Below are 57084 nucleotides of genomic sequence, written 5' to 3'. Positions count from 1 at the left end.
CCCGCCCAATCGCTGTTGCGCAGGGCCGGCACGACGCCGGACGAGCTGATCCGGTCGCGCTCGCTCTCGGAGATCTCCGAACCCGTCGGTGTCCACAGCGCGAACTCGCGGTCGTCGGTCGCCACCGCCAGCAGCGCGGTGTCGGGACCGAAATTGCTTGCCTGCGCGGTGGCCTGCGCCCAACTGTTGTAGTCGCGTCCGTCGAAGCTCGACACGTAGGTCACCCACAACTGCAGGCCGTGCTCGTCGTAGAGGGTGTTCGTCGCTTCCTGGATGCGTGCGACGTCGGCGTCGTCGAGCACGCCCGCGGTGTCGGTGATCGGCTGGGGGAGCCGCGAGGGTGGCTCCGCGGAGGCCGCCGCGGGAAGGAGCAGCCACGCGGTCACTGCCAGCAGGGCGGGGACGAATGCGAGCGCGGACCGTGCAGGTCGCCGGAGCGGTGCTGCAGGTCGCCGGAGCGGTGCTGCAGGTCGCCGGAGCGGTGCGGCCGATACGTGTGCCATGGAATCGAATCTAGTGGTTCCGAGGTGAGGACGGGGTCGGCGCGTCGTCCGGTCGACGCGTTCTCGTTCGCTGGCAGAATCAGGGGGTGAGCACCGCATCCCGCCGCACCGGCACCACCGCGACGTACACCGGGGACGACCTCGGGGTCGGCGCGCGCATCGCGCGCTGGCTCCGGCGACTGATCATCGGGGTGCTGCTCGCCGCCGTCCTCGTCGTCGGCGGCACGGCGCTGCGGGTGTGGCAGGTCGCGCGGATCGACGACCGCACCCCCGCCGACGCCATCGTCGTGCTCGGGGCCGCGCAGTATTCGGGCACACCGTCGTCGGTTTTCGAGGCCCGCCTCGAGCAGGCCCTCAAGCTCTACGAAGCGGGAGTGTCGCCGCGGATCGTCACCGTCGGCGGCAAGCAGGAGGGCGACCTGTTCACCGAGGCCGCGGCGGGCAAGAACTATCTCGTCTCGCGCGGGGTGCCCGCCGAGTCGATCGTCGCCGTCGAAGAGGGCTCGGACACACTGCTCAGCGTCGAGGCCGTCAGCCGCGAGATGTCGGAGCTGGGCCTGTCGTCGGTCGTGCTCGTCAGCGACCCGTGGCATTCGTTGCGTACCCGGACCATGGCGCGCGACGCCGGTCTCGACGCCTGGACCGCTCCCACCCGCCAGGGTCCGGCGGTGTTCACCCGCGAGTCGCAGCTGCACGGCATCGCCCGCGAGACCGGCGCGTTGATCTGGTACCAGATCACCCACTTCTCCGCCGATTTCCCGTACACGGCGCAGCAGTGAGGCGGAACGTAGGGTCTTCGGTGACGGAAGGCAGTGTGATGCAGGGCTACAGCGAACACGATCTCGAACGGCGCGTCGCCGAGCCGCGCAAGACCTCGGCGCTCGCCGGGTCCGAGGGAGCGGCATCCGAGCGGACCGCCTTCGCACGCGACCGTGCGCGCGTGCAGCACTGCGCGGCCCTGCGCCGCCTGGCCGACAAGACACAGGTCGTCGGCCCCCGCGACGGCGACACCCCGCGCACCCGTCTGACACACTCGATGGAGGTCGCACAGATCGGCCGCAGCATCGCCGAAGGACTCGGCGCCGACCCCGATCTCGTCGACCTCGCCGGCCTCGCCCACGACATCGGGCACCCGCCCTACGGGCACAACGGCGAGCGGGCGCTCGACGCGGTCGCGGAGTCCTGCGGCGGATTCGAGGGCAACGCGCAGAACCTGCGCATCCTCACCTGCCTCGAACCGAAGATCCTCTATCCGGACGGCTCGAGCGCCGGTCTCAACCTCACCCGGGCCTCCCTCGACGCGACGCTCAAGTACCCGTGGACGCGTCCGCGCCCGGGCGCGAAGTTCGGCTCGTACGACGACGACGCCGAGGTCCTCCATTGGATCCGCGAAGGTGCACCCGAGCGCCGCAAGTGCCTCGAGGCGCAGATCATGGACTGGTCCGACGACGTCGCGTACTCGGTGCACGACCTCGAGGACGGCGTGATCGACGGTCGCATCGACCTGCGGATGCTCGACGAACCCGACGATGTCGCCGGGCTCATCGAGGTGGGTATGCGCGAGTTCTCGGGTCTCGACCCGGCCGAGCTGACCGAGGCGGCCAAGCGGTTGTCCTCCATGCCGGTGGTCCGCGCCGTCGGCACCTTCGACGGCACCCTCGCCTGCTCGGTCGCGCTCAAGAAGCTGACCAGCGAGCTGGTGGGCCGCTTCGCCAACGCAGCGATCCTCGGGACCCGGGAGGCGACGGAAGGCCGACGCGTCACCCGGTACGACGCCGACCTCGTGGTCCCGCCGATCGTGGTCTCGGAGGTCGCGTTGCTCAAGACGATGGCGCTGCAGTTCGTCATGTCCGACCGCGCCCACCGCACCCGCCAGGAATCGCAACGCGAACGCATCCACCGCGTCGCCGAGTGGCTACTGCGCACCGCGCCGGTCGGTCTCGACCCGTTCTTCGTCGCCGCCTGGAAGGCCGCGCCCGACGATGCTGCGAAGGTACGGGTCGTGGTCGATCAGATCGCGTCGTGCACCGAATCGCGCCTCGAACGGATCGACCGGGACAGCCTCGCCGCGCAGGCGAGCTGGGGCTGACACCGACGTTTGCGCCCTTCGCGGACACAAGCACGAGTCCGGCGCCGTGCATCTGTCCGGAGGGACGCGCTTACGCGCTCGCGGGTGTGGGTTGCGTCGGACCGTCGTGCCGGGCAGTCTGCCCGGCGGCTTAGACTCGTCTCGTGGCCGGCCGTATTTCAGACAGAGACATCGCGGCCATTCGCGACCGCGTGCGCATCGAGGACATCGTCGGCGAGTACGTCGCACTCAAGCGCGGAGGCGCCGACTCGCTCAAGGGCCTGTGTCCCTTCCACGACGAGAAGTCCCCGTCTTTCCACGTGCGGCCCAATCACGGGCACTACCACTGCTTCGGCTGCGGTGAGGGCGGCGACGTCTACTCGTTCCTGCAGAAGATCGAACACGTCAGCTTCGTCGAGGCCGTCGAGCAGCTCGCCGAGCGTGTCGGCTACACGCTGAACTACGAAGGCGGCGGTCCGTCCGTCCAACGCGACCGGGGCACGCGTGCCCGGCTGGTCGCGGCGAACGCGGCCGCCCAACAGTTCTACGCCGAGCAACTGCGCGCGCCCGACGCCCAGGCCGCCCGCGACTACCTGACCGAACGCAACTTCGACCAGGCAGCCGCCGAGACGTTCGGCTGCGGCTACGCACCCGCCGGCTGGGACGCGCTCACCAAGCACCTCCTCGGCCGGGGATTCGAATTCTCGGAACTCGAGGCCGCAGGACTGTCCCGGCAGGGTCGCCGCGGTCCGATCGACCGCTTCCACCGTCGACTGCTGTGGCCCATCCGCAATCTCGCGGGCGACGTCATCGGCTTCGGTGCCCGCCGTCTGTACGACGACGACCAGATCACCGCCAAGTACATGAACACACCGGAAACGGTGCTGTACAAGAAGTCTCAGGTGCTGTTCGGGCTCGACCTCGCCAAGCGCGAGATCGCCAAGTCGCACCAGGCCGTGATCGTCGAGGGCTACACCGACGTCATGGCCATGCACCTGGCCGGCGTGAAGACCGCGGTCGCCGCGTGCGGCACGGCCTTCGGTGACGAACATCTCGCGCTGCTGCGTCGCCTGCTCATGGACGACAGCTTCTTCCGCGGGGAGGTCATCTACACCTTCGATGGCGACGACGCCGGTCGTGCGGCGGCGATGAAGGCGTTCGAGGGCGATCAGAAGACCGCCGCGAAGACCTACGTCGCGATCGCCCCCAAGGGCATGGACCCGTGCGAGTTGCGGCAGCAGTCGGGCGACGGTGCGGTGCGCGACCTCGTGGCCCGCCGCACCCCGATGTTCGAGTTCGTCGTGAAATCGATTCTCGCCGAACACAATCTCGACACCGTCGAAGGTCGCGTCGAGGCCCTGCGCCGATGTGTCCCCGTCGTGGGCCGGATCAAGGACCGCACGATCCGCGACAACTACGCGGTGCAACTCGCGCACTGGACGGGATGGGACGACATCCCCACCGTGCGTCGGCGTGTGCAGGAGGAGGCACGGCGAGGAGTTCGTGCACCGGAAGCCAGGGCGCGGCCCGCGACGGCCACGGCGGAGCCCGTGTCGGCCCTGCGCCGCCCTCGGCCGAATGATCCGACGCTGTGGCCGCAGCGCGACGCGCTGAAGGCCGCGCTGCAGTATCCGGGTATCGCCGGGACCGTCTTCGACTCCCTGCCGCCGGAGACCTTCACCGACCCTGCTTACGCGGCCGTGCGGCAGGCCGTCGCCGACGCCGGCGGAACCGCAGCGGGCCTCGGGGGAGCCGAGTGGGTCGACGCCGTCGGCAGGGCAGCGACCGATCCCGTCGCGCACTCGCTCGTGATGGAACTCGCCGTCGAACCCGTCCCCGCCGAAGAGGACCGGCTGCCGCGCTACATCGGTGGCGTGCTGGCCCGGCTGCAGGAGGTCTGGGTCGGCGAGCAGGTGGCCGAACTGAAGTCCAAACTGCAGCGGATTTCCCCGGCCACCGAGTCCGAGGAGTTCCACGCCCTGCTCGGCGACCTCATGGCGCTCGAACAGTACCGGCGGAGCCTGCTCGACCAGGCCATCGGTGACGGCCTGGCCGGCTGACCGTCTACTTCTTCAACTGGTCCCGCGGGATCATGATCGTGGTCGTCTCGTCGATGGGCTTCATCGGCTCGAGCTTGGGCTGAGGACTGAGCGAGTCGGCGAGCTTCTGCCGGCCCACCTCGATCGCCTTCTTCGTGACGGGGCTCGCGGCCACCGCCTTGGCCGTCTTGCTGATCTGTTCGTACCTCGCGCGACCCGCTCGGGTGCCGAGTACGTATCCCGCAGCGACCCCGACCAGCAAACCCATCAATGTGTTGTCCTTCCACCTGTGACTGCGTCGTCCCCATCCTGCCCGATGACCCCGCAGCATGCCCACAAGCAGGCGATTTGGTGCTGCGGCGGGTGGGACGCTATGGTTTTTCACGCACCGGGGGAAACCGCGGAGCACCGCAGGACAATCCCCTGTAGCTCAATTGGCAGAGCATTCGACTGTTAATCGAACGGTTGCTGGTTCGAGTCCAGCCGGGGGAGCGCCTACAGAATCCTCCCACCCGTCACGGGTGGGAGGATTCTGTGTATCCGGGGGTGCCTATGCGGCAGAACATCCACCGATGTGATCTCTGCTACTTCGTACCCGGTAGAGTGTTGCCCGCTGTGTCCGGGTAGCATTCGATCGCGCCGTGCGAGCAGTGCGGCACTGTGCGACGCATGTCGTCGCGACGGGGCGGTAGCTCAGTCGGTTAGAGCCGCGGACTCATAATCCGCTGGTCGCGGGTTCGAGCCCCGCCCGCCCCACATCCTTCGCTCATGGCCGCGAGATGTTCCTGCTTGTCGGAACGGTAGCGGTTCGACCCCATGAGCACCCTTCGAGAAGTCGGTGAGCGCGAGGCGTGGCGTTGCTGGTTGTGCGACGAGCCCGTGGACCCCGACATGTCGGTCAACGACCCGCGCGGTCCCAGCATCGACAGTATCAACACCGCCAAGAAGGGTGGCAAGGGAAAGGGCGGAGTCGAGCGACTCGCGTACCGCGCCTGCAACACCAAGAAGGGTGCCGTCAAACCCGTCGTGCCGTGGTCCGACCGGCTCTTCGTCGTCGACCCGGCGCCCATCATCGGCGTCGTCGAGCAGCTCACCCGCAAGGGTGGTCGCGTCGCCGTTGCCCGGTGTCCCGAGAAGTCGGACGCGGAGGACGCCTCCGAATGGCTCCTCGACCGCTTGTCGCGACTCGAGCCGGGAGTGCGGTTCGATACCAGGATCGAGCAGGCCGGCGGCGGCTACCTCCTCGTGCTGACGACCTAACCGGGAGCCAACACCAGTCCGGAATGATCCGATGACTCGGCGGAGACCTCGACCTCGGTGAGCACCGTTCCGTCGTCCCCCCGCAGCGTGTAGCGACCCGGCATGAGACCGGTGAACAGGAACCAACCGTCGTTCGTCGTGACGATGGTGCGGTCGATGTACTGCTCGCACACGTCCAGGCCGGTCAGTCGAATCGTGGTGGACGGATGGAAGACGCCTCCGATCCGCCCGTTCGCCACCGCTCCGATCGCAGCCGGTGGATCCGGGTGGTCGCCGAGCTCGCCCGGACGCCAGACAGGCGCACCGTCCGGCGGTGCGCACACCGAGACCGAGGAGTGCGACGACCGGGCATGCGCGACCGTCGGGTCGGCCCGGACCACAGAGTCGGGCTGGTGCGTCGTCGCCGCGACGAGCACCCCTGCTCCCAGTGCGGTGATCAACATCCATCGGGCTCTTCGGATCGTCCCCGTGTGCAGCAACGGATCCACCTCCTCTCCGTAAGAGAACTTAGGAAAGTTGTTCTCACCGAGGGTTATTCGGAACCGATGCTTCGGTGGATCGTGACGATACCCGGGGCGGACGCGCAGGGCTATCCTCCGTCGAGGCGACAGGTAGCGGCGGAATGTAACGGTCGGGCTGTCGAAACGCCGAAATCGGTTGTTGGCACAACGATTCGGTCTAGTTTCGGATGAGGTCGGTAGTCGGAGGGGTGCATTCCGCCTCCTGTACGGCGGAACCGGTTGCATTGTTGTGTTCGGACAATGCAGGTTCGAACGGCCGATACCGGAAATAATCGCCCCGGGGGCCGGCGTTGTGCGATGTCGTCGGTGTACTCACCGGCACCGAGTTGCTCGGAGCGGATTGCGGAACGAGGGAGCACATGACGGTCGACGAGAACCCGACGACGCTCCGCCGGGCGTCCGACCTTCTGGCAGGGGTCCGCGACGGCACGGACGACGACACGCTCGCGGCAGGCGTCGTACTCGCGGCGACCCTGATCGCTCTGGTCTGGGCCAACCTGGGCGACTCGTACGAGACGTTCTGGCACACACCTCTCAGCATCAGCATCGGCGACTACGGCATCGATCTCGACCTCGAGCACTGGGTCAACGACGCCGTCATGACGCTGTTCTTCTTCGTCGTCGGCCTCGAGGTCAAACGCGAGCTCACCATGGGAGAGCTCACCGACCGGACGCGCGCCGCGGTCCCGCTCGTGGCGGCAATCGCGGGGCTCGCGCTACCTGCGGGACTGTTTCTGCTGCTCAACCCCAGCGGGGAGGCCGCAGGAGCGTGGGGTGTGGTCGTGTCCACCGACACCGCCTTCGTGCTCGGTGCGCTCGCGCTGGTCGGACCCCGCTGCCCGGCCCGCCTGCGCGTGTTCATCCTCACGCTGGCCGTGGCCGACGACATCGGCGCCCTCGCCATCATCGCCTTCGTCTACACCGACGATCTGCAGCCGGTCTACCTGATACCTGCCGCGATCGGACTGTTGCTGATCCTGCAATTCCGCCGGCTCGAGGTGTGGCGGGGCGTCGTCTACTTCGTCGTCGCGGCAGGGACGTGGGTGGCGTTCTACGAATCCGGTGTGCACCCGACCCTCGCCGGTGTCCTGATCGCGTTGATCCTTCCCGTCTATCCGCCGCGCCGCAGCGAGGTGGAGCGCGCCGGCGAACTCACGCGGGCGTTCCGCCAGTCGCCCAACTCCGACTACGCGCGCGCCGCGCAACTCGGGGTGCTCCGCGCCGTGTCCGTGAACGAGCGGCTGCTACGGCTTTACCAGCCGTACACGGCGTTCCTCGTCGTGCCGATCTTCGCCCTCGCCAACGCGGGTGTGGTGATCTCCGCCGAGACCGTCGGCACTGCGATCCGGTCGCCGATCACGTGGGGCGTCGTCCTCGGTCTCGTGGTGGGCAAACTCGTGGGCATCACCGCGGCCACTGCCGTCTTCTCGCGCCTGCGTCCGGGCAGCCTGCCGCCGGGACTCACCCTCTCGCACGTCGGTGGGGGTGCCGCGCTCGCCGGCATCGGGTTCACGATCTCACTGTTCATCGTGGATCTGGCGATCGAATCTCCCGAAGCGGCCAACGACGCCCGAATCGGCGTCCTTCTCGCGGCTGTTCTCGCCACGGCGCTGGGCTGGGCTTTGTTCCGGCTGTCCGACCGCCTGAATCCGCCGCAGGGATCTGCCGGGCTCGTGCTGCTGCGTCCGGTGGATCCGAACCGCGACCACATACGGGGACCGGTCGACGCTCCGCTCACACTCGTCGAGTACGGAGACTTCGAGTGCCCGTTCTGCAGCAAGGCCACCGGCAGCATCCGCGACGTGCGCGAGCACTTCGGCGACGACCTGCGGTACGTCTTCCGGCACCTTCCCCTCGATGAACACCACCCGCACGCCCGGTTCGCCGCCGAAGCGGCCGAGGCTGCGGCGGCGCAGGGACGATTCTGGGACATGCACGACCACCTGTTCGCCCACAGCGACGCTCTGTCCCGCGACGAGATCTACGAACACGCCCAGCAGTTGGGTCTCGATATGGACAGGTTCGACGAGGACCTTCGCCTGGGGCGGTATCGTCACCGTGTCGAGGACGACGATCTCGACGCCGAGACCAGCGACGTCTTCGGAACGCCCACCTTCTACCTCGGCGCCACCGGATCGGACCTCGCCCGGCACACCGGCCCGTTCGACGCGGCGACGTTGATCCGCAGGCTCGAAGAGGTGCGCGAGAGGTGATGCGATTCGGGTGGATCCGACCCCGGAAAGCGGGGGCGGATCCACCCAAGTCGTGACGGCTTCTACCGGATGGTGGGTCCGGCCTCCGCGGATCCGGTCGGTAACAGGCCGGCCAAGCTGGCGAGGAGCGTTTCCCAGCGGCATTCCGCGGAGATCGACGCGAAGCGGCACCCGGAGTAGTCCTCCGTGGGGAGCGTAGGTGTGCCGGGATCTGCGTACGCCGTGGCCGGCACTGCAAAGGCGATTGCGGCACAACCGAGCACGCCCGCGGCGAATCGCTTCATGAAATCCTCGAATCTCTCGTACGAACCTTCGGGGAAATCATTCCCCGGTGGGTCGTACCCCGCCATTCGAGACGAGCGGTTCGAGCCCGTCGAGGACGCGCTGCAGCCCGAACTCCCATGCGTGGTGCGGGCTGTAGGCGGCGTTCATCTCTGCTCCGGCGGCCGCTCCCACCCGCTGTGCGAGGGGATGGTCGTCACCGAGATAGTGCGCGAGTCGCTCGTTCCATCGCGCCCAGGCCTCGCCCATGTCGGCGGCGTGCGGATCAGGTCGTCGGGCTCGGGCCGCACCCCGCACGAAGTCCGCGACGAACGTGAGCGCGGCGTCGCGATCGATGTCGCCGAGGGGCGTGCCGTCGAAGGCGTGGAGTTCGTGGTCGTACTTCGCGATCGTGCCGGGGCCGAGGGCCGTGCGCTGATCGTCGACGTCCAGCAGCCACCAGTGTGCGGCGTAGTGCTCGAGTTCGGATTCGGCGACCTGCCGTACCCGATCCCGCCACGACGGGGACTCGTAGGGCGGCCGGGGTTGCCGGGCGTGGACCCGATCGACCATGAGGACGAGGAGGTCGTCGCGCGACCCGACATGGGTGTAGAGGGCCATGGCGGAGACGCCCAGATCGGTCGCGAGGCGACGGATCGTCACCGCGTCGAGGCCCACCGCGTCGGCGACGGTTACCGCAGCGTCCACCGCGGATGTGGTGGTGATCTTGGCTTTCGGCCCGCGGGAACCACCGGTCGGCGCGTCGGGATGCTCGCGCCACAGCAGGTCGATCAGATCGCGCGCCATAAATGCCTCCCGAAAACTCGCTCTCGGGAGTACTCTATACGCCGTACAAGGTTTCTGCTCTGGGGGAGGTCCTATGAAAATCAAGTCCACAGCACTGTCGCTCAACGTCGCCGACACTGCCGCATCGGCAGATTTCGCGATCCGGCACTTCGGTTTCACCGAGGAGATGTCGGCGGACGGATTCGTCTCGTTGACTCACCCGGACGCAGGATTCAACATCGTGTTCCTGCGTACCGGGCTGTCGACCTTCAAGCCGGAATCCGTCGCCGGCCCGGCCGGTCAGGGCATGCTCATCGCCTTCGTCGTCGACGACGTCGACACCGAGTTCGCGCGCATCGCGGAAGCCGGTGCGACGGTCGTGACCAAGCCGGAGACCGAGCCGTGGGGTGAACGGTACTGCCAGTTCGCCGATCCGAACGGGATCATCTGGCAACTCGTCCACTGGGTCTCGGAACCGGCCTGACCATGCGAAGTCTCAGTCGAGGCAGAATTCGTTGCCCTCGGGGTCGGCCATGACGATGTGGCCGGCCCCGAACGGCGGCGCCGGGTCGTGACGCTCCAGGCGCGTGGCCCCGCGTGCGACGAGCCGTTCGGCCTCGGCTTCCAGGGCAGCCATGCGCTCGGCGCCGTCGAGTCCGGGCGCGGCACGCACGTCCAGATGCATCCGGTTCTTGGCCTGCTTGCCCTCGGGCACCTTCTGGAAGAACAGCCGGGGCCCTGCCTCGTCCGGGTCGACGATGCCCGACGCGTCGTTGCGTCGTTCGAGTGGCACCCCCATCGCGTCGAGCGCGTCGTCCCACGACACGAAATTGCCGGGCGGCTTCTGGAGTTCGTAGCCGAGGGCGTCCGCCCAGAAGTCCGCGAGAGCCGCGGGATCGGCGCAGTCGAACGTGATCTGGATGTCGCGGGCCATGTCAGCTCGCCTCCTGTCGGGCGCGGGTATGGGTGTGCAGGTAGTGGTCCCTCAGAAGACAGACCTCGGAAAGATGATGGATGAGTTCGCGGTGGATGTGCAGGACCAGCGCGCCCATCGGGTACTCGGCGTACGGTCCTTCGGCTTCACCGCACGGTCGGGCGAGTCCGTCTTCCCCGAGGGACTCGACGCCCGCAATCCACGTGGCGAGTTCGGCATCGAGCTGGGCGAGGGCCTCGTCCGCGGTCGCTGCGTACTCGAACGACATGTAGTCGGTGGCTGTGCGTCCGAAATGGCTCGCGTTGCGCATCGCCAGCACGCCGGCGATCACATGCCCGAGCCGCCACGCAATGGTCGTGATGGGCGGCGGATCCGGTTCGGGGACCGCGAAATCGATGGTCATCGCCCCGGCGCCTCCCAGTAGGGGAGCGGTGCCCGTCCCGCGCGGCCGAACACTCCAGCAGTCGAGTGCGGGCTCGAAGAAGTATTCGTCGTCGGTGAGGCCGTCGAGGCGACGGCGAACCGGATAGTCGAGTTGCTGTCGCAGTAGGTGGTTCCAGTCGAGTTCTGTCATGGCACCAGGTTGGCGCATATTCCGGACAGCTTCGGTCCGTGATCCGTGCGACTATCGTCGTGTGACCGTCGAGTCGACCACCGAACGGGTTCTGAGGGTGCTTGCGCTGTTGCAGAGTCGCCCCTCGTGGACCGCTGACGAACTGGCTGCGGAACTCGGCGTGACCGATCGCTCGGTGCGCCGCGACGTCGATCGGTTGCGCGCCCTCGGCTATCCCGTCCGCGCGACCCCCGGTGTCGGCGGTGGTTATCAGCTCGGTGCCGGCACGAGACTGCCGCCGCTGCTCCTGCACGACGACGAAGCGATCGCCACGGCGGTGTCGCTGCGACTGGCGTCGGGCAGCACCATCGCCGGTGCCGCCGAGGCGGCCCTGCGCGCACTGGCAAAGCTCGATCAGGTGATGCCGCCGCGTCTGCGCGCGGAGGTGCGGGCGATCTACGGGGCCACCGAGACCGTCGTCGGCGCGGGCACCGAGATCGACGCCGACACGCTGCTGGCGTTGGCCCGCGCGTGCCGCGACGCGACCCGTGTGCGGTTCCGGTACACCACCCGGCAGGAGGCGGACGACGAGCGCACCGTCGAACCGGTGCGGATGGTCGCTGCCGGACAGCGCTGGTACCTCATGGCATGGGACGTCGATCGCGACGACTGGCGCACCTTCCGGCTCGACCGGATGCGCGACGTGTCCCTCACGACCTGGCGGTTCCGGCCGCGGCAGCATCCCGATCCGGTGTCGTACGTCCAGCGGTCCGTGACGGAGTCGCCCTACCGGTACATCGCGCGGATCCGCCTGCGGGCGGACGCCGGCCAGGTGCGCGACATGGTGCCGCCGCAGGTCGGGCGGGTCGAGGACGACGAGGACGGGTGGTGCGTGCTCGTCGTCGGCGCGGACGACCCGGACTGGGTCGTGATGCACGTCGCGCGAATGGGTTTCGAGGCGGTCGTCCTCGAGCCACCGGAACTTCGGGCGGCCGCGGACCGGCTCGCGACGCACCTCGCCGCGATCGCCTCCCGCTCCGATCGGTGACGGGTCCTCGCGCACGCGACCTGCGGCATGGTTGTGTGGCGTGGTGACGGCGAAGTGGCTCCGGCTCGGATCGGACGTTCTCGGGTGGACGGCAACCGCGACAGGCGCGGTCGGTCTCGCGCTCCACTTCGGTAGGTGGTCGGCCCAACCCTTGGTGCTCGCAGCGTCCGGCGCGTCGTATCTGATGGCCGGTGCGGTGATCGGGCTGATCGCCTTTGCCGTCCGTCGACGCCTATTCGGGGCCCTCGTTGCGGGTGCGATTGCTGCGACTGCGGTCTGGACCCAGGCGCCTCTCCACGTCGCGACGGCTGCGGCCGGTGCGGGTCCCGATATCACCGTGATGCACGCGAACATTCTGTTCGACAGGGGTGCCGATCCCGAGGTCGTCGTGTCCCGGGTCCGGGACCGCGACGTCGACCTGCTCACGGTGAACGAACTCACCTCTGCGGGGGTCGATGGACTCACCCGTGCCGGTCTCGACGAGCTGTTACCCCATCGGTATCTCGTCCCCGGAGAGTTGGCGTCGGGAACGGGGATCTGGAGCCGATTTCCGCTGTCGGACACCGTCGAACACGACGGATTCGTCTTCCGTCAACTCTCTGCGCTCGCGGACGTACCGGGAGCGGGACCGGTCGCGGTCCACGCGTTCCACCCGGTCCCACCGGTGTTCGACGCGCAGGACTGGGCTGCCGAACTGTCACGGTTGCAGGACATCCTCGATCGATCTCCGGCCGACGTCCCCGCAGTCGTGGGTGGCGATTTCAACGCCACCTACGACCATGCGCAGTTCCGCGCGTTGCTCTCGGGGCGTTTCGCCGATGCCGCGGAGCAGGCGGGAGCGGGGGCGGTGCGTACCTATCCGACCGACAAACCCGGCCCGCCGCTGGTGGCGATCGATCACATCCTCGTCGGGAACGGGACGGCCGTCGCGTTCGACTCCGACGACCTTCCCAGGGCGGATCACCGTTCGGTGGTCGCCCGGATCCGGTTGGACCCCGGCGAGTGACGCCTCGGGATCAGGCCCCCCGGCGAGTGACGCCTCGGGATCAGGCCCCCCGCGAGCGAAGCCTCGCGATCAGGCCTCAGCGCCCATCGACTCGGCGAGGATCGGCCACGCCTTGCGCGGGTCGTCCTCCCAGTAACCCCACGAATGCGTTCCGTCGGCATCGAGTTCGGCCGTGACCGGGATGTCGAGCGCTTCGAGCCGGTCCACCAGCTGGTGCGTGCAGGCATTCGTGGCGGCCTCGATCGCTCCGCCTGCGACGATCTGCGTGGCGAACGATTCACCCGCCGCGCGTTCCTGACCGGGGACGTCGTACGTGCCGGGCAGACCGTTGCGGCTCGACAGGTACAAGGCCTTGCCGCGCAAGCCTTCCGCATTGAGGTAGACGTCGTGCTCGGCCCAGCGCGGACCCGTCGGCCGGACCCCACATGCTCTCGACGTCGCCCTTGCCGCGGCGCTCGACGACGAGCCTCACGTACAGCTGACCGACCGGATCACTGGTGCGCACGCATCCGCTGAGGGATGCGACGCCGGAGTACAGGTCGCCGCTCCGGATCGCGAGGTCCAGCGCGGAGCCGGCACTCATGGACATCCCGATGATCGACTGCTTGCCGTCGGCGTCGAGCAGTTCGTCGACGACGGGCGGCAGTTCCTCGAGGAGGAAGGTCTGCCACCGGTTGCGACCGAGAACCGGATCGTCGAGATCCCAGTCGGTGAAGTAGCTGAAGTTGCCGGTGGCGGGGATGACCACGTTGACATTCTTGTCCGAGAAGAACTCGGCGATGTCGCTGCTCTCCATCCACCCGGTGCCGTCGATCACCCCGACACCCGCGCCGCCGAGAGCGTAGACGACCGGCCGCGGCTCGCTCGGATCGGCCGGACGCAGGACGTCCAGGGGGATCACGGTATCCACGGCCGGGGAATAGACGCGGACCGTCCAGTGCTGGTCGGTCACCTCGTCGACGCCCTCGACGTAGGCGGTGGCGGGCTCGGCGTCGGGTTGCTCGGGATCGGCGTGCGCGGTGGCGGTGCCGAACACGAGCGACGAGAGGCCTGCGAGACCGACCGCAAGGCTGCGGAAGCCACGACGGGACACGACGGATCGACGCACGGATGAACGCCTCGACTCGAAGTGATGCCGAGAGTCGTCCCCCGCGTTCGACTCGCTGAGCTGGACAGTACCTTCCTCCGGTTGCGAAAAGTGCCTCGGGGCGCTGTGATTCCGGCCTCGCGGTGTCCCTGGGACGAGTTCGGCCACCGCACTTGGGATCTCGTGCGGCGACCGAACTTTCGTGCGGTTACGTGGTGCTCGGAGTGACAGGATCGATGCGGCTGCGGTGCCGGGGCACCGTGGACTTGGGCGAGGCCCACCTTCGGCTCGCCCGGAATCTGCCGCTCGCCGGCCGGACCGCGCAGCTGCAACACCAGTTCGTGGACCTGGCGGATGCCGGAGACGTCGACGGGTTCACCGTTGACGATGAGACCACCCGTCGGTGTTCGCAGGGAGGGATCCGCCGATCGCGGTGGCTCCCTCGACGCCCTCGGGGCCGATGCCGACGCCCTCGGGGCTGGTGCCGACGCCCTCGAAGGCGGCCTTGGCTGCGTAGACGGTGGGGGAGACGTCCTCCTCGACCGACGCCCACGTCACACGGACCTCGTACGCGCCGTAGGCGCGCGTGCGAATCGCGTTGGAGCGCAGGTAGACCGGCGTTTCGGTAGTGTGCTTCGACACCAGATCGCCGCGGCACATGATCACCGCTGCGGCAGCCTCGTCCGGCGCGCAGAACATCTTCGCCGTGAGCGGGTAGTTGAGCATCGGCGACGACAGAATGTCGTCGATGTTGAACTCCGTGCGGCGGAAGGCATTCGGGTTGAGGCCGCCGTTGCGGTAGTTCTTCGCCGCGACCCGTGCGAGCGTCTTGTGCGAGATGTTGTGGTCGATGGCGTAGCGGTTCGCCTTCATGCCGAAGAACTTGGTGGTGACGAACTGTCCGTTCTCGGCGTACCAGGCGGGCAGACCGAGCATGGCGGGATCGGCGGTGAAGCGGACGTCGCGCACGTGTTGAACACGTTGGTGAAGGGAATGCCGGTTGGCGCCGAATCTACCGAACGGGTGAAGGCCCACCCCGATGATGGCAACGTCGTTCACGATGTCGGGAACTCCTCGATGGGATGTGTGCGGATCAGATCGGCACGAAGCCCTGCGTGGTCCATGCCACGAGCGTGCCGCGACGCGGCAGCAGCAGCTCCGAGAAGTTTGCCCCGCTGCACCGGGGGGGGCAACGCGGCTGGGTGGGCCATGTGGTCGCGGAGCAGTCGTCGCAGCGGCTGCCGATGAGCTGCGGGTTCTCTGCCGGCCACGTGGATACGTCGGGCGCGAGCGCCTTCGTCGTCATGGTTCGTCCTCCGTTGTCCGATGCCGATGCGGCGGCCCTCGCCGCGGTCGAACATGAGGATCACGCTCAGAAACGGCGCCTCCGGCGGGGCGGAGGCTTGCGCCGGCCCGGCCTCGAGTGGCGCCGGTGCTCCTCCGGGGTCTGGGCACCCGTGCGGTATTCGTCGAGCACCTTCCGCATCGCAGCGATCGCGCGCTCCCGGGTGCGCGGGTCGTCGATCTCGAGCAGCTGGTCGCGCAGACCGGTAGCGAACTCGGCGTACTCGTTCTGCCAGTCGCGGCCGACGTGCACCGGCGCCGGGGGTGCGACCGTGGCGATGTGCTCGGGCGGACCGCCCGCCACGAGCCGGTATCGGGCGCCGATCTCCGGGACGACCACGTTCAGTCCGGCATCGAGGTCGTGCAGCGCCGCCGTGAAGGCGGCGAGCGCATCGGGTTCTCCGTGGTCGAGGAAGACTGCACCGGAGATCGGCGCGCGTTGCCCGACCCATTGCACCAACTCGCCGCGATCGGCGTGTGCGGAGTAGCTGTCGATCCGCCGGATCCGTGCCCGGACATCGATGTCCTCACCCGAGATCCGGACCTTCGAGGCACCCTCGAGGATCACCCTGCCGAGCGTGCCTTGCGCCTGATAGCCGACGAAGAGCACCGTCGAGTCGGGGCGGGCGAGGTTGTTCCGCAGGTGGTGCCGAACCCGTCCCGCCTCGCACATCCCGGAGGCCGCGATGATGATCGCGCGATCGTAGCTGTCGATCCGCATCGATTCCTCGGCCTCGGTGGTGTACCGGATGCCCGGATGGCGGAAGACGTTCCGGCCGTCGAGATCCTCGAGTTCTCCGGCATGTGCGGCGAAGACGTCGGTCGCGCGGATCGCCAGCGGGGAGTCGACGAAGACCGGCACCCCCGGAATACGCTCGTCATCGAGCAGATATCCGATGTCGAGCAACAACTCCTGGGTGCGTTCGAGCGCGAACGACGGCACGATCAGGTTGCCGCCCCGCCCGAGTGCCTCGTTCACCTCCCGGGCGAGGAGGTCGCGGCGCTCGGCGATCGTGAGTCGAGGGCGTGAGCGGTCCCCGTAGGTGGATTCGCAGACGACGTAGTCGAGTCCGGTCGGACCTTCCGGATCGGCGTGGAAGGCCTTCTGTTCCGGCCCCAGATCCCCCGAGAACAACATCCGCACACCGCCGGCCTCGATCTCCGCCGAGGCCGATCCCAGGATGTGTCCGGCATTCCACAGGCGGACCCGGAAACCGGGCGCCGGTTCGAACCACTCCTCGAGCGGTATCGGCCGGGCGCGTGAGGCGGCGAGCCGGGCGTCCTCCTCGGTGTAGATCGGGTGGAATTCGGCGCGGTTCGCGCGGTCGCGTCGCCGATTGCGGCGCTGGGCCTCGAACTCCTGGATGCGAGCCGAGTCGGCAAGCATGAACGAGAGCAATTCCGCTGTGGGGGCCGTGCAGAAGATCGGGCCGTCGAAGCCGCGGGCGACGAGCTTGGGGAGCAGGCCGCAATGGTCGATGTGGGCGTGGGTGAGGATCACGGCGTCGACCGACTCCGGGGGGAACGCGAACTCTGCGACGTTCAGGTTCTCGAGGCTGCGGGAGCCCTGGAACAGTCCGCAGTCGATCAGGATCCGCGCGTCGCCGAGTTCGACCGTCGCGCACGAACCGGTGACGGTTCTCGCCGCCCCGTGGAAAGTGAGTTCCGGATTGTCGGACACGGCATCTCCTCGGACGCTCGGGCGGTGGTGACCCGCGGGACTGCCTCTCACCGTATCGAGCGCGGGTGTCCCACCGGACCGGGAAAGCATGTAGAACCTGTTCCAATTCTGTGCGATTGTGGCTATCGTCACGTGCACAACCGGCAATGCGATGGAGGGCGAGCCAGATGAAGACCAAGGGTGCAGTGCTGTGGGGCATCGACGAACCGTGGTCCGTCGAGGAGATCGACCTCGGCGATCCCGTCGCGGGCGAAGTGCAGATCCGCATGGAAGCCGCCGGCATGTGCCATTCCGACCATCACATCGTCACGGGCGCAACCCCGATGCCGTCCTTCCCCGCCATGGGTGGTCACGAGGGCTCGGGCGTGATCACCAAGGTCGGTGAGGGTGTGGTGGGTCTCGAGGTGGGCGACCACGTCGTGCTGTCCTTCATCCCTGCGTGCGGACGGTGTCCGTCCTGTTCCTCGGGGCACTCGAATCTGTGCGACCTCGGGGCGGGACTGCTCGGCGGCCAGGCGATCTCCGACGGCACCTACCGCATTCAGGCCCGCGGCGAGAACGTGATCGCGATGTGCCTCCTCGGCACCTTCTCGCCGTACATGACGGTCAACCAGAGCCAGGTCGTCAAGATCGACAAGGACGTACCCTTCGAGCTCGCGGCGCTGGTCGGCTGCGGCGTGCCCACCGGCTGGGGTTCGGCGACGAACATCGCCGAGGTCAGGGCCGGCGACTCGGTCGCCATCATCGGCGTCGGCGGTGTCGGCATGAGCGCTCTGCAGGGCGCCGTCGCCTCGGGTGCGCGCCACGTGTTCGCGATCGACCCGGAGCCGTGGAAGCGGGAGCAGGCGCTCAAGTTCGGTGCCACCCACACCTACGCCTCCATCGAGGAGGCCATCGTGCCCATCATGGAGATCACGTGGGGCCGCATGTGCCACTCGACGATCATCACCGTGGGCGAGATGAAGGGCGAGCTGGTCGATCCGGCACTGACACTCACGGCCAAGGGCGGCCGGTGCGTCGTCACGGCGATGGGCTACATGTCCGACATGGACGTCAAGCTCAACTCGTTCCTGCTCTCGATGCTGCAGAAGGACCTCAAGGGCAACATCTTCGGTGGCTGCAACGCGCGCGTCGACATCCCCAACCTGCTCGACCTGTACAAGTCCGGTCAACTGAACCTGGCCGACATGGTCACGCGTACCTACACCCTCGAGCAGATCAACGACGGATACCGGGACATGCTCGAGGGCAGGAACATCCGCGGCGTCATCCGCTACACCGAAGCCGACTGGTGACCGGTACCGACCGGTGACCCCGCGCCGCCGGGGCGTCTCGTAGGCTGATCGCGTGCACAGCCTCGATCTGCTCAGCGACTGGCCTGTCGACCGTTCCGCCGCCGCGGTGGTGACCCGCGACGGCGGAACGGTCGCGTCCAGGGGAGACCTCGACGAGGTCTTCCCACTCGCATCCGTGACGAAGCCGCTCGTGGCGTACGCCGCGCTGGTGGCCGTCGAGGAGGGCGCGATCGAGCTCGACCAGCCCGCGGGCCCCGCGGGGTCGACGGTGCGCCACCTGCTCGCCCACGCCTCCGGTCTGGCGTTCGGTGAGCGCACCGTGCAGACCGAACCCGAACGGAAGCGGATCTACTCGAGTGCGGGCTTCGAAGTGCTTGCCGAACTCGTCGAGACGGAAACCGGTATCGAGTTCCCGGAATACCTCCGGCAAGCGGTCTTCGAGCCGCTCGGCATGCCGTCCTCGTCCCTGCCGGGGCCGGCGGGTCACGGGGCGCAGTCGTCGGTCGCCGATCTCGCGTTGTTCGCGCGCGAGCTGCTCGACCCCGTGCTGGTCTCGCGCGAAACCCTCACCGAGGCGACCAGCGTGCAGTTTCCGGGTCTGAACGGACTCGTGCCCGGTTACGGGATGTTCAAGCCCAACGACTGGGGCCTCGGATTCGAGATCCGCGGTGAGAAGAATCCGCATTGGACCGCCACCGGTAATTCACCGCGTACTTTCGGTCATTTCGGTCAATCGGGCACATTCATTTGGGTAGATCCCGAAATTTCCGTCGCCGCTGTGGTACTTACTGATCGTGCGTTCGGAGACTGGGCCAAACCGCTCTGGCCTGCCCTCGGAGACGCGATCATCACCGAATTCACATGAACCTCTCTGGTTCGCTGGCGAAACACACGCCACACGGGCACACTTGTACGCAGCCTGCATGGAGAAGCCTTGGTCGACGAAGGTCGTTGGGGAAGACGTCCTGGTCGAACCGGAGGTGAATGTATGCGCGCATCCAACCAATTCGCGGATGCCACGGCGGGGGTGATCTATGTCCACTCCTCACCGGCGGCGGTGTGCCCGCACATCGAATGGGCACTGGCCGACATCCTCGACTGCCGGCCCGATCTCTCGTGGACGGGCCAGCCCGCCGCACCGGGGCTGCTGCGCACCTGCGTCGACTGGGTCGGGCCCGTGGGCACGGCCGCGCGACTGGCCGACGTGCTGCGGTCGTGGCCGATGCTCCGCTTCGAGATCACCGAGAATCCCAGCGAGGGCGTCGACGGCGAACGTTTCAGCTACGCCCCCCGACTGGGTCTGTGGCGCGGGTGCACCAGCGCCAACGGCGACATCGTCGTCGGAGAGATGCGTCTGCGCGCCATGCTGTCCTCCGCCGATGTCACGAGCGAACTGCACCGCGCCCTCGGAACGGCATGGGACGAAGAGCTCGAGCCGTACCGCAGCGGCGACGAAGGCGCTCAGGTGACGTGGCTCCGCCGGGACGTCGGCTGACCGCGGTCCGCCGCCCCGGCGACGCGACCGGAACGCACCCCACATCTTCCTGATACGAGAACACCGGCACCGCTCCGAGGAGCGGTGCCGGTGTTCTCGTGCTGTGTCCGGATCAGAGCGGAATATTCTTGTGCCGTCCGCGAACCGCGGGTGCGGCGGCGAGCGCGGCGGCCAGGGTGCTGCGCGTGGTGGCGGGATCGATCATCTCGTCGACCACACCGATGGCCATCGCACGACCGACGCCACCGGCGATCGCCTCGTGTTCGGCGGCGAGACGGTCGTGCAGCGCCTCACGCTCTTCCTCGGGAGCCGCGGCGAGGGCCTTCTTGTGGAGGATGCCCACAGCGGCCTTCGCGCCCATCACGGCCACCTCGGACTCCGGCCACGCGTAGACGGCGGTGGCCCCGAGCGCCCGGGAGTTCATCGCGATGTACGCGCCGCCGTAGATCTTGCGCGTCACCAGCGTGACACGGGGAACCTTCGCCTCGGCGAACGCGTGGAGCAACTTGGCGCCGCGTCGCACGACACCCTCCCACTCCTGGCTCACACCGGGAAGGTAACCAGGAACGTCGACGATGACGACGAGCGGAACACCGAAGGCGTTGCACATCCGCACGAAACGCGCTGACTTCTCGGCGCTCTCGGAGTTGAGGCAGCCGCCGAGGCGCAGCGGGTTGTTGGCGATGACCCCGACCGTGCGGCCGCCGAGACGGCCGAAGCCGGTGACGATGCTGCGGGCCCAGCCGGCCTGCAGTTCCTCGAAGGAGGACTCGCCGTCGACGTTGTCGAGCAACTGGTGGACGATCGGCCGCACGTCGTATGCGCGTCGCGGCGACGCGGGCATCAGCGCCCGCAGGTCGGTGTCGCCGAGTGTCGCTGCGACGACGTCGAATTCGCCCTGATCGGCCAGCATCGACACCAGGCGGCGGGCCCGGTGCAGGGCGTCGGCCTCGTCGTGCGCGGCGATGTGCGCGACACCGGACTTCTTGGTGTGCGTGTCGGGGCCGCCGAGCGACTCCATGTCGACCTGCTCACCGGTGACGCTGCGGACCACGTCCGGTCCGGTGACGAAGACACGGCCCTCGGGGGCCATGATGACGATGTCGGTCAGGGCCGGGCCGTAGGCGGCACCGCCGGCCGCGAAGCCGAGAACGACGGAGATCTGGGGGATCAGACCGGACGCGCGGACCATGGCCTCGAAGACCAGGCCGACGGCGTGGAGGGCTTCGACGCCCTCGGCCAGACGCGCGCCACCGGAGTGGAAGATGCCGACCACGGGGATCTCGTGGTCGATGGCGTGGTCGATGGCGGAGACGATGTGCTTGCATCCCTCGACGCCCATGGCTCCGCCCATGACGGTGGCATCGGAGCAGTATGCGACGGTGCGGATGCCGTCGACCTCGCCGACGGCGGCGAGGACGCCCGACTTGTCGCGGGTGTGCAGCAGTTCCAGGCTGCCCGGGTCGAACAGTTTCTCGAGACGGGCCAACGGATCTCTCGGGTCCACCGTCGTCTCACGCAGGGTGGCTGGATCCAGGATGGTCATCGGGTGCTCCTCGGGCAGACGCGGTGGTGGTGGGCTGCGGTGGAGGCTCCGGGTGGAGCCTCCACCGCATGGGGCGCAGCGGCGTCGACGGTCAGGCGCGACCGAATGCGAGCGCCACGTTGTGCCCACCGAAACCGAACGAGTTGTTCAGCGCGAAATCGATCCGGCCGGAACGTGGTTCGCCCTTGACCACGTCGAGATCGATCTCTGGATCCTGGTTCTCGAGATTCAGCGTGGGCGGGATGACCCCGTCACGCAGAGCCAGGACCGTGAGTACTGCTTCGAGTGCACCCACCGCACCGATCGAATGACCGAGCGCGGACTTGGGGGCGTAGATCGCGGCGTGGTTGCCCACGGCCGCGTTGATGGCCTTGGCTTCGGCCACGTCGCCGATCGGGGTGGCCGTCGCGTGCGCGTTGACGTGCCCGATGTCGGCCTTGGTGAGCCCGGCGGTCTCGATCGCTCGCCGCATGGCCCGAGCCGCTCCCGTACCTTCCGGATCGGGGGCGACGATGTGGTAACCGTCGGAGGTGATGCCGGCGCCGAGGATACGAGCGTGGATGGTCGCTCCGCGTGCCTTGGCGTGCTCCTCGCTCTCGAGGACCATCAGTGCGCCGGCCTCGCCGAAGACGAAACCGTCGCGGTCCTTGTCGAACGGACGCGAGGCGCCCTTCGGGTCCTCGTTGCGGGTGCTCAGCGCCCGCATCATCGCGAAGCCCGCGGTGGCGACCGCGTCCAGCTGACCCTCGACACCACCGGTGACGACGATGTCGGCGTCGCCGAAGGCGATCATGCGGAACGCGTTGGCGATCGCCTCGGATCCGGACGAGCACGCCGAGACCGGGGTGATGACCCCTGCGCGAGCACCGAGTTCGAGCCCGACGGTGGCCGACGGTCCGTTCGGCATGATCATCTGCACCGCGAAGGGCGAGACCTTGCGGTAGCCGCCGGCACGGAGCTTGTCGACGGCGTCGATGAGCGACTCGCCGCCACCGAGGCCCGTACCGATGACCACACCGAGACGGTCCTGGTCGACCTCGGGGCTGCCGGCGTTCTGCCAGACGGTGCGCCCGAGGGTGAGCGCGAGGCGCTCGACGAAGCTCATGCGACGGAGTTCCACCCGGGACAGTCCCTCGTCGGGGCTGACCTTCAGGGTTCCGCCGATGCGCACCGGGAGGTCGAACTCGTCGACGAATCCGCCGTCGATGGTGCCGATCCCGCTCTCACCGGCCAGCAGTGCTTTCCAGGTGGCGTCCACGTCGCCGGCGATCGACGTCGTAGCCGCGAGGCTGGTGACGACGACGTTGCGGAGTGCCCGAGGAGAAGGGGAGGTCACAGCAGAACTCATTCGTTGTCGTTCGTGGCCTGAACGCCTGCGGCCTCGAGCTTCTGGATGTAGTTCACGGCGTCACCGACGGTGCGCAGACCGGCGAGATCCTCGTCAGGGATCTTCACGCCGTACTTGTCCTCGGTCTGGACGGCGATCTCGACCATGGACAGCGAGTCGATGTCGAGGTCGTCGACGAAGGACTTGTCGACGGTCACCTCGGAGGGCTCGATGCCGGTGACCTCTTCGATGATCTCCGCGAGACCGGCGATGATTTCTTCCTGGGTGGCGGCCACGATGTGGCTCCCTTCTCGATCTGTCGACTATGTCGTTCGAAACCGGCCGGATGTTTCCGGTCGGGGGTCCGGGGAGGTCCCGGTGAGGTGCCCGTGCTGTGCGACGGCGCGCGCAGCAACCTAACCGAGTTGAAGACTTTCGGCCAGAGCGGAGATCTCCGCGGGGGTCTTGAGGGCGACGGTGGGCGTGCCGCGCATCTCGCGCTTGGCGATGCCCACCAGCGTGCCGGCGGGGGGAAGCTCGACGATCCGGCTCACCTGCGCCGCGCGCAGGTAGGCGGTGCACAGGTCCCACCGGACGGGCCGGGTGACCTGAGCTGCGAGACGTTCGAGGGCGTCGGCTCCGGAGGTGACGGGCTTGCCGTCGTAGTTCGACAGCAGCGTGTGCGTCGGATCCGATGGTGTGATCTTCGCCGCGGCGGCAGCCACGGCGTCCTGGGCGGGTGCCATGAATCGGGTGTGGAAGGCACCGGCGACCGGCAGGGCGCGGACGCGGGCCTTCTCGGGCGGGTTCGCAGCGAGTTCCTCGAGCGCACTCAGGCGCCCGGCTGCGACGATCTGACCGGCCGCATTCATGTTTGCGGGGGCCAGATCCAACTCGGCGAGGCGCGCGAGCACCTCGTCCTCGGCGCCGCCGAGGACGGCGGACATTCCGGTGGGTTCGAGGGCGCAGGCGCGGGCCATCTCGGCTCCGCGGACGGCGGCGAGGGCGACGGCGTCGTCGGCGCTGATGACACCCGCGATGGCGGCCGCTGCGAGTTCGCCGACGGAGTGGCCGGCGACGATCGTGTCGGCGGGCACGAGGCCGCGACGGTCGAGATCCTCGAAGGCGAGCAGGGCGGAGGCCACCACGAGCGGCTGGGTCACCGCGGTGTCGGTGATCTCCTCGGCGGTGGCAGTGGTGCCGAGACGCGCGAGATCGAGTCCCGCCGTCTGCGACCACCGGTCGATCCGGTCGCGCGCTCCGGACTGCTCGAGCCACGGGGCGAGCATTCCGGGTGTCTGAGACCCCTGGCCGGGGGCAAGCAGCGAAATCACGATCACCAGGGAACACCGCGAACGGGTGCCTGCGAGATGTCGGTAGCGATGAAAGGTTGCCCCTCGATTTGTAGGGTTCCCACAAATCTGCACGTCGGTGCTCGCTATCGGTGGAAAGGCCGGGGACGTTACGTGTCCGATTCGCGAATTGTGAATCGTGTGACAGGTGGTGCAGGCGATCTCAATTCGTTATGGCTTCGTGCCAGGCGGCCTACCGTGGCAGCGATTCGAAGCACGTACGCATCGCGAGGATTTGTGGGATCCCGACCCGTTACTTCTGTGATCCGCTTCAATCGATACCGCACGGTATTTGGATGAACAAACAGCTTCCGGGCGCAAGTCTCGACAGCGCCCCCACTGTCGAGGTATGCGTCCAGCGTGTCCGCGAGGGACGGCCCGGCGGCTGCGAGCGGGGCGACGACGAAGTCCTCGAGCGCGGCGATCGCGCCGGGATCACCGAGCAGCGCACGTTCGGGCAACAGCTCGGCGGCGTGCACCGGCCGGGGAGCCCCCGGCCACCCCACGACCGCCTCCATGCCGGCGAGCGCTTCGACGGCGGAGACGTGTGCGGTCGCCAGCGTCGGTGTCGTCGGACCGATCACCACCGGATCGTCGGAGAACGCGCGCATCAACTCGGAGCGGAAGTCCGCCGCGTCGACCGTCCCGTGCAGTTCACCGCTGACCACCATCACCAGGCGTTCGCCCTGCACCACCGCGAGAGCCGCGCGACCGTGCTCCTGGGCGACGGTGTGCACGGTGGTGATCACCGAGACGCCCTGGTCGGGCGGGGGAGTACCGACTATCACCGTCGCCGGGGCGGTCGCGTCCCAGTTGAGGGTCGCGGCCCGCGACTGCATGTCGGGCCCGGTGTCCCCACGCACCACGGCGTCGACGACGAGGGCCTCGAGCCGCGTGTCCCAGGCGCCCCGCGACTCGGCCGCCCCCGCGTACACCGCCGCGGCAGCGAAACCGAGCTCGCGCCCGTACCGCAGGATCGCCTCGGTGAGCGCCACGAGCTGTTCCTCGTTGCGGGCGAGGGCCGGCAGCCACTGCTCGAAGAACTCCATCGCCGCGCGGACCATGTCCACCGTCTGGCGCAGCGTCAGTCGCCGGGCGAGATCCTGCGGGATCATCTGGAAGGCGTCGAGGCTGAAGCGCAGGTCGCTGTCGGGATTGCGCACCCACTCGAGGAAGTCGACCACCGACGTCTGGATCACCAGCTGCACGGTCGACCGCTGCGACGCGTCGAGATCGGCGAAGAAGGGCAACTGCTCCTGCATGACGTGTACCGCTTCGGTGGACAGTCGCCCCGAGAACTGCTTGACCCGACGGAGCAGCGCGTCGGGCAGCGGTGCCCGCTCGGGACGGGACGGCGGTACCGGGCGTTCCCTGTGAACGCCCGGTACCTGCCCGGTCCGGCGGGGTTGCGGCTCGTCGACCATGGGACGAAAGTACCCGGCGCCCGCGACCCGGCCGGTCACGCCACTCGGACGTGACCGGCGGACGGATCAGGCGACGCCCGGATCCGCCATCGAGACCGGGGCGGCCGTCACGTCGTCGATCTTGTAGGTGCGGGCCGCCTCGACGGCCTTCTCACGATCGATCGCGCCTTCGCGGCCGAGTGCCGAGAGCACCGCGACCACCGTGGACTCGGCGTCGATGTTGAACACGCGGCGGGCGGCGCCACGGGTGTCGGAGAAGCCGAAGCCGTCGGCGCCGAGCACCGTGTAGTCGCCCGGAACCCACTTGCGGATCTGATCGGGCACCGCGCGCATCCAGTCGGACACCGCGACGAACGGACCCGCCGCGTCGTTGAGCACCGACGCGACGTACGGCACCGAGGCTTCCTCACCGGGGTTCAGCAGCGCCTGGCGGTCGCACTCGACGCCGTCGCGGCGCAGCTCGCCCCACGAAGTGACGGACCAGACGTCCGCGGACACTCCCCATTCGTCGGCGAGCATCTTCTGCGCACGCAGCGCCTCGGGCATCATCACGCCCGAGACCAGGATCTGCGCCTTCGGACCCGACTCCGGTCCCCGCTTGTACAGGTAGATGCCCTTGAGAAGGCCCTCGACGTCGAGATCCTCCGGCTCGGCCGGCTGCGAGTACGGCTCGTTGTAGATGGTGATGTAGTAAAAGACGTCCTCACCGCCGAAGCCGTCGACACCCTCCGTGCCGCCGTACATCCGCCGCAGACCGTCGCGGAAGATGTGGGCGATCTCGTAGGAGAACGCCGGGTCGTAGGTGACCGCGGCCGGGTTGGTCGACGCGAGCAGCAGCGAGTGCCCGTCGGCGTGCTGCAGGCCCTCACCGGTCAGCGTGGTGCGACCGGCCGTCGCGCCGAGGGCGAACCCGCGTGCCATCTGGTCGGCCGCCGCCCACAGGCCGTCGCCCGTGCGCTGGAAACCGAACATCGAGTAGAAGATGTACACAGGGATCATCGGCTCGCCCTGCGTTGCGTAGGACGTCCCGACCGCCGTGAACGACGCCGTCGAACCGGCCTCGTTGATGCCCTCGTGCAGGATCTGCCCGACTTCGCTCTCCTTGTAGGCAAGCATCAGATCGGCGTCGACCGAGGTGTACAGCTGACCGTTGCGGTTGTAGATCTTCAGCGACGGGAACCACGAGTCCATACCGAAGGTGCGGGCCTCGTCCGGGATGATCGGCACGATGCGCTTGCCGATCTCCTTGTCGCGCAACAGTTCCTTGAGCACACGGACCGTCGCCATGGTGGTGGCGACCTCCTGCTTGCCCGAACCCTTGCGGACGACGTCGTAGGTCTTCTCCGCGGGCAGCGCCAACGGCTTCGCGGTGGTGCGGCGCTCCGGAAGGAAACCGCCGAGGGCCCGGCGACGCTCGAGCATGTACTGGATCTCGGGCGACTCGAAGCCGGGGTGGTAGTACGGCGGCATCTTCGGATCCTTCTCGAGCTCTTCGTCCGAGATCGGGATCCGCTGGATGTCGCGGAAGTACTTGAGGTCCTCGAGGGTGAGCTTCTTCATCTGGTGGGTCGCGTTGCGGCCCTCGAAGTGCTTACCGAGCGTGTAGCCCTTGATGGTGTGCGCGAGGATCACCGTCGGCTGACCCTTGTGCTCCATCGCCGCCTTGTAGGCCGCGTAGATCTTGCGGTAGTCGTGGCCACCGCGCTTGAGGTTCCAGATCTGCTGGTCGGACAGGTCCTTGACCAGTTCCTTCGTCCGCGGGTCGCGGCCGAAGAAGTGCTCGCGCACGAACGCGCCGTCGTTGGCCTTGTAGGTCTGGTAGTCGCCGTCGGGGGTGGCGTTCATGAGATTGACCAGTGCGCCGTCCTTGTCGGCGTGCAGCAGGGCGTCCCACTCGCGGCCCCACACGACCTTGATGACGTTCCAGCCGGAGCCGCGGAAGAACGACTCCAGCTCCTGGATGATCTTGCCGTTGCCGCGCACCGGGCCGTCGAGACGCTGCAGGTTGCAGTTGACGACGAAGGTCAGGTTGTCGAGACCCTCGGTGGCCGCGACGTGCGCCAGACCGCGCGACTCCGGCTCGTCCATCTCGCCGTCGCCGAGGAACGCCCAGACGTGCTGATCGGAGGTGTCCTTGATGCCCCGGTCGTGCAGGTAGTGATTGAACCGTGCCTGGTAGATCGCGTTCATCGGGCCCAGGCCCATGGACACGGTCGGGAACTCCCAGAAGGTCGGGAGCAGGCGCGGGTGCGGGTACGAGGGCAGGCCGCCGCCGAGCGAGGCGTGGCTGTGCTCCTGACGGAAGCCGTCGAGCTGCTCCGTGCCGATGCGGCCCTCGAGGAAGGCTCGGGCGTAGATACCGGGGGAGGCGTGGCCCTGGATGAAGACCTGGTCGCCGCCGCCGGGATGGTCCTTGCCGCGGAAGAAGTGGTTGAAGCCGACCTCGTACAGGGCGGCGGACGACGCGTAGGTGGAGATGTGACCACCGACGCCGACACCCGGGCGCTGCGCGCGGGTGACCATGATCGCCGCGTTCCACCGGATGTACGCGCGGAAGCGACGCTCGACCTCCTCGTCACCGGGGAACCACGGTTCGCTCTCGGTGGGGATGGTGTTGACGTAGTCGGTGGAGGTCAGGGCGGGAAGGGAGACCTTGCGCTCGTTGGCACGCTCGAGCATGCGCAGCAGCAGGTAGCGCGCGCGGGTGGGGCCCGCGGCCTCGAGCATCCCGTCGAACGACTCGAGCCACTCTTCGGTCTCCGCCGGATCGATGTCCGGCAGATAGGAGGCCACACCCTCGCGGATCACCCGGACACGGTTGTCCTTGGTCGATGCCGGCTTGGCCGAGGAATCCGGTCCCGACGCGCCCGGTGCGGCGCCTTCTCGGGAGTCGGATCCGTGGATCAGGTCTGTCAACGTCTGCTCCTCATCGTGGTGGGCGCGTAGGTGGAGCGCCCTCTCCGTCGGCCGGCTCTTGTGGGAGCCGACGCAATCGACATCTGAACATGATGCACCCCTCATCTTCCCCCATCCGCGACGAAGGATCACGCCGTGGCCCGGCCAACAGGACGGAACGGACACCGTGCGAGGCGGTGCAATGGGTCCCTCTGGAAAGATTCTCCCGCTTTTCCCAGCGATTCGGGTTGCGTTGAGGCCCGCAACGATGTTCGCTTTGACCAATTGATCGTCACGCCGGTACGCGGATCCGATTCGCGCACCACAACCCTTAGGAGGAGCCACCGTGGTCGCCGCGGCGGATGCCAAGAACTATGTCTCCAAGCTCGGTATCACTCACGACCACGTGGTGCAGGAACTCGGTTGGGACGAGGACACCGACGACGAGTTGAGAGCTGCGATCGAAGAGGTCACCGGTACCGAGCTGCTCGACGAGGATTCCGACGAGGTCGTCGACGTCGTGCTGCTGTGGTGGCGCGACAGCGACGGCGACCTGGTCGACGCCCTCATGGACGCGATCGGCCCCCTCGCCGACGAGGGCGTCGTGTGGGTGCTCACCCCCAAGACCGGGCGCCCCGATCACGTCGAGCCCAGCGAGATCGCCGAGTCGGCCGCCACAGCCGGCCTCACCCAGACCACGGCCACCAACCTCGGTGACTGGATCGGCAGCCGCCTCGTCCAGCCCAAGGCCGGCCGTCCCCGCCGCTGAACCGGCTCCCGGAACGTAAGGATCCATACGCATGCCGATCGCCGTGGGCGCCGAAGCCCCCGATTTCACTCTCAAGGACCAGAACAACCAGGAGGTGACGCTGTCGAGCTTTCGGGGCAGCAAGAACGTGCTCCTGGTCTTCTACCCCCTCGCCTTCACCGGCGTCTGCCAGGGCGAGCTGTGCGCCGTCCGCGACGACCTGCCCACCTTCGAGAACGACGACACCGCCATCCTCGCGGTGTCGGTCGGCCCGTCGCCGAGCCACAAGATCTGGGCAGCCGAGCAGGGCTACACCTTCCCGCTGCTGTCCGACTTCTGGCCGCACGGCGAGGTCGCGCAGGCCTACGGTGTGTTCAACGAGAAGTTCGGTTTCGCCAACCGCGGCACGTTCGTCATCGACAAGGACGGCATCGTGCAGTTCGCGGAGGAGAACCAGCCCGGAGAGGCCCGTGACCAGGGAGCTTGGGCCAGAGCGCTCGCCGCGCTAAAGTCCTGATGCGAAGTCGGCGGCACCTGCCGCCGTCTTTCGGGCGTGTAGCTCAGTGGTAGAGCTCTGGTTTTACACACCAGCGGTCGGGGGTTCGAAACCCTCCGCGCCCACAATCACATGTAGCGATTCCGGTGGATCCGGCCACCGTCTAGCGGGGTCCGATCCACACAAATCCCCTAGACGTCAGTCGCGCGGTTCCGCCGCGGTGCGGTAGGCGACGTTCAGCAACTCCACGAAGTGGTCGTCGAGTTCGTCGACCGACGAGACGCTCAGCCGGTGCGTCGTCACTGTCCCCTTCTTCGGGAACGCCTCACGCAGCGTCGCGTGGTGGATGCGCCGCGGCAGATCCAGGGCCACCTCGAGACGCGAGGCGTAGACGAACGCCGCCGCGAACGGGCGGCCTCGCGACCAGGAGATCTCCGACGCGTGGACGTGCTCGGTGACGTCGCCGCCGAGGTCGAGGATCATCGCGCGCACGTGCCGGAACACATCGACGGCGGCCGGATCCTTGTCGGCCAGGTAGTCGTCGACGGTCGCGTACATCGGGAGCTCCTCGAATCGGGGCAGGGTGGTCGGCTCGGTCACCGCGGCCGGCCGTATCGATCGGCGAGCTTCTCGCTCGCGGTGCGCGGTGCCGCTTCCGCCGGGGCCTCTGCTGCGTCACCACCGTCTTGCGAACCCTTGGACTTCCTACGTTCCCGCAGCTCGGCCCACACGAAGTAACCCAGACCCAGCGGGGCCATGATCCCGAACGCCAGCCACTGCAGGCCGTAGGACAGGTAGGGGCCCGAATCGAGCTGGGGGAGCGGGATCACGCCGAGACCGCCGGGCTGGTCGGCGTCGAGCTGCAGGTAGACGTCCTCGAGATCGAGACCCGTGACGGACGCGACCTGCGGGGCGTCGATGAAGTACACCTGCTGGTAGCCGTCGTCGACGAAGGGGGCCTTGTCCTCGACCGTTCCCTCGGACATCCGGATGCGGGCGTCGAGGGTGACGGTGCCGGACGGCGCGGCTGGAATCTCGGGGATCTCGGTGCCGCGCACGGGCCGCACGTACCCGCGGTTGACCAGGATCGTTCCGCCGGAATCGAGGACGAACGGGGTCAGCACCTCGTAGGCCGGCCGCGACTCGACGTTGCGCAACCGCACGAGCACGTCCGACTCGGGCAGATAGGAGCCCTGCGCCAGCACCCGGCGCCACTCGTCCTCGATCGTCGGACCGTCGCCGCCCAGCAGTTCGCCGACGGGAACCGGATCCTGTGCCATCGACCCAGCGATGCGACCGTTGCGGTCTTCGGTGTTCGTGTTCTTGCCGAGCTGCCACGGCGCGAGGACCGTGAAGCACGCGTAGGCGAAGCCGACGACCACCAGTGCCAGGACCAACCAGCCGGGGCGTAGGAGAAATGTCAATCGGCGCACAGATCCACGGTAGCCGGTGAGGTGCGTCTCACTGCTGCCGCACCCGCTCGAGCAGGCCCGGAACGGCGGCTTCGATCTGCTCGCGGACCTGCTCGAACTCGTCGAGGGAGCCGTAGTACGGATCGGGCACGGAATCGTCGTCGGCGTCGGGATCGAACGAACGCAGCAGCACACGGCGATCGGACGGGACACCGAGCTGCGCCAGCGCCCGCTCGTGGGTGGTGGTCATGGCGACGACGAGGTCGGCCGACAGGTGCTCGGCACCGAGCTCGGCGGCGCGGTGACCGGTGGGATAGCCGTGCCGCTGCAGCACCGCGTCGGTGCGTGGATCCGCCTCGGAGCCGACGTGCCAGCCGTGCGTGCCGGCGCTGCTCACCCGGACCCGGTCGTCGAGTCCCTCCCGCCGCAGGTGCTCGGCGAAGATCTTCTCGGCCATCGGCGACCGACAGATGTTGCCGGTGCACACGAAGGTCACGTGGAAGCGGTCGTCAGCGTCCACCCGTGAGTACCTCCCGCAGTTCCTCGACCGAGGCGGTCGTCCGCGCCGCCGCACGACCCTCGGTCTCGGTCCCGTAACCCCACTCGACGAAGACCGTGGGGATGCCGAACCGGCCTGCACCGTGGATGTCGTGCTCGCGGTCGCCGACCATCACCACACCGGTGGTACCGCCCGCTTCGGCATCCTGCGGATCGATCCCGAGAGCGGCGAGGCTGTGCGCGACGACCTCCCACTTGTGCCGCCGGGCGCCGTCGTCGCTCGCACCACCGATGAACTCGAAGTATCCGGTCAGACCGAAGTGGTCGAGGATCCGCTCGGCGAACGCCTGGGACTTCGACGTCGCCACCGCGAGGCGACTCCCGGCCCCGCGCACGGCATCGAGCACCGCTTCGATGCCGTCGAAGACCGCGTTCTCCGCCCAGCCGGTCGCGGAGTAGTAGTCCCGGTAGGCCGCGAGTCCCGCAGCGACCTGCTCCTCGTCGAGCCCGAGATTCTGCAGGGTGTCGCGCATGGGCGGTCCGAGCAGCCACTGCAGGTCGCCGTCGGGCGCCTCGAAACCGGTCGTCTCGGCGGCGTGGAGGAACCCGTTGATCACCCCGGTTGCGGAATCGGTGAGCGTGCCGTCCAGATCGAACAGGACGACGGGAGCGGGGAGCACGAGCGGCTGGGTGGCAGCGAGAACGGTCACCGGGCCATTCTCCCCGTTCGTCCGGTCTTCCGCCGCGTAGGGTCGTGCGCGTAGGAGAGAGCGGATCAGCTGGAGGTGGACGTGACGGCGGCGACGCTGCGTGAGGTGATCGACGTTCTGGAGACGGCCTACCCGCCGTCGCTGGCGGAGAGCTGGGACTCGGTGGGACTCGTCGCCGGCGACCCCGACGAGCCGGTGCACAAGGTGCTGCTCGCCGTCGACGCGACCGCGGCCGTCGTCGACGAGGCGCTCGAGTGGGGTGCGCAACTGCTGCTCGTGCACCACCCGCTGTTGCTGCGCGGAGTGGACACGGTGGGCGCGCACACCCCCAAGGGTGCGCTGATCCACCGCCTCATCCGCGGCGGTTGCGCCCTGTTCACCGCGCACACCAACGCCGACCGCGCGAACCCCGGAGTCTCGGACGCCCTCGCCGGAGCGCTGGGCCTGACCGGCCTGCGACCGCTCGAGGCCAAGCCCGAACCCGCGACCGACAAGTGGGTCGTCATGGTGCCGTCCGACGCCGCCGACACGGTGCGCGCGGGACTGTTCGCGGCGGGCGCGGGTGCCCTCGGCAACTACCGCGAATGCTGCTGGTCGACCACGGGCACCGGCCAGTTCCGCCCGGTCGACGGCGCGGACCCGGCCATCGGCTCGGTCGGTGACCTCGAACGCGTCCCCGAGGACCGGATCGAGGTCATCGCCCCGCGCCGGTCGCGCGCGGCGGTGCTCGCGGCCCTGCGCGACGCGCACCCCTACGAGGAACCGGCCTTCGACATCATCGAGCTCGCCGACCTGCCGAGCGATCGCGGGCTCGGCCGGGTGGGGGAGCTGCCGCAGACCCGCACGCTGCGCGAGTTCACCGCCGACGTCGCCGCCGCTCTGCCCGCCACCGAGTGGGGTGTGCGCGGCGCGGGCGACCCCGACCGGCCGGTGCGGACCGTGGCGGTGTGCGGTGGATCCGGTGATTCTTTCCTCGGGCTCGCCACCGCGCACGGTGTCGACGTCTACGTCACCGCCGACCTGCGGCACCATCCCGCCGACGAGCATCTGCGCGCCGGGGGTCCCGCGCTGGTGGACGTCGCGCACTGGGCGAGCGAGTACCCGTGGTGCGCGCAGGCCCGCGACGTCCTCGATAGGGCGTTCGCCGATCGGGACGGCTGGCAGGCGCGGGTCAGCGAGTTGCGCACCGATCCCTGGACGACCGCGGCGGGCGCGGTACGGTAATCAGCTACGACACGTCCCGCGTGGCCGCCGACTCCCGGTCCACCGACACACCATCGAAAGCAGGAACCACCCGAGTGAACGTCGAACCCACCGTGCAGGCCAAGCTGCTGTCCCTCGCCGCCGTGGACGCAGAGCTGAACCGCCTCGCGCATCGCCGTCGGACACTGCCCGAACAGCAGGAGGTGGACCGCTTGCAGACCGAGCGCAACGCGCGCAAGGACGCCGCGGTGGCAGTCGAGATCATCCTCGACGACCTCGACCGGGACATCCGGAAGCTCGAGGGCGAGATCGAGGCCGTGCGCATGCGCGCCGACCGCGACCGGTCGATGCTCCAGAGCGGCTCGGTGGGATCGAAGCAGCTCACCGAACTGCAGCACGAGCTCACCAGCCTCGAGCGTCGCCAGGCGGCACTCGAGGACGACCTGCTCGAGGTCATGGAGCGTCGTGAGGCGTCGAAGGCCGACCACGACCACGCCGGTGCGCGGGTCTCGCAGGTCGACGACCAGCTCGGCGACGCCGTCCGGGCCCGCGACGAGGCGCTCGCCGACATCGAGGTGGCCGAGCAGCGGTGCCGCAGCGACCGCGAGGCACTGCTCGCCGTCTTCCCTACGGAACTGATGACGCTCTACGAGAAGCAGCGCGAGAAGTCCGGCATCGGCGCCGCACTGCTGCAGGCCCGCCGCTGCGGCGCGTGCCGTCTCGAACTGGACCGCGGTGAGATCGCCCGGATCGCGGCCGCACCCGCCGATCTGCTCGTCCGGTGCCCGGAGTGCGACGCGATCCTGGTCCGCACCAAGGAATCCGGACTGTGACGACGGTCGTCGTCGAAGCGGACGGTGGTTCTCGCGGGAATCCCGGACCGGCCGGTTACGGTGCCGTGGTCTTCGATGCCGACCATCGGACCGTCCTCGCCGAACGCCAGGCGAGCATCGGGCGCGCGACGAACAACGTCGCCGAGTACAAGGGTCTGATCGCCGGTCTCACGGCCGCCGCCGAGCTCGGCGCCGACGAGGTGCACGTCCGCATGGATTCCAAGCTCGTCGTCGAGCAGATGAGCGGACGGTGGCAGGTCAAGCATGCCGACATGATCCCGCTGGCCGCGCAGGCGCGGGAGCTCGCCGGCCGGTTCCGCACCGTCGACTTCACGTGGATCCCGCGTGCGGAGAACGCCTACGCCGACCGGCTGGCCAACGCCGCGATGGACGCGGCCGCCGAAGCGCTGCTGGACGTCGCGTCCGACACTGTGACGCGTCCCGTGGCGCCGTCGAATGCGGGGGCCGAGAACGTCGCCACCCCGCCGGCCGTGCCTGTGCCCGATCCGGCAGTGCCGCCTTCACCCGGCTGGACCGGTGCGGTCGGGTCACCGACCCGTCTTCTGCTGCTGCGTCACGGGCAGACCTCGCTGTCGGTCGAGCGTCGCTACTCGGGGCGGGGCAACCCGGAGCTGACCGAACTCGGTCGCGACCAGGCGGTCGCCGCGGCCAGGCGACTCGGTGCCCGCGGCGGGATCACCGCCGTGCTGGCGTCACCGCTGGGGCGAGCGCGGGAGACGGCCGCTGCGGCCGCCGACGCCCTCGATCTCCCGGTGACGGTGCACGACGGGCTGATCGAGACGGATTTCGGCGACTGGGAGGGTCTCACCTTCGCCGAGGCCGCGCGTCGCGATCCCGAACTGCACCGCCGCTGGCTCGGCGACACCTCCGTGCGACCCCCGAACGGCGAGAGCTTCGACGAGGTCGCCAAGCGGATCGCCTCGGTGCGCGACGACCTGCTGACCGACTACGTCGGCTCGACCGTGCTGGTCGTCTCGCACGTCACGCCCATCAAGACGTTCCTGCAGATGGCGCTCGAGTCCGGCCCGTCGCTGCTGTACCGCCTGCACCTGGATCTCGCGTCGCTCAGCATCGCCGAGTTCTACGCGGACGGCGGCTCGTCCGTGCGGCTCGTCAACGACACCTCGCACCTGTGAACCCGTAGCGGTCGCGAAACGACAAGTGGCCGCGCAGACATGTCGGGGGGTTGTCTGCGCGGCCACTCATCAGGTCTATCTGTCGGCCGACTGAGGGTGTTACACGGTCCCGAGAAATTCTTCCGGCGGGATGTCGGGCGGTGCAGCCGGACTGGGATTCCCGGCCGGAGAACCGCTGATCGAGCCAGTCGAGGCCTTCGACGACGGCCGGGAACATGCCGATCAGATGGCCCGTCCCGGTCTTCGTCAGAACGGGTCCGACGTCGTAGCGGCGGTAGGTGACGTCGGCGCCGGCCGAGCACCACTTGTCGACCATGGGGTCGACCCCTTGGACGAGCACGAAGTCGTCGCCCGTGCTCTGCGCCACGAAGACCGGCATTGCCGGGGCGCGGTTGCTGAGTTGCTGCTCGACGACCAGCGACGCCCACGGCTCGTCGCCGAGATGAAACCGTCGACGACCCAGCCGATCCCGCCGGAGAGCAGGGATCCGTCGCCGGCCACGGCGAGGTCGCCCAGGTCGGCGGGCGGTGAACCGGCCACGGCGCCGACCACCGACAGTTCGGGGCGTACGTCGCGGCGAGTTCGGCGGCCGAGGCGGATGCCATGCCGCCCTGCGAATATCCCCAGAACGCGATCGGGCCGTCGGGGTCGAGACCGCTGCGGTACATCACGCGGGTGAAGGCCGCGTCGAGGACGGCCGGGGTTTTCGGGACGACGGCGGCGACCGACGATGCGGTGCGCAGGACGTCGCCGAGCGGCGCCGTCTCGAAGGCCGGAGGGGACGTGTAGAAGTCGGTATCGGACTCGGCGGTCTCCACCGTCGGTGTGGTCGCGAGGAGTGCAGCCGCGGCGATCGAGGCGAATGCTCCGGTGCGTCTGCGCATCCTGGACCTTCCGGCGGGCCGAATGTCGAGGAGGGACGCTACCTGCAGTCTGTACGCAGGTGCGATGGCCGGCGACGTGCCCTGTCAGGCCAGTCGACGCAGCGTGTTGAGGTTCCGGACGGTCGTCGTCGCCTTGTTCCGGGCCGAACCCGACTGTTTCCCCACGGCACTGTCGAGCGTCGAGCCCTTCACGACCTGCCAGTAGAGGACCCTCTTGCCTACCTCGATGCACTCGAGATTCGGATCGAGATCGTCCGACAGGGCGGCCAGCGATTCGAGTACGGCGGGATCGGAGACGAACACGACGTACGAATGCCGGTCGGCGCGTGCGTCGTCGAAGGGATACGCCTCGACGACCCGCGCGAGATACGACTGCTCGACGACGAAGGTGTAGGCCTCGTAACCGAACCGCTCGGTGAGTGCGGCCTCGATCCGGGCCTTCGCGGTGGCGGGGTCGTCCTCGGAGTCGAAGAGCACGTTGCCGGACGCGAGTACGGTGCGGACGTTCTCGAAGCCGAGGCCGACGAAGACCTTCTTCAGATCGGCCATCCGGATGCGGATGCCGCCGACGTTGATTCCGCGGAGCAGGGCCACGAGTCGCGTCATGAGTGCACCGTAGTTGGCGGCGCCGATACGCCGCGGGATAGTCTGGTCGAGCGAACGAGTCGGCCGGGCGGCCGCGGAGCAGGGAACCGGTACCGGATGGGGCCAGGCCCTGAATCGAGGAAAGTCCGGACTCCACAGAGCAGGGCGGTTGCTAACGGCAACCCGAGGTGACTCGCGGGACAGTGCCACAGAAAGCAAACCGCCTGCCGTACGGCAGGTAAGGGTGAAAGGGTGCGGTAAGAGCGCACCAGCGCCCCGGGTGACCGGGGCGGCTAGGTAAACCCCGCCCGGAGCAAGGTTGAAGGTCGCACCGCGTGCGGTGCGGCTGCGCAGGTGTTCGAGGGCTGCTCGCCCGAGCCTGCGGGTGAACCGCTCGAGGTACCCGGCGACGGTGTGCCCAGATGGATGGTCGCCACCCCGTTTCGGCGGGGGACAGGATCCGGCTTACAGGCCGGCTCGTTCGCCCGGCGTCTCCCGATCCCACCGCGTTGCTACCGGTCGGGTCAGATCGGATAGATGACCAGCAGGTGCGCCCAGTAGGAGGCCGCATCCGGACCCAGCCAGGGCAGCAACGCGTCGTAGAGGATGTAGGACATGGCGTGCTCCTTCGTTCGGACATCGAGCACATGCGCGTTCGGACATCGAGCACATGTGTGCGGCCCGACAGTACCGCGCCACGCCCGCCGACGGGTTGCCCGTACACGAGGACGTCGTTCGGGCACACTGAGACCATGAGCGACGACGGCTGGTACTACGACGTGCGTACGGGGAAGGTCTCCCAGGGCAAGGATCCGCACGCCCTCAACCGCATGGGGCCCTACCCGGATCGGGAGACCGCTCAGCGGGCGCTGGAGATCGCGGCAGAGCGGAACAAGGCGGCCGACGCCGCCGACGACGACTGGAAGAACGGTTGAGTTCGACGACGAGCACCCGGAACCGCAGGAGTTCCCGAGCATCGTGGTGACCACTCCCATCGTCGTCGCGCCGGCGATCGACTTCGCCGACGTGCGCGCCGAATTCGACCTCGTCGACGGCTTCCAGTCGGATGCCCTCGACGAGGCACGGCAGGCGGCCGACCGCTACGCGGACGTCCGCGAGGACCGCACCGACCTGCCGCTCGTGACCATCGACCCACCCGGATCGATGGATCTCGATCAGGCGCTGCACCTCGAACGCACCGACGACGGTTTCGTGCTGCACTACGCGATCGCCGACGTGTACGCACTCGTCGAACCGAGTGGCGCACTGGACGCCGAGACGCACCGCCGCGGGCAGACCTACTATCTGCCCGACGGCTCGGTGCCGTTGCATCCACGCGAGCTGTCCGAGGGCACGGCGAGCCTGCTGCCGGACGCCGTCCGCCCGGCGGCGTTGTGGCGGATCGAGACCGACCACGGCGGGGAGCCCGTCGCGGTGAGCGTGCGGCGTGCGCTCGTCCGGTCGGTCGCGCGCATGGACTACGCCGGAGTGCAGCGCGACGCCGACGCGGACAGGTTGCATCCGTCCGTCGAGGCGTTGCCCGACTTCGGCCGGTTGCGCTCGGCCGCGGCGCTCGCGCGCGGCGCGATCGAACTGCGTCTGCCCACGCAGGACGTCGTGCCGCACGGCGACGGCTGGAGGCTGCAGATCGAACCGCGGACCGAGGCCGACGAGTGGAACTCCGAGATCTCGCTGCTCACCGGAATGTGCGCCGCGCAGATGATGATCGACGCCGGGGTCGGTCTGCTGCGCACCCTTCCCGCCGCCGATCCCGCGGCGGTCGACGGGCTGCGTCGCACCGCTCGGTCGTTGGACGTGCCGTGGCCGCCGGAGATGGGAGTCGGGTCCTTCCTCGCCGGACTCGACGCCCACGATCCGCGCACGCTCGTGTTGATGAGCGAAGCGCCGACGCTACTGCGCGGGGCGTCCTATGCCGCCTTCGACGGTGACCTGCCCGAGACCATCCTGCACGGAGCGATCGGCGCGCCCTACGCGCATGTCACCGCGCCGTTGCGCCGGTTGTCCGACCGATACGCCACCGAGGTGTGCCTCGCGGTGTCGTCGGGCCTGCCCGTCCCGGAGGCGGTGCGCGCCGAACTGTCCGCGATGCCGAAGATCATGTCGTCGACCGATTCGCTCGCCGGCAAGGTGAACCGGGCGTGCATCGACCTGGCCGAGGCCGTCGTGCTCGCGCCGCGAGTGGGAGAGACCTTCGAGGCGACGGTGCTGAAGGAAGCCACCGACCGGCATGACGCCGAGGTGTTCGTCGCCTCCGAGACCGTCATCGGCCCGTGCGGCGGGGCACCCGAGGAGGGCAGCACCGTGCGGGTGCGGCTCACCCTCGCCGACCCGCAGGCCCGCAAGATCCGCTTCGACCATGACCGGTGAGACCACGCGGCGGCGACGTCCGGTCGCTGCCGTCCTCGCCGTCGCGGTCGCGTTGTGCGCGGCGCTCGCGGTGCTCGTGTGGTGGATCCTGCCGAACCGGCTGTTCCCCTGGGACAGTGCGTCGTTCCCCGAGATCGACACGTCGGCGTTGACACCGACGCAGGTGCGGATCGTCGAACTGCTCGAGGAGCAGCACGAGGCGCAGAAGCCCGGCACGTTCTACTCGGAGGGTGTCCGCGAACCGTGGTGCGCCGACTTCGTCAGCTGGATCATGCGGGAAGCCGGTGTGCCGCTGTCCAATCCGCATTCGGGCCACTGGCGGATCCCGGGCGTGTACACACTCCAGGAGTACTACGAGCAGACGGGCCGCTACGAACCGGCAGGAACGGGTTACCGGCCGGAGGTCGGCGATGTGGTGCTGTACCACAACAGGATCGGTGTCGGTCAGCGCGAGCACACGAACATCGTCGTCGCCGTCGACGGTGATTCCGCGATCACCGTCGGCGGAAACGAGATGGGCCGCATCCGCGTCCACGAACTCGACGTGACCGGGGACGACGCCGTGGTCGGCTTCGGGCGGTTGCCGGGCTGATCCGGGTCAGCGGAAGGTGTCGGTGGTCTCGACGAGCCGGTGCACGATTCCCGGTTCGGTCGCCGCATGGCCCGCGTCGTCGACGATGTGCAGGCGGGAGAACGGCCACGCCTCGTGCAGGTCGTGCGCGCTGCGCGTCGGGCACACCACGTCGTAGCGGCCCTGCACAATCACGCCCGGGATGTCGCGCAGCAGATGCGCGTCGCGCAGGAGTGCCCCCTCGTCGAAGAAGCCACGGTGGTGGAAGTAGTGGTTCTCGATACGAGCGAAGGCCAACGCGAACCGGGGTTCGGCCGTCTCCGCGACGCGATCCGGGTTCGGCAGCAGTGAACTCGTGGCGCCCTCCCAGGTGGACCACGCGATCGCCGCGTTCAGGGCGACGTCCGGATCGGTCGAGTGCAGCAGGCGGTGGTAGACGTCCACGGGATGCTCGCCGGGCCCAGTGGTGGCGAGCGGGGCACAGAATCCTTCCCACGCCTCAGGGAACAGTTGCCCGGCGCCGCCGTTGTAGTACCAGTCGATCTCGCTGCGGCGCAGCAGGAAGATCCCGCGCAGGACGAGTTCGGTGACGTGCTCGGGGTGCCGCTGGGCGTAGGCGAGGGCGAGCGTCGAGCCCCACGACCCGCCGAAGACCATCCACCGGTCCACACCGAGGAAGGTGCGCAGCCGCTCGATGTCGGCGACCAGATGGTCGGTGGTGTTGACCGACAGATCGGCGCCGTCGGCCACGTGGGGCTGCGACCGGCCGCAGCCGCGCTGGTCGAACAACACGATCCGGTAGGCGCCCGGATCGAAGAAGCGCCGGTGCAGGGGTGCGGTGCCGCCACCCGGACCACCGTGGAGGAAGACCACGGGCTTGCCTTGCGGGTTGCCGCTGACCTCCCAGTACAGCTGCTGGCCGTCACCGACGTCGAGCATGCCCGTCTCGTGCGGCTCGATCGGCGGATACAGTTCGCGTCGCTCCACGGGTCAGAACCCGACGAGACCCGACGCGAGATCGGGGATCTCGAGTGCCTGCACGGCCTCCTCGCGCACCTCCGGGCACTGCGCGGAGGTCGCCGCGTCGATGCGGCCCCGGTCGCCCGCGAGCGCGACGAGGTCGACACCGTTCGCCGCACCCCATTCGCCGACGAGGATGTTGAGGCCACCGCGCCCCACCGAGGGGGTGTAGGTGCGCCAGTTCGACAGCTGGCCCTCGAGGCGTGCACACAGATCTGCGGCCTGCGCCTCGGTGAAGCCACCCGCTCCGGCCTCCGCGGGGCTCGACCCCGCAGCCGATGTCGTCTCCGTCGTCACCGGGGACTCGGTGGACGTGCCGGTCGGTGCCGGGTCCTGGGCCGGCGCGCACGCCGCGAGAACACCTGCCAGCGCGACGGCGACGGCGGGAACGAGACTGGAGCGGATCTGCATGGACACCTCACGGGTCGTACGGTCGGATCGTCGTCGAGTCTGCCACCGGCCGGGGACGGGGCCGTCGGCGGTCAGGACACGGGTGCCGGTCGCAGGCGCCGGACCACCCACTTCTCGAACTCGGCGACGACGAACACCAGCAGGCCCGCCGCGAGCACCTTGCCCCAGTCCGCCCACGAGATCGCGGCGGACCCGAAGATCGCCTGCATGAACGGGGCGTAGGTGAACAACAGTTGCAACGCGGCGCACGCCGCGATCGCAGCAAGCACGTACCGGTTCCCGAACGGCCCGTCGCGGGTGAGGACCGTGTCGCGGATGCGGCGGCTGTTGAGCAGGTAGAACATCTCGGCCACGACGATCGCGTCCACCGCGAGCGTGCGCGCGACCTCCACCGGTGCACCGCGGTCGAGTTCCCACAGGAACAGGCCGAGCGAGCCGACCATCATCAGCACCGACACCATCACCACGCGCCAGACGAAGAAGCGGGACAGCAGTGATTCCCCGGGCGGTCGCGGCCTGCGGAGCATGACCGACTTCTCCGTCGGTTCGAACGCGAGCGCCAGACCGAGGGTGCTGACGGTGGCGAGGTTGATCCACAGCACCTGCGCGGGTGTGAGCGGCAGGGTGAGCTGGAAGAGGATGGCGGCGACGACCACCAGCGCCTCACCGCCGTTGGTGGGCAGCATGAAGAGGACGAACTTCTTCAGGTTGTCGTAGACGCCGCGGCCCTCGCGGACTGCGGCGGCGATGCTCGCGAAATTGTCGTCGGCGAGAACGACGTCGGCCGCTTCCTTGGCGGCCTCGGTTCCGGTCATGCCCATCGCGACCCCGACGTCGGCCCGCGCAAGCGCCGGCGCGTCGTTCACACCGTCGCCGGTCATCGCCACGACGTGACCGCCGGCCTGCAGGGCGCGCACCAGACGGAGTTTGTGCTCGGGACTGGTGCGCGCGAAGATGTCCGTCTCCGCGACGACCCGGCGCAGTTCCGCATCGTCGAGGGTCTCGATCTCGGCGCCGGTCATCGCCCGCGAACCCGTGCCGAGACCCATCTGCGCCCCGATCTCGGCGGCGGTGGCGGCGTGGTCACCGGTGATCATCTTCACCGTGATCCCGGCGCGGTGGCATTCGCGCACCGCCGTGATCGCCTCCTCGCGCGGCGGGTCGATGATGCCGACCAGAGCGAGCATCGTGAAGTCGTGCCGGGCGTCTTCGAAGGCGAGCACGCCGTCCTCCGGTTCGCGGTCGCGGAACGCGAGGGCCAGCACGCGCAGGCCCTGGGCCGCGATCTCGTCGGCGCGGCGGGTCCAGTAGGCCTCGTCGACGGGGCGTACCACGCCGTCGGCGCCGAGCTGGCCGGTGCAGGCGACGAGGACCCGCTCCGGGGCGCCCTTGAGCAGGATGCGTTCGCGGCGACCGTCGTCGTGCGGGTGCAGGGTCGCCATGAACTTGTGTTCGGATTCGAACGGGACGACATCGAGGCGCGGCCACCGCTCGTGGGCCGCCGCGGTGGGCAGGCCGGCCTTGCGGCCGAGGACGACGAGCGCTGCCTCGGTGGGGTTGCCGTGCACCTCCCACACGCCGTCCTCCTCGACCACCTCGGTGTCGTTGCACAGGACACCGGCGCGGACGGCCAGATCGAGTGCCGGGTCGGTGTGCGGATCGACCGGATCGCCACTCTCGGCGGCGATGATCGAACCGATCGGCGCGTAACCGACACCGCCCACCTCGACGGTGCGGTGCGCACACACGACCTTCTGCACGGTCATCTCGTTGCGGGTCAACGTGCCCGTCTTGTCGGAGCAGATCACCGTCACCGAGCCGAGGGTCTCGACGGCAGGAAGGCGCCGGATGACGGCGTTGCGCCGGGCCATGCGTTGCACGCCGAGGGACAGGGCCACGGTCATCACGGCCGGGAGTCCCTCGGGGATCGCGGAGGCGGCCAACGCGACCACGAGGGTGAACATCTCCGCCGGGCTCTCGCCGCGCCACACGACACCGAGCGCGAAGGTCACGGCGGACGCGAGGAGGATGACCGCCGCCAGCCAACGGCCGAAGCGGCCGATCTGCTCGAGCAACGGTGTGGCCGCGCGGTCGACACCCGACAACAGGGCATTGATGCGGCCGAGTTCGGTGTCGGAGCCGGTCGCGATCACCACGCCGTCACCCTGGCCGAAAACCGCGACGGTGCCGGTGAAGCACGTCGATCTGCGGTCGCCGAGTTCGGTGTCGGCGTCGACCGGGTCCGGTGTCTTGGCGACGGGCACGGATTCACCGGTCAGGGCCGCCTCGTCGATGCGCAGCTCACGCGAGCTCAGGATCCGCAGGTCGGCGGGGACGCGGTCGCCGGAGGCGAGGCGCACCACGTCGCCCGGCACGAGATCTGCCGCGGGGATGTCGACGATCCGGCCGTCGCGGTGGACCCGCGTCCGGGGCGCGAGCATGGCACGGATCGAGTCGAGCGCGGACGCGGCGCGACCCTCCTGGACGAAACCGATGAGCGCGTTCACGATCACGGCACCCATCAGGACTGCCGTGTCTATCCAGTGGCCCAGGAACGCGGTGACGACAGCGGCCGCCATCATCACGTACAGCAGGACGTTGTGGAACTGTCGCAGCAGTCGCCACCACCAGCGATCCGAGCGGGGAGCGGGCAGCGCATTGGGTCCGTACAGCTCCCGCCGGCGGGTCGCCTCGGCCGTGGTCAGTCCCGCTTCGGTGGTCTCGAGCCGGGCGAGCGTGTCACCGGAATCGAGTGCGTGCCAGGGGTGGCTCATTACCGGAATTTTACTCAGTGTCGCTTCCGCGGGCACCCCGGGACGGCGGTGATCCCGGACGCACGAGGGGCACCACCGCGGTCGGTGGTGCCCCTCGGCAAACGAGCGATCGTCAGAAGGAGTGCTCGGGCCCCGGGAAGGTGCCCTGCCCGACCTCTGCTGCGTACTGTGTTGCGGCGCGGCGCAGTTCGTCGCCCACCTGTCCGAACTTCTTGACGAACTTCGCGGTCTTCCCGCTCGTGTAGCCGGCCATGTCCTGCCAGACGAGGACCTGGGCATCGCACTCGTTGCCGGCGCCGATGCCGACGGTCGGGATGCTCAGCTTGCGGGTGACCTGCCCGGCCAGGTCGGCCGGCACCATCTCCATCACGACGGAGAAGGCGCCTGCCTCCTGGACGGCGATCGCGTCGGCGACGAGCTGCTCGGCGCCGTCGCCGCGGCCCTGCACCCGGAACCCGCCGAGTGTGTTCACGGACTGCGGGGTGAAGCCGATGTGTGCCTGCACGGGGATGCCGGCGGCGGTGATCGCGGCGATCTGCGGAGCCATCCGCTCGCCACCCTCGAGCTTCACCGCGTGGGCGCCGCCCTCCTTCATGAACCGCACGGCCGTGGCGAGGGCCTGTTCAGGCGAGGCCTCGTACGAGCCGAACGGCAGGTCGGCGACGACGAGCGCGTGCGGAGCACCGCGCACTACGCCGCGGACGAGGGGGAGGAGTTCGTCGACGGTCACGGGCACCGTGGTGTCGTAACCGTAGACGACGTTGGCTGCGGAATCGCCCACGAGCAGGACGGGGATACCCGCCTCCTCGAAGATGCGGGCGGAGGAGTAGTCGTAGGCCGTCAACTCTGCCCAGCGGCGGCCTTCGGCCTTCATCGCCTGCAGGTGATGGACTCGTGTCTTGCGCTTGGGGGTGTCGGCAGGGGCTGAAGCGGAGGCCGCGCCGCCGTATACGGACGTCACGTTGTCGGACATCACTGTCCCTTTCTTCCTCGAGGCCCTCGGGGTCCCCGGGTCGGGTGATGACTGTCTCAGTCTGCCACTCGGCCCGGAGAGCGCGAAGGCCGCGCAGCGGTGCGATTCGTCACACCGAACGACCGCTCGGAAGAGAGTGCAGGTCGTGTCGCTGCAGGTTGACCGGGGCATGGCACGATCGGATCGTGCCCCACCCTGCTCGCGCGCGCATCCGTCGTCTGTCCGTCCTGGCGCTCGTGGCCGCTGCCGCGGCGACCGCGTGCGGTGACACCGCGCAGGAACAACGACAGCCGTCGGCGGTCGGAGTGGTTCCGGGCCTCGAACGGTTCTATGAGCAGGACGTCGACTGGGAGTCGTGCGGGCCGTACGACGCCGACGGACCGATGATGGTGCGGCAGGGTGTGGAGTGCGCACGCATCGAGGTTCCCCTCGACTACGAGGACCCGGACGGTGAGGTGATCACCCTCGCGGTGTCGCGACTGCCCGCCGGCGGCGACCGGATCGGTTCCCTGCTGGTCAACCCCGGCGGCCCGGGCGCCTCGGGACTGTCCACCGCGCTCGCGGCCGACGGCACCGTCCTCGCCGACCGCTTCGACGTGGTCGGCTTCGACCCCCGCGGTGTCGGATCGTCCGAACCGGCGGTCCGCTGCCTCACCGACGCCGAGTTCGACGCCGACCGTGCTGTGGACGACGGGGACACGAGCCCTGAGGGCATCGCCGCGACGGAGAAGCGCAATCAGGAGTACGCGGAGCTGTGCGCCGAACGCAACGGCACGGATCTGCTCGCGCACCTCGGCACGCGCGAGGTCGTGCAGGACATGGACGTCCTCCGCGGGGTCCTCGGGGACGACGCGCTGACCTATCTCGGCTACTCCTACGGCACCCGGCTCGGCACCCTCTATGCCGAGGCCTTCCCGGGCCGGGTGCGGGCGATGGTGCTCGACGGTGCGATCGATCCGGAGCAGGACCCGGTCGAGGAGATCGTGCTGCAGGCCGTGGGCTTCCAGAAGGCCTTCGACGAATTCGCGGCGTACTGTGCGCAGTACGCGGGGTGCCCCCTCGGGGCCGATCCGGCCCGGGCCGCCGAGCGGTTCCGGGGGCTCGTCGACCCGCTGCTCGACGCTCCCGCACCCACGACCGACCCGCGCGGACTGAGTCACCGCGACGCGATCACCGGCGTGCAGCAGGGGTTGTACTCGCCGACGCTGTGGGGGTCGTTGCGCGGCGGGCTGGAGTCGCTCGCGAGCACCGGCACCGGCGACACCCTGTTGCGGCTCGCCGATCTCTACGAAGGGCGGGGCGAGGACGGCACCTACAGCAACATCACCGACGCTTTCAACGCGATCCGGTGCGTGGACGACCCACCGGTGACCGACCGCGCGCTCGCGGGCGAACTCGACACGCGGTTCCGCGCGGCCGCACCCTTCCTCGACGACGGCCGCGGCACCGGATCGGCGGCCCTCGACGTCTGTGCCTTCTGGCCGGTGCCGGCCACCGGGGAACCGCACACTCCCGACGTTCGCGATCTGCCGCCCGTGCTCGTGGTCTCGACGACCGGGGATCCCGCGACCCCCTACGACGCGGGGGTCGAACTCGCCGCCCGGCTCGGTGGTGTCCTGGTGACCTTCGAGGGAACGCAGCACACCGTCGCCCTGGACGGCAACGAGTGCGTGGACACCGCTGTGACCAGCTATCTGGTGGATCTCGAGGTGCCCGCGCGGGATCCTCGCTGTTGACCGGAGGGGCGTGTGAGCGACACGCCATCCGGATGCGCCTGCCGATGTAACACGGAATTAACGGATTGTGCCTAGTCTCGCGGGTATGGATCGCCAGAAGGAGTTCGTGCTCCGCACCCTCGAAGAGCGCGACATTCGGTTCGTGCGTCTGTGGTTCACCGACGTCGTCGGCACTCTCAAGTCGGTGGCGATCGCGCCTGCCGAACTCGAAGGGGCCTTCGAGGAGGGCATCGGCTTCGACGGCTCGGCCGTCGAGGGCTTCTCCCGCATCTCCGAAGCCGACATGGTTGCGCGTCCCGACGCCACCACCTTCCAGGTGCTGCCCTGGAGCGACGACCGGGGCCACCAGTACTCGGCCCGGATGTTCTGCGACATCACCATGCCCGGCGGCACCCCGAGCTGGGCCGATCCCCGCCACGTGCTGAGGCGTCAGCTCAACAAGGCTTCCGATCTCGGGTTCAGCTGCTACGTGCACCCCGAGATCGAGTTCTTCCTCGTCGAGGACGGCCCCGAGGGCAGTGCACCCGTGCCGGCCGACATCGGCGGCTACTTCGACCAGTCGGTGCACCGTTCCGCCCCGCACTTCCGGCGTCACGCCATCGACGCGCTCGAATCCATGGGTATCTCGGTGGAGTTCAGCCACCACGAAACCGCACCGGGCCAGCAGGAGATCGACCTGCGCTACGCCGATGCGCTGTCCATGGCCGACAACGTCATGACCTTCCGCTACGTGGTCAAGGAGATCGCGATGCAGGAGGGCGTGCGGGCCACCTTCATGCCCAAGCCCTTCCGCGACCACGCCGGTTCGGCGATGCACACCCACATGTCGCTGTTCGAAGGTGAGACCAACGCCTTCCACGACCCGGACGACCCGCTGCAGCTCTCGGCGACCGGCAAGGCGTTCATCGCCGGCATCCTCGAACACTCCAACGAGATCAGCGCCGTCACCAACCAGTGGGTCAACTCGTACAAGCGTCTCGTGCACGGGGGAGAGGCACCGACGGCCGCCTGCTGGGGTCCGTCCAACCGCTCCGCGCTCGTGCGTGTCCCGATGTACACCCCGAACAAGGCGTCGTCGCGGCGCGTCGAGATCCGCACCCCCGACTCGGCGTGCAATCCCTACCTCACCTTCGCGGTGTTGCTCGCGGCCGGTCTGCGCGGCATCGAGAAGGGTTACGAGCTCGCACCCGAGGCAGAGGACGACGTGTGGTCGCTGACCTCCGCCGAGCGTCGCGCCATGGGTTACCGCGAACTGCCCACCGATCTCGACATCGCGCTGCGCGAGATGGAGAAGTCCGAACTCGTCGCCGAGACCCTCGGTGAGCACGTCTTCGACTACTTCCTGCGCAACAAGTGGCGGGAGTGGGAGAACTACCGCAGCCAGGTCACCCCGTTCGAACTCGAGCAGTACCTGGGGTTGTAAGCGACGATGGAAACGTGGTGAGACCGCCCAGCGCGCGTTCGGTAGTTCCCGGCCCCGGTCGGCTCGGCCTCGTCGAGCCGACCGCCCCTGCCGAACTCGCTCGACTCGGATGGAACGACGCCGACAGCGTCGAACTGCTGTGGTCGCTGTCCCGTGCCCCGAACGCGGATCTGGCGTTGCGCACTCTCGTGCGACTGGCCGACGCGCTCGGTGACGACTGGACGGACCTCGACTCGGCGCTCCGCACGGACACAGGCCTGCGCGGCCGGCTGTTCGGGCTGTTCGGTGCGTCGTCGGCGCTCGGCGACCACGTCGTCGCCAATCCGGATCGCTGGACGATGCTCGCGGGCAGCGCGGCGCTGCCCGACAAGCACACCTTCACGGCGCGGATGCTCGACAGCGTCGACGCCGAGCCCGAGCCCGACGGGCGGCCCGGCCGGTTGATCCACCGGGCCGGACTCGTCGGCCCACACGCGGTCGCGGCGCTGCGGACCACCTACCGCGACCAGCTCATGCTGATCGCCGCCGCCGATCTCGCCGCGGTGGTCGAGAACGAACCGGTGGTGCCCTATCTCGAGGTCGGTGCGCTGCTCGCCGACCTCGCCGATGCGGCGCTGACCGCGGCGCTCGCGGTGGCCGTGTCCACGGTGATTCCGGACGGCCCGTGCCCGATCGACCTCGCCGTCATCGCGATGGGCAAGTGCGGTGCGCGCGAACTGAACTACGTCAGCGACGTCGACGTCGTGTTCGTCGCCGAACCCGCCGATGCCCGGGCGAGCCGGATCGCCGGCGAGATGATGCGCATCGGCACGTCGGCGTTCTTCGAGGTCGATGCCGCGCTGCGCCCGGAGGGCAAGCGCGGCGAACTCGTCCGCACCCTCGAATCCCATGTCGCGTACTACAACCGGTGGGCCAAGACCTGGGAGTTCCAGGCACTGCTCAAGGCGCGACCGATGACCGGGGATCTCGACCTCGGCCGCCGGTACATCGACGCCATGAGCCCGATGGTGTGGACCGCCTCCGAACGCGAGGACTTCGTCCCCGATGTGCAGGCGATGCGGCGCCGGGTCGAGGAGATGGTCCCGCCCGAACTGCGCGAGCGCGAACTCAAGCTCGGACGCGGCAGCCTCCGCGACGTCGAATTCGCCGTGCAGTTGCTGCAACTCGTGCACGGCCGCGTCGACGAGTCGCTCCGCGTCCCCAACACCGTCGAAGCGCTGTGCGCGCTCGCCGACGGCGGCTATGTAGGCCGCGACGATGCGGCGAACATGCGGGCGTCCTACGAATTCCTCCGCCTGCTCGAACACCGGTTGCAGTTGCAGAGGCTCAAGCGGACCCATACCCTGCCTCCCCCGGAGGACCGCGAGGCGCTGCGCTGGCTCGCCCGTGCCGCCCACATGCGACCGGACGGACGCAAGGACGCGCTCGGCGTTCTCGAATCGGAGATCAAGCGCAACTCGTCGCGGATCCGCAAACTGCACGCGCGCCTGTTCTACCGGCCGCTGCTGGACTCGGTGAGCAAGCTCGACAAGGAAGCGCTGCGGTTGTCGCCCGACGCGGCCGTCCGCCAGCTCGCCGCGCTGGGCTACAACGCCCCGCAGCACGCGATGGAACACCTGGCTGCGCTGTCCGGCGGGGCCTCACGCAAGGCGCGCATTCAGGCGCTGCTGCTCCCGCAGTTGCTCGAATATCTCGGGGAGACAACCGATCCCGACGCCGGTCTGCTCGCCTACCGACGGCTGTCCGATGCGCTCTACGACACCGTCTGGTTCCTGCGGGTGCTGCGCGACGAACCGGCGGTGGCCGAACGCCTCATGACGGTGCTCGGCTCGTCGGCCTATGTCGCCGACCTGCTGGTGAAATCTCCCGACGTCATCCGCCTGTACGCCGACGCCTCGACCGGGCCGCGGCTGCTCGAGGCGAACCCGCCCGAGGTGGCGCGCGCCCTCGTCGCATCGTCGTCGCGCTACTCCGATCCCGCTCGCGCCATCGCCGCCGCGCGTTCGCTGCGCCGCGCCGAACTCGCGCGCGTCGCGAGCGCCGACATCCTCGGCATGCTCGACGTGCCGCAGGTGTGCCGGGCGTTGTCCACGGTATGGGCGGGTGTCCTCGAAGCCGCGCTCGACGCGGTGATCCGGGGCTCGGAACAGTCCCGCGGACCGGCGCCGGCGCGTATCGCGGTGATCGGGATGGGCCGGCTCGGAGGCGGCGAACTCGGCTACGGATCCGACGCGGACGTGCTGTTCGTGTGCGACCCGCTGCCGGACGCCGACGAGACCGATGCGGTCAAGTGGGCCACGAGCATCGCCGAGCAGGTGCGGCGACTGCTCGGCGCGCCGAGCACCGACCCACCGCTCGAGGTCGATCTGGATCTGCGTCCGGAAGGTCGCAGCGGTCCCATCGTCCGGACGTTCGCTTCCTACCGGGCGTACTACACGCAGTGGGCCGAGGTGTGGGAGGTACAGGCGCTGCTGCGTGCACACGCCGTCGCGGGTGACCGCGAGCTCGGCACCCGCTTCCTGCACATGATCGACGACGTGCGCTATCCCGAGGGTGGGGTCTCGCAGGAGGCCGTCCGCGAGATCCGGCGCATCAAGGCACGCGTGGACTCCGAGCGGCTGCCGCGCGGGGCCGACCCGGCCACCCACACCAAACTCGGACGGGGCGGTCTCGCCGACATCGAATGGACCGTGCAGCTGCTGCAGCTCCAGCACGCCTACCGGCTCCCGGCGCTCCGCACGACCTCGACGCTCGAGGCCCTCGACGGCATCGGCGCGGCGGAACTGCTCAGCGCGACCGACGTCGAACTCCTGCGCACGGCATGGATCACCGCGACGGATGCGCGGAACTGTCTCGTGCTCGTCCGCGGCAAACCGACCGACCAGCTCCCGGGGCCGGGGCGGCTGCTCGAAGCCGTTGCCCGCGTGACGGGGTGGCGTGGTGAGGACGCGTCGGAGTTCCTCGACCACTACCTACGCGTCACGCGTCGTGCGCGGGCGGTCGTCGAGCGGGTGTTCTGGGACTGACGGACCGTCAGTCGCAGAAGACGACGAGTGCGAGTCCTCGCCAGACCTCGACCTCGGTCTTGTCCCATTCCTTGTTCTCGTGGTCCCAGTCGTACTCGACCTCGACGTCGTAGCCACGGTCGCGTTGCTCGGTCACCCTGCAGTTCTGCATGGTGCTGCCGGAACGGTTGAGGATGATGTAGGGGACTCCCGCGTCGGAGAGCACGTGCTGTGCCTGCTCCTGCGACATGCCGACGACGGAAATGTCGGTCTGCGCCGCTGCGGTGCCCGCGAGTGCGACGGATAGAGGGACGGGGGACAGCATGACGGCGGCGCATGCTGCCGAAACGAGGGATCTACGCATGGTGGCCTCCCGAGGAGACGTGTCGTTCGGATACGGACCACGTCGCATCCACTCCCCCGCGAGCGGGCGTGACGAACATCACCAAAGCTGTGTCCTCACGGTACACCCGTGTGCAGTACGGCTGTCCAGTCGGTTTCGGCTCGGCGGACCTGCGCACGACCCCCTGCACACGACGGAGCCACCCGCCGAACACGAGGGGTGGCTCCGGGACGGTGCGTCAGGCGCGGTCGTGGACCGTCGGCGCGGTCACTTCTTCAGATCGAAACGATCCAGGTTCATCACCTTCGTCCAGGCCGCGACGAAATCGCGGACGAACTTCGGGCCGGCATCGTCGGTCGCGTAGACCTCGGCGAGCGCCCGCAGCTGCGAGTTGTGCCCGAAGACCAGGTCGACGGCGGTCGCGGTGTATTTGACCTGGTCCGATCCCCGAGCGCGTCCTTCGTAGACGCCCTCGCTGTTCTGCGAGACCTTCCACTCGGTCCCCATGTCGAGCAGATTGACGAAGAAATCGTTCGTCAGGGTCTGCGGCCGGTCGGTGAAGACCCCGTGCTTGCTGCCGCCGTGGTTCGCGCCGAGCGCACGCAGACCGCCGACGAGCACCGTCGTCTCGGGAGCGGTCAGCGTCAGCAGGTTGGCGCGCTCGAGGAACAACTTCTCGGGCGGGAGCTTCTCGCCGCCGCGCAGGTAGTTGCGGAAACCGTCGTGCTTCGGCTCGAGCACCTCGAACGACTCGACGTCGGTCCACTCCTGCGTCGCATCGGTGCGGCCGGGGGAGAACGGAACCGTGATGTCGTGTCCCGCATCCTTGGCGGCCTTCTCCACCGCGGCGTTACCGGCGAGCACGATCAGGTCCGCCAGGGAGACCTTCTTGTTGCCGCCGGAGCCGTTGAAGTCCTGCTGGATGCCCTCGAGGATCTGCAGCACCTGTGCGAGCTGTTCGGGTTCGTTGGCCTCCCAGTTCTTCTGCGGCTCGAGCCGCACGCGCGCGCCGTTCGCGCCGCCGCGCTTGTCGGTGCCGCGGAAGCTCGCAGCCGACGCCCAGGCGGTGGCGACGAGCTGCGGGATCGTCGCTCCCGAGTCGAGGATCTTCGCCTTGAGGGAGGCGGCGTCGCTGTCGTCGATCAGCTCGTGGTCGACCTCCGGCACCGGGTCCTGCCAGATCTGCGGTTCCGGGATCCACGGCCCCCGGTACCGCGAGATCGGACCCATGTCGCGGTGCAGCAGCTTGAACCACGCCTTGGCGAACTCCTGCTCGAGTTCCTCGGGATGGTCGAGCCAGCGCCGGGTGATCTCGCCGTAGACGGGGTCGTAGCGCAACGCGAGGTCGCTGGTGAGCATGCCCGGCGCGTGCTTCTTCGTCGGGTCGTGGGCGTCGGGCACGGTGTCCGCGCCGGCACCGCCTTTCGGCGTCCACTGCCACGCACCGGCGGGGCTCTTGGTCTTCTCCCACTCGTAGGCGTACAGCGTCTCGAGGAAGCTGTTGTCCCACTTGGTCGGAGTGGGCGTCCAGGTGACCTCGAGACCGCTGGTGATCGTGTCGCCACCGACACCGGTGCCGTACGAGTTCTTCCAGCCGAGACCCTGCTGTTCGATCGGGGCACCCTCGGGTTCGGGCCCGAGATTGTCGGCCGGGGCGGCACCGTGAGTCTTGCCGACGGTGTGACCGCCGACGATGAGCGCGGCCGTCTCGACGTCGTTCATCGCCATCCGGGCGAACGTCTCGCGGATGTCGCGTCCGGACGCGAGGATCTCCGGGTTGCCGTTGGGGCCTTCGGGATTGACGTAGATCAGACCCATCTGGACGGCGCCCAGCGGGCCCTGGAGTTCGCGCTCACCGGCGTAGCGTTCGTCGCCGAGCCAGGTGTCCTCCGGGCCCCAGAAGACCTCGTCGGGCTCCCAGATGTCCTCGCGGCCGAACGCGAAGCCGAACGTCGTGAACCCCATCGACTCGTAGGCGCAGTTGCCGGCGAAGACCAGCAGGTCGGCCCAGGAGAGCTTGCGGCCGTACTTCTGCTTGATCGGCCACAGGAGACGACGGGCCTTGTCGAGGCTGACGTTGTCGGGCCAGCTGTTGAGCGGAGCGAACCGCTGCGCGCCCTTGCCGCCACCACCGCGACCGTCGGCGATGCGGTAGGTGCCGGCCGAGTGCCAGCTCATACGGATGAACAGACCCCCGTAGTGACCGAAGTCGGCCGGCCACCAGTCCTGGGAATCCGTCATCAGGTCGATCAGATCCTGACGGAGCGCCTCGACGTCGAGGGATTCGACTTCCTTCGAGTAGTCGAAGTCGGGTTCCAACGGATTGGACAGCGGTGAATGCTGGTGCAGGACCGTCAAATCCAGCTGGTCCGGCCACCAGTCCTGATTGGTCCTCGGCCGGTGCGGTGACGGCTCGGGGGAGGGGACTGCCGGGTTTTCGCTTTCGGACACTGCGGTTTCCTTCCGGATCAGGGTCGATCGGACCGATTCAGGGCTGTTGTCGTGGATCGTCTGTCGAACAGTCGCGGCACAGGCCCCAGAAGACGACGTCGGCCTCGTCGACGTCGAAACCTGCGTCGTCCACCGGTGACAGGCAACGCGAGTCACCGACGGTGTGGTCGACATCCGAGATCACGGCGCAGGACCGGCAGACGAGGTGGTGATGACTGTCGCCGACACGCACCTCGTACCGCGCGTGGAAACCTGCGGGCCGGATTCGTCGGAGCAGGCCGTGTGCCGAGAGTGCGTGAAGGATGTCGTACACGGTGTGCCGACCGATGCCGGGAACGACGGCGCCGACCGCGTCGAAGATGCGATCGGCATCGGCGTGCGGGTGCTCGTGCGCCGCATCGAGCACCGCCAGACGCTGTCGGGTCACGCGAAGACCGGCCGCGCGTAACCGCTCGGAGAAATCCCGCGTCGAGGGCACGTGCCCACTATGGACCACTTTTCTGGAACCGGTCGCGATTTCGCCGGATTCGATGACGAACAAACGATTCTCGCGCGCCGAACCGGGGCTTGCTGCTGCTGCAGCAGGGGCGAACCCCGTTTCGGCGCGCGAGGATGCCGGAGCGGAAGGGGCGCAGACAAGGCGAGAGGCCGCCCGTCCCGGAAGGGACGAACGGCCTCTCGAAGAGTGCTTACCGGACTCGACTCAGCAGTCGAAGTACAGCTGGAACTCGTAGGGGTGCGGGCGCAGGTTGACCGGAGCGATCTCCTGCTCGCGCTTGAGCGAGATCCAGGTCTCGATGAGGTCGGTGGTGAAGACGCCGCCCTCGGTGAGGTACTCGTGGTCGCGCTCGAGGTTGTCGATCACGGCCGACAGGCTGGTGGGGGCCTGCGGGATGTTCTTGGCCTCCTCCGGCGGGAGCTCGTAGAGGTCCTTGTCGACCGGAGCGAGCGGCTCGATCTTGTTCTTGATGCCGTCGAGGCCGGCCATCATCTGCGCCGCGAAGTTCAGGTAGGGGTTACCCGAGGAGTCGGGAGCGCGGAACTCGAGACGCTTGGCCTTCGGGTTGTTGCCCGTGATCGGGATACGCACGGCGGCCGAACGGTTGCGCTGGCTGTACACGAGGTTGATCGGAGCCTCGTAGCCCGGCACCAGACGGTGGTACGAGTTGATCGTCGGGTTCGTGAAGGCGAGCAGCGACGGCGCGTGGTGGAGGATGCCGCCGATGTACCAGCGGGCGAGGTCGGACAGACCCGCGTAGCCGGACTCGTCGTGGAACAGCGGCTTGCCGTCCTTCCACAGCGACTGGTGCACGTGCATGCCCGAGCCGTTGTCGCCGAAGAGCGGCTTCGGCATGAAGGTGGCGGTCTTGCCGTTCTTCCACGCCGTGTTCTTGACGATGTACTTGAACAGCTGCAGGTCGTCGGCTGCGGAGAGCAGCGTGTTGAACTTGTAGTTGATCTCGGCCTGGCCGCCGGTGCCCACCTCGTGGTGGCCGCGCTCGAGCTCGAAGCCGGCGAGCTGCAGGTTGGTGGAGATCTCGTCGCGCAGGTCGACGTAGTGGTCGTACGGAGCGACGGGGAAGTAGCCACCCTTCGGGCGGACCTTGTAGCCGCGGTTCGGGGTGCCGTCGGCGTTGTACTCGGCGCCGGTGTTCCACGAGCCGGAGATCGAATCGAGCTCGTAGAACGCGCCGTTCATCTTCGAGTCGTAGGAGACGGAGTCGAAGATGTAGAACTCGGCCTCGGCACCGAAGAAGGCGGTGTCGGCGATGCCGGTGCTGATCAGGTATTCCTCGGCCTTACGCGCGACGTTGCGGGGGTCGCGGCTGTAGGACTCACGGGTGAACGGATCGTGGACGAAGAAGCTGACGTTCAGGGTCTTGGCGGCGCGGAAGGGATCGATGCGGGCGGTCGTCACATCGGGGAGCAGGAGCATGTCCGACTCGTGGATGGACTGGAAACCCCGCACGGAGGATCCGTCGAATGCCAGGCCGTCCTCGAAGACGTCCTCGTTGAACGCCTTCGCCGGGATCGAGAAGTGCTGTTCGATGCCGGGCAGGTCCGTGAAGCGGATATCGACGTACTCGACGTTCTCTTCCGCGATGTACTTGATGACCTCTTCGGCCGTGGTGAACGCCACGCTTGTGCTCCTTCAGTCGGTGCGCGCCATGGGTGCTGGGCGCCTGCGTCGGATCAGACGTTATGGATCTGGTGTTGCCCGTCCATCAAGCCTATGTTTCGCGGGTGTTACACATGCCTTCGTCCTGCTGTGAGGTCGAAAAGGTGGTATAAGTCACCGCGGCCAACACGGGTCGACGCTGGTCCGCCCATGAGAGCTTATCCTGGTGCCATGGCACGCATGACGGGCAGTTGGCTTTCCGGGCCTGCTGCGGCGCTTCCCAAAGGTCTCCAGCAGGAGCAGGACTATCCCGGGCAACTGCTCGGCCTCCCCGAACACGGCCCCGGCTCCATGGTGCCCACCGTCCGCCGGGTACTCGCCCTCGCGGTCGACTGGTTCATGTCCATGGCGATCGCGGCCGGCCTCGTCGGGGGCAACCCGCTCGAGAGTCCGCTGCTGTCGTCGTACACCCTCATCATCTGGTTCGTGGTGGGCGTGGGATGCGTGAGCCTGTTCTCGTTCACCCCCGGACAGTTCGTCGCCGGGCTGCAGGTCGTGCGGGTGGACGCCCCCGCGAGGGTCGGCATCGTGCGCGCGCTCGCACGTCAGGTGCTACTGGTGTTCATCGCCCCGGCGCTCGTCACCGACATCGACGGTCGCGGCCTGCAGGATCGCGCCACGGGCACCGCGGTCGTCCGTTCGCGCT

Annotated in this window: 52 protein-coding genes, 3 tRNA genes, 1 other RNA gene and 3 pseudogenes (2 of these 59 only partly in view); 27 read left to right on the top strand and 32 right to left on the bottom strand. The window is 68.6% G+C overall.

Annotation, left to right across the window (positions count from 1 at the left end):
• Positions 1-503, bottom strand: partial view of a TPM domain-containing protein gene (locus RBB84_RS10270; protein WP_033097769.1) — the start only. The gene continues 1534 nt to the left of window position 1, outside the view; only the first 503 of its 2037 coding nucleotides appear in the window; it begins with the start codon at positions 501-503; its stop codon lies off the left edge, out of view.
• 86 nt (positions 504-589) lie between these two features.
• On the opposite strand from RBB84_RS10270, the gene RBB84_RS10265 reads away from it, so the two are divergent.
• The 3 genes from RBB84_RS10265 (at position 590) to dnaG (ending at position 4631) form a co-directional block, all read left to right on the top strand.
• Positions 590-1282: a YdcF family protein gene (locus tag RBB84_RS10265; RefSeq protein ID WP_006554464.1), complete on the top strand. Its 693-nt coding sequence runs from the start codon at positions 590-592 to the stop codon at positions 1280-1282.
• A 38-nt stretch (positions 1283-1320) separates the two neighbouring features.
• Entirely contained in the window at positions 1321-2592 is a 1272-nt protein-coding gene (locus tag RBB84_RS10260) for a deoxyguanosinetriphosphate triphosphohydrolase (protein WP_033097770.1), read from the top strand.
• A gap of 143 nt (positions 2593-2735) precedes the next feature.
• Complete coding sequence (gene dnaG / locus RBB84_RS10255; protein ID WP_033097771.1) at positions 2736-4631, top strand: DNA primase; 1896 nt, start codon at positions 2736-2738, stop codon at positions 4629-4631.
• A gap of 4 nt (positions 4632-4635) precedes the next feature.
• Here dnaG and RBB84_RS10250 read toward each other — a convergent pair whose 3' ends face one another.
• Positions 4636-4881 carry a hypothetical protein gene (locus RBB84_RS10250; protein ID WP_024101344.1) on the bottom strand — a complete coding sequence of 82 codons (246 nt, stop codon included), beginning with the start codon at positions 4879-4881 and terminating at the stop codon, positions 4636-4638.
• Between the two features lie 148 nt (positions 4882-5029).
• On the opposite strand from RBB84_RS10250, the gene RBB84_RS10245 reads away from it, so the two are divergent.
• From RBB84_RS10245 to RBB84_RS10235, 3 genes are all read left to right on the top strand, one after another.
• Positions 5030-5102: transfer RNA gene (locus tag RBB84_RS10245), tRNA-Asn, on the top strand.
• A gap of 190 nt (positions 5103-5292) precedes the next feature.
• Positions 5293-5366 (top strand) — tRNA-Ile (locus RBB84_RS10240).
• A 123-nt stretch (positions 5367-5489) separates the two neighbouring features.
• Entirely contained in the window at positions 5490-5870 is a 381-nt protein-coding gene (locus RBB84_RS10235; protein ID WP_082920941.1) for a hypothetical protein, read from the top strand.
• On the opposite strand, the gene RBB84_RS10230 is transcribed toward RBB84_RS10235, so the two are convergent.
• On the bottom strand, positions 5867-6313 hold the full coding sequence (locus RBB84_RS10230; RefSeq protein ID WP_033097773.1) for a hypothetical protein: 447 nt from the start codon (positions 6311-6313) through the stop codon (positions 5867-5869). The genes RBB84_RS10235 and RBB84_RS10230 overlap by 4 nt on opposite strands.
• A 437-nt stretch (positions 6314-6750) precedes the next feature.
• On the opposite strand from RBB84_RS10230, the gene nhaA reads away from it, so the two are divergent.
• Positions 6751-8604 carry a Na+/H+ antiporter NhaA gene (gene nhaA, locus RBB84_RS10225; protein WP_033097806.1) on the top strand — a complete coding sequence of 618 codons (1854 nt, stop codon included), beginning with the start codon at positions 6751-6753 and terminating at the stop codon, positions 8602-8604.
• A 321-nt stretch (positions 8605-8925) separates the two neighbouring features.
• Here the strand turns inward: nhaA and RBB84_RS10220 are convergent, their stop codons facing one another.
• Positions 8926-9672, bottom strand: a complete 747-nt coding sequence (locus RBB84_RS10220; protein WP_006554456.1) for a TetR/AcrR family transcriptional regulator — start codon at positions 9670-9672, stop codon at positions 8926-8928.
• 73 nt (positions 9673-9745) lie between these two features.
• On the opposite strand from RBB84_RS10220, the gene RBB84_RS10215 reads away from it, so the two are divergent.
• Positions 9746-10135 carry a VOC family protein gene (locus RBB84_RS10215; protein ID WP_006554455.1) on the top strand — a complete coding sequence of 130 codons (390 nt, stop codon included), beginning with the start codon at positions 9746-9748 and terminating at the stop codon, positions 10133-10135.
• Between the two features lie 12 nt (positions 10136-10147).
• Here the strand turns inward: RBB84_RS10215 and RBB84_RS10210 are convergent, their stop codons facing one another.
• Complete coding sequence (locus RBB84_RS10210; RefSeq protein ID WP_006554454.1) at positions 10148-10585, bottom strand: VOC family protein; 438 nt, start codon at positions 10583-10585, stop codon at positions 10148-10150.
• A gap of 1 nt (position 10586) precedes the next feature.
• The gene (locus RBB84_RS10205; RefSeq protein ID WP_033097774.1) at positions 10587-11159 is read right to left on the bottom strand and encodes a DinB family protein; all 573 of its coding nucleotides are present in this window, start codon (positions 11157-11159) and stop codon (positions 10587-10589) included.
• Positions 11160-11220: 61 nt separating this feature from the next.
• Between RBB84_RS10205 and RBB84_RS10200 the strand changes: the two genes are divergently transcribed.
• Together RBB84_RS10200 and RBB84_RS10195 are read left to right on the top strand one after the other, a co-directional pair.
• Entirely contained in the window at positions 11221-12186 is a 966-nt protein-coding gene (locus tag RBB84_RS10200) for a YafY family protein (RefSeq protein ID WP_033097775.1), read from the top strand.
• Positions 12187-12226: 40 nt separating this feature from the next.
• Positions 12227-13192, top strand: a complete 966-nt coding sequence (locus RBB84_RS10195) for an endonuclease/exonuclease/phosphatase family protein (protein WP_006554451.1) — start codon at positions 12227-12229, stop codon at positions 13190-13192.
• 69 nt (positions 13193-13261) lie between these two features.
• On the opposite strand, the gene RBB84_RS10190 is transcribed toward RBB84_RS10195, so the two are convergent.
• The 5 genes and pseudogenes from RBB84_RS10190 to RBB84_RS10170 form a co-directional block, all read right to left on the bottom strand.
• Positions 13262-13555 (bottom strand): hypothetical protein, encoded by a 294-nt coding sequence (locus RBB84_RS10190; RefSeq protein WP_350247449.1) that lies wholly within the window; start codon positions 13553-13555, stop codon positions 13262-13264.
• A complete protein-coding gene (locus RBB84_RS10185) occupies positions 13470-14300 on the bottom strand; it encodes an alpha/beta hydrolase-fold protein (RefSeq protein WP_331712433.1) in 831 nt (276 codons plus the stop codon). The genes RBB84_RS10190 and RBB84_RS10185 overlap by 86 nt, the downstream gene beginning before the upstream one ends.
• Before the next feature lie 204 nt (positions 14301-14504).
• Positions 14505-15338 (bottom strand): annotated as a pseudogene (locus tag RBB84_RS10180) (thiolase family protein); the annotation flags it as partial.
• A 40-nt stretch (positions 15339-15378) separates the two neighbouring features.
• A pseudogene (locus RBB84_RS10175) lies at positions 15379-15585 on the bottom strand (zinc ribbon domain-containing protein); the annotation flags it as partial.
• Positions 15586-15651: 66 nt separating this feature from the next.
• Positions 15652-17304 (bottom strand): MBL fold metallo-hydrolase, encoded by a 1653-nt coding sequence (locus tag RBB84_RS10170; protein ID WP_006554447.1) that lies wholly within the window; start codon positions 17302-17304, stop codon positions 15652-15654.
• Positions 17305-17471: 167 nt separating this feature from the next.
• Between RBB84_RS10170 and RBB84_RS10165 the strand changes: the two genes are divergently transcribed.
• The 3 genes from RBB84_RS10165 to RBB84_RS10155 all read left to right on the top strand — a co-directional run bounded on the left by RBB84_RS10165 (position 17472) and on the right by RBB84_RS10155 (position 20094).
• Positions 17472-18599 (top strand): NDMA-dependent alcohol dehydrogenase, encoded by a 1128-nt coding sequence (locus RBB84_RS10165; RefSeq protein ID WP_006554446.1) that lies wholly within the window; start codon positions 17472-17474, stop codon positions 18597-18599.
• A 52-nt stretch (positions 18600-18651) separates the two neighbouring features.
• Positions 18652-19464 (top strand): serine hydrolase domain-containing protein, encoded by an 813-nt coding sequence (locus RBB84_RS10160; protein ID WP_006554445.1) that lies wholly within the window; start codon positions 18652-18654, stop codon positions 19462-19464.
• A gap of 123 nt (positions 19465-19587) precedes the next feature.
• On the top strand, positions 19588-20094 hold the full coding sequence (locus RBB84_RS10155; RefSeq protein ID WP_006554444.1) for a DUF3145 domain-containing protein: 507 nt from the start codon (positions 19588-19590) through the stop codon (positions 20092-20094).
• Between the two features lie 112 nt (positions 20095-20206).
• On the opposite strand, the gene RBB84_RS10150 is transcribed toward RBB84_RS10155, so the two are convergent.
• From RBB84_RS10150 to aceE, 6 genes are all read right to left on the bottom strand, one after another.
• Positions 20207-21640 (bottom strand): carboxyl transferase domain-containing protein, encoded by a 1434-nt coding sequence (locus tag RBB84_RS10150; RefSeq protein ID WP_033097776.1) that lies wholly within the window; start codon positions 21638-21640, stop codon positions 20207-20209.
• A gap of 91 nt (positions 21641-21731) precedes the next feature.
• Positions 21732-22988: a KasA/KasB family beta-ketoacyl-ACP synthase gene (locus RBB84_RS10145; protein WP_162836414.1), complete on the bottom strand. Its 1257-nt coding sequence runs from the start codon at positions 22986-22988 to the stop codon at positions 21732-21734.
• Positions 22985-23263: a meromycolate extension acyl carrier protein AcpM gene (gene acpM / locus RBB84_RS10140; protein ID WP_006554441.1), complete on the bottom strand. Its 279-nt coding sequence runs from the start codon at positions 23261-23263 to the stop codon at positions 22985-22987. The genes RBB84_RS10145 and acpM overlap by 4 nt, the downstream gene beginning before the upstream one ends.
• A 120-nt stretch (positions 23264-23383) precedes the next feature.
• Positions 23384-24301 (bottom strand): ACP S-malonyltransferase, encoded by a 918-nt coding sequence (locus RBB84_RS10135; protein ID WP_024101330.1) that lies wholly within the window; start codon positions 24299-24301, stop codon positions 23384-23386.
• Positions 24302-24429: 128 nt separating this feature from the next.
• On the bottom strand, positions 24430-25743 hold the full coding sequence (locus RBB84_RS10130; RefSeq protein ID WP_006554439.1) for a helix-turn-helix domain-containing protein: 1314 nt from the start codon (positions 25741-25743) through the stop codon (positions 24430-24432).
• A 66-nt stretch (positions 25744-25809) separates the two neighbouring features.
• Positions 25810-28659, bottom strand: coding sequence for a pyruvate dehydrogenase (acetyl-transferring), homodimeric type (gene aceE, locus RBB84_RS10125; protein WP_033097778.1), 2850 nt, complete (start codon positions 28657-28659; stop codon positions 25810-25812).
• 325 nt (positions 28660-28984) lie between these two features.
• Here aceE and RBB84_RS10120 point away from each other — a divergent pair, with 325 nt between their 5' ends.
• The 3 genes from RBB84_RS10120 (at position 28985) to RBB84_RS10110 (ending at position 30007) form a co-directional block, all read left to right on the top strand.
• Positions 28985-29407: a DUF3052 domain-containing protein gene (locus tag RBB84_RS10120; protein ID WP_006554437.1), complete on the top strand. Its 423-nt coding sequence runs from the start codon at positions 28985-28987 to the stop codon at positions 29405-29407.
• A 31-nt stretch (positions 29408-29438) separates the two neighbouring features.
• The gene (locus tag RBB84_RS10115; protein ID WP_006554436.1) at positions 29439-29903 is read left to right on the top strand and encodes a peroxiredoxin; all 465 of its coding nucleotides are present in this window, start codon (positions 29439-29441) and stop codon (positions 29901-29903) included.
• Between the two features lie 32 nt (positions 29904-29935).
• A tRNA-Val gene (locus RBB84_RS10110) sits at positions 29936-30007 on the top strand.
• A 73-nt stretch (positions 30008-30080) separates the two neighbouring features.
• On the opposite strand, the gene RBB84_RS10105 is transcribed toward RBB84_RS10110, so the two are convergent.
• From RBB84_RS10105 to RBB84_RS10090, 4 genes are read right to left on the bottom strand one after another with little or no spacing between them, the layout of a single operon-like run.
• Positions 30081-30482 carry a DUF5655 domain-containing protein gene (locus tag RBB84_RS10105; RefSeq protein WP_006554434.1) on the bottom strand — a complete coding sequence of 134 codons (402 nt, stop codon included), beginning with the start codon at positions 30480-30482 and terminating at the stop codon, positions 30081-30083.
• Positions 30479-31315: an SURF1 family protein gene (locus RBB84_RS10100; protein WP_033097779.1), complete on the bottom strand. Its 837-nt coding sequence runs from the start codon at positions 31313-31315 to the stop codon at positions 30479-30481. Before RBB84_RS10100 ends, RBB84_RS10105 begins: the two co-directional genes overlap by 4 nt.
• A 28-nt stretch (positions 31316-31343) precedes the next feature.
• Complete coding sequence (locus RBB84_RS10095) at positions 31344-31814, bottom strand: low molecular weight protein-tyrosine-phosphatase (protein WP_033097780.1); 471 nt, start codon at positions 31812-31814, stop codon at positions 31344-31346.
• Complete coding sequence (locus RBB84_RS10090) at positions 31804-32502, bottom strand: HAD hydrolase-like protein (RefSeq protein ID WP_033097781.1); 699 nt, start codon at positions 32500-32502, stop codon at positions 31804-31806. Before RBB84_RS10090 ends, RBB84_RS10095 begins: the two co-directional genes overlap by 11 nt.
• 81 nt (positions 32503-32583) lie before the next feature.
• Here RBB84_RS10090 and RBB84_RS10085 point away from each other — a divergent pair, with 81 nt between their 5' ends.
• From RBB84_RS10085 to RBB84_RS10075, 3 genes are all read left to right on the top strand, one after another.
• The gene (locus tag RBB84_RS10085) at positions 32584-33726 is read left to right on the top strand and encodes a Nif3-like dinuclear metal center hexameric protein (protein WP_197481771.1); all 1143 of its coding nucleotides are present in this window, start codon (positions 32584-32586) and stop codon (positions 33724-33726) included.
• A gap of 74 nt (positions 33727-33800) precedes the next feature.
• Complete coding sequence (locus tag RBB84_RS10080) at positions 33801-34538, top strand: C4-type zinc ribbon domain-containing protein (protein WP_033097783.1); 738 nt, start codon at positions 33801-33803, stop codon at positions 34536-34538.
• Positions 34535-35695 (top strand): bifunctional RNase H/acid phosphatase, encoded by a 1161-nt coding sequence (locus RBB84_RS10075; RefSeq protein ID WP_033097784.1) that lies wholly within the window; start codon positions 34535-34537, stop codon positions 35693-35695. Before RBB84_RS10080 ends, RBB84_RS10075 begins: the two co-directional genes overlap by 4 nt.
• Here RBB84_RS10075 and RBB84_RS10070 read toward each other — a convergent pair.
• The 3 genes and pseudogenes from RBB84_RS10070 to RBB84_RS10060 all read right to left on the bottom strand — a co-directional run bounded on the left by RBB84_RS10070 (position 35673) and on the right by RBB84_RS10060 (position 37185).
• Positions 35673-36062, bottom strand: coding sequence for a hypothetical protein (locus tag RBB84_RS10070; protein WP_350247443.1), 390 nt, complete (start codon positions 36060-36062; stop codon positions 35673-35675). The genes RBB84_RS10075 and RBB84_RS10070 overlap by 23 nt on opposite strands.
• Before the next feature lie 131 nt (positions 36063-36193).
• Positions 36194-36363: pseudogene (locus RBB84_RS10065) on the bottom strand (lipase family protein); the annotation flags it as partial.
• Positions 36364-36663: 300 nt separating this feature from the next.
• Complete coding sequence (locus RBB84_RS10060) at positions 36664-37185, bottom strand: DUF1697 domain-containing protein (protein ID WP_019289801.1); 522 nt, start codon at positions 37183-37185, stop codon at positions 36664-36666.
• A 55-nt stretch (positions 37186-37240) separates the two neighbouring features.
• On the opposite strand from RBB84_RS10060, the gene rnpB reads away from it, so the two are divergent.
• The 4 genes from rnpB (at position 37241) to RBB84_RS10040 (ending at position 40144) form a co-directional block, all read left to right on the top strand.
• Positions 37241-37648: RNase P RNA component class A (gene rnpB / locus RBB84_RS10055), an RNA gene on the top strand.
• Between the two features lie 268 nt (positions 37649-37916).
• Positions 37917-38099, top strand: coding sequence for a hypothetical protein (locus RBB84_RS10050; protein WP_006554424.1), 183 nt, complete (start codon positions 37917-37919; stop codon positions 38097-38099).
• Positions 38100-38142: 43 nt separating this feature from the next.
• The gene (locus tag RBB84_RS10045; RefSeq protein ID WP_033097785.1) at positions 38143-39552 is read left to right on the top strand and encodes an RNB domain-containing ribonuclease; all 1410 of its coding nucleotides are present in this window, start codon (positions 38143-38145) and stop codon (positions 39550-39552) included.
• The gene (locus RBB84_RS10040; RefSeq protein WP_019289798.1) at positions 39542-40144 is read left to right on the top strand and encodes a CHAP domain-containing protein; all 603 of its coding nucleotides are present in this window, start codon (positions 39542-39544) and stop codon (positions 40142-40144) included. Before RBB84_RS10045 ends, RBB84_RS10040 begins: the two co-directional genes overlap by 11 nt.
• A 6-nt stretch (positions 40145-40150) precedes the next feature.
• Here the strand turns inward: RBB84_RS10040 and pip are convergent, their stop codons facing one another.
• From pip to panB, 4 genes are all read right to left on the bottom strand, one after another.
• Entirely contained in the window at positions 40151-41110 is a 960-nt protein-coding gene (gene pip / locus RBB84_RS10035; protein WP_019289797.1) for a prolyl aminopeptidase, read from the bottom strand.
• A gap of 3 nt (positions 41111-41113) precedes the next feature.
• The gene (locus RBB84_RS10030) at positions 41114-41554 is read right to left on the bottom strand and encodes a hypothetical protein (protein ID WP_033097808.1); all 441 of its coding nucleotides are present in this window, start codon (positions 41552-41554) and stop codon (positions 41114-41116) included.
• A gap of 71 nt (positions 41555-41625) precedes the next feature.
• Entirely contained in the window at positions 41626-44328 is a 2703-nt protein-coding gene (locus tag RBB84_RS10025) for a cation-transporting P-type ATPase (protein ID WP_033097786.1), read from the bottom strand.
• A 112-nt stretch (positions 44329-44440) separates the two neighbouring features.
• On the bottom strand, positions 44441-45301 hold the full coding sequence (gene panB / locus RBB84_RS10020) for a 3-methyl-2-oxobutanoate hydroxymethyltransferase (protein WP_033097787.1): 861 nt from the start codon (positions 45299-45301) through the stop codon (positions 44441-44443).
• Between the two features lie 185 nt (positions 45302-45486).
• Between panB and RBB84_RS10015 the strand changes: the two genes are divergently transcribed.
• From RBB84_RS10015 to RBB84_RS10005, 3 genes are all read left to right on the top strand, one after another.
• Positions 45487-47037: an alpha/beta hydrolase gene (locus tag RBB84_RS10015; RefSeq protein WP_064255548.1), complete on the top strand. Its 1551-nt coding sequence runs from the start codon at positions 45487-45489 to the stop codon at positions 47035-47037.
• Between the two features lie 85 nt (positions 47038-47122).
• Positions 47123-48460, top strand: a complete 1338-nt coding sequence (gene glnA / locus RBB84_RS10010) for a type I glutamate--ammonia ligase (RefSeq protein ID WP_006554416.1) — start codon at positions 47123-47125, stop codon at positions 48458-48460.
• A 14-nt stretch (positions 48461-48474) separates the two neighbouring features.
• Complete coding sequence (locus RBB84_RS10005) at positions 48475-51486, top strand: bifunctional [glutamine synthetase] adenylyltransferase/[glutamine synthetase]-adenylyl-L-tyrosine phosphorylase (RefSeq protein ID WP_033097789.1); 3012 nt, start codon at positions 48475-48477, stop codon at positions 51484-51486.
• A 7-nt stretch (positions 51487-51493) separates the two neighbouring features.
• On the opposite strand, the gene RBB84_RS10000 is transcribed toward RBB84_RS10005, so the two are convergent.
• From RBB84_RS10000 to glnA (RBB84_RS09985), 4 genes are all read right to left on the bottom strand, one after another.
• Positions 51494-51829 (bottom strand): hypothetical protein, encoded by a 336-nt coding sequence (locus RBB84_RS10000; RefSeq protein WP_033097790.1) that lies wholly within the window; start codon positions 51827-51829, stop codon positions 51494-51496.
• Positions 51830-52075: 246 nt separating this feature from the next.
• The gene (gene katG, locus RBB84_RS09995; RefSeq protein ID WP_198162512.1) at positions 52076-54259 is read right to left on the bottom strand and encodes a catalase/peroxidase HPI; all 2184 of its coding nucleotides are present in this window, start codon (positions 54257-54259) and stop codon (positions 52076-52078) included.
• 37 nt (positions 54260-54296) lie between these two features.
• Complete coding sequence (locus tag RBB84_RS09990; RefSeq protein WP_052040105.1) at positions 54297-54737, bottom strand: Fur family transcriptional regulator; 441 nt, start codon at positions 54735-54737, stop codon at positions 54297-54299.
• A gap of 225 nt (positions 54738-54962) precedes the next feature.
• Positions 54963-56399, bottom strand: coding sequence for a type I glutamate--ammonia ligase (glnA, locus tag RBB84_RS09985; RefSeq protein ID WP_006554411.1), 1437 nt, complete (start codon positions 56397-56399; stop codon positions 54963-54965).
• Positions 56400-56609: 210 nt separating this feature from the next.
• On the opposite strand from glnA (RBB84_RS09985), the gene RBB84_RS09980 reads away from it, so the two are divergent.
• Positions 56610-57084 carry the 5' portion of an RDD family protein gene (locus tag RBB84_RS09980; RefSeq protein ID WP_033097791.1) on the top strand. The gene runs 2 nt beyond the window's last position, so only the first 475 of its 477 coding nucleotides appear in the window; the start codon lies at positions 56610-56612; the stop codon is cut by the window's right edge — 1 of its three bases falls inside, at position 57084.

This window comes from Rhodococcus sp. D-6 (assembly GCF_040256695.1).
Lineage (GTDB): Bacteria > Actinomycetota > Actinomycetes > Mycobacteriales > Mycobacteriaceae > Rhodococcus > Rhodococcus pyridinivorans.
This window is presented reverse-complemented; position numbering and strand designations above follow the sequence as displayed.

Coding starts and splice junctions, on each gene's coding strand:
- RBB84_RS10260 (WP_033097770.1), top strand. CDS start 1,321: ATGCAGGGCTACAGCGAACACGATCTCGAACGGCGCGTCGCCGAGCCG.
- RBB84_RS10230 (WP_033097773.1), bottom strand. CDS start 6,313: ATGTTGATCACCGCACTGGGAGCAGGGGTGCTCGTCGCGGCGACGACG.
- nhaA (WP_033097806.1), top strand. CDS start 6,751: ATGACGGTCGACGAGAACCCGACGACGCTCCGCCGGGCGTCCGACCTT.
- RBB84_RS10220 (WP_006554456.1), bottom strand. CDS start 9,672: ATGGCGCGCGATCTGATCGACCTGCTGTGGCGCGAGCATCCCGACGCG.
- RBB84_RS10215 (WP_006554455.1), top strand. CDS start 9,746: ATGAAAATCAAGTCCACAGCACTGTCGCTCAACGTCGCCGACACTGCC.
- RBB84_RS10210 (WP_006554454.1), bottom strand. CDS start 10,585: ATGGCCCGCGACATCCAGATCACGTTCGACTGCGCCGATCCCGCGGCT.
- RBB84_RS10205 (WP_033097774.1), bottom strand. CDS start 11,159: ATGACAGAACTCGACTGGAACCACCTACTGCGACAGCAACTCGACTAT.
- RBB84_RS10165 (WP_006554446.1), top strand. CDS start 17,472: ATGAAGACCAAGGGTGCAGTGCTGTGGGGCATCGACGAACCGTGGTCC.
- RBB84_RS10155 (WP_006554444.1), top strand. CDS start 19,588: ATGCGCGCATCCAACCAATTCGCGGATGCCACGGCGGGGGTGATCTAT.
- RBB84_RS10150 (WP_033097776.1), bottom strand. CDS start 21,640: ATGACCATCCTGGATCCAGCCACCCTGCGTGAGACGACGGTGGACCCG.
- RBB84_RS10145 (WP_162836414.1), bottom strand. CDS start 22,988: ATGAGTTCTGCTGTGACCTCCCCTTCTCCTCGGGCACTCCGCAACGTC.
- RBB84_RS10130 (WP_006554439.1), bottom strand. CDS start 25,743: ATGGTCGACGAGCCGCAACCCCGCCGGACCGGGCAGGTACCGGGCGTT.
- RBB84_RS10115 (WP_006554436.1), top strand. CDS start 29,439: ATGCCGATCGCCGTGGGCGCCGAAGCCCCCGATTTCACTCTCAAGGAC.
- RBB84_RS10060 (WP_019289801.1), bottom strand. CDS start 37,185: ATGACGCGACTCGTGGCCCTGCTCCGCGGAATCAACGTCGGCGGCATC.
- RBB84_RS10050 (WP_006554424.1), top strand. CDS start 37,917: ATGAGCGACGACGGCTGGTACTACGACGTGCGTACGGGGAAGGTCTCC.
- RBB84_RS10040 (WP_019289798.1), top strand. CDS start 39,542: ATGACCGGTGAGACCACGCGGCGGCGACGTCCGGTCGCTGCCGTCCTC.
- RBB84_RS10030 (WP_033097808.1), bottom strand. CDS start 41,554: ATGCAGATCCGCTCCAGTCTCGTTCCCGCCGTCGCCGTCGCGCTGGCA.
- RBB84_RS10025 (WP_033097786.1), bottom strand. CDS start 44,328: ATGAGCCACCCCTGGCACGCACTCGATTCCGGTGACACGCTCGCCCGG.
- panB (WP_033097787.1), bottom strand. CDS start 45,301: ATGTCCGACAACGTGACGTCCGTATACGGCGGCGCGGCCTCCGCTTCA.
- glnA (WP_006554416.1), top strand. CDS start 47,123: ATGGATCGCCAGAAGGAGTTCGTGCTCCGCACCCTCGAAGAGCGCGAC.
- RBB84_RS10000 (WP_033097790.1), bottom strand. CDS start 51,829: ATGCGTAGATCCCTCGTTTCGGCAGCATGCGCCGCCGTCATGCTGTCC.